This is a genomic window from Hydrocarboniphaga effusa AP103 (assembly GCF_000271305.1).
Taxonomy (GTDB): Bacteria; Pseudomonadota; Gammaproteobacteria; order Nevskiales; family Nevskiaceae; genus Hydrocarboniphaga; species Hydrocarboniphaga effusa.
Map to the genome: position 1 here is coordinate 570,067 of NZ_AKGD01000002.1, position 57,671 is coordinate 627,737.

Consider the following 57,671-nt stretch of genomic DNA (forward strand, 5'->3'; position numbering starts at 1 on the left):
ATTACTCGGGTCTCATCTCGCAGCGCCCGCACGGCATGGGTTCGGTTTCGCAGGTGCTCGGCGATTTCATCGGCGCACGTGTCGAAGTCGATGGCTGCTTCGGAACCTGGCAGGCAATTCCGCAGGGCGATCGTGCGCGTCTGGGCCAGGCGTCGTCCGCACTCGGCACGGCCTGCGCGCTCGGCCATCGCTACTGGGATCGCCAGACCACGCTGCGACTGCGCGTCGGTCCACTCAGCGCGCAGGCCTACGACGAACTGCTGCCCGGCGGCAGCAAGCTCGCGCGCGCCACCGAGCTCGCGCGCTTCATGAGCGGCATCGCGGTCGACCTGCATTTCAAGCTGCGGCTTGCCGATGCGCAATGGCAGCCGCTGATGCTCGGCTCGAATCCGCAGCGTCGCGCACGGCTCGGCTGGAACACCTGGCTCGCGGGCGATCGGCGCGGCAAGCCGGCCGACGACTGCGAATTCCATTTCTCCGTGCTCGATTCGGTGCACGGCAGTGCAAGCAACTCTCCAGCGACCGCAACGAGGACCGCATCATGACCGTCAACATCCGCTCGCTCGTCGGCCGGCTCAACGCCGCGACGCGCACCGCCATGGAAGGTGCCGCCGGGCTTTGCCTCTCGCGCGGACACTACGATGTCGAGATCGAGCACCTGCTGCTCAAGCTCGTCGAGACCGAAAACTCCGACCTGCGCCGCATCCTGCGCCAGTTCGACGTGGAGCCCTCCGTGTTCGAACGCGAACTCGGCAGGGCGCTCGACGGCTTCAAGTCCGGCAACACGCGCACGCCGGCGCTGTCACCGCAGATTCCGCAGTTGTTCGAACGCGCCTGGATCTACGCGAGCGTGGAGTTCGGCGAATCGCGCGTGCGCAGCGGGCATCTGCTCGTGGCCCTGCTGGCCGACGAAGAGCTGCGCCGGCTCGTGAGCGGCTTCAAGTCGCTGAGCGCCGTCAACGTCGAAACCCTGCGCAAGAATTTCCACGCCATCGTCGAGGCCAGCAGCGAATCGCGCGACGCGCGGCCGATGTCGGATGCGGCTTCGACGCCGAGCGCGAGCGGCGCCGATACGGCTTCGCCCGGCAAGCCCAGCGCGACGCCGAACCTCGATCAGTACTGCACCAATCTCACGCAGCGTGCGCGCGAGGGCAAGCTCGATCCGGTACTCGGCCGCGACAGTGAAATCCGCCTGATGGTCGACGTGCTCACGCGTCGCCGGCAGAACAATCCGATCCTCACGGGCGAAGCCGGCGTCGGCAAGACCGCCGTCGTCGAAGGCCTGGCAGCGCGCATCGTCGCCGACGACGTGCCGCCCGTGCTCAAGGGCGTCGAGCTGCTGTCGCTCGACCTCGGCCTGCTGCAGGCCGGCGCGAGCGTGAAAGGCGAGTTCGAGAATCGCCTGCGCGGCGTGATCGACGAAGTGAAGAAGAGCGTCAAGCCCATCATCATGTTCATCGACGAGGCGCACACGCTGATCGGCGCGGGCGGCGCGGCCGGGCAGAACGATGCGGCGAACCTGCTCAAGCCGGCGCTCGCGCGCGGCGAAATGCGCACGATCGCGGCGACCACGTGGAGCGAATACAAGAAGTATTTCGAGAAAGACCCGGCGCTCACGCGACGCTTCCAGGTCGTCAAGGTCGAAGAGCCCGACGATGCGCGCGCCATCATCATGTTGCGCGGCGTCGTCAAGGCGATGGCCAAGCATCACAAGGTGCGCATCCTCGACGAGGCCGTGGTCGATGCGGTGAAGCTGTCATCGCGCTACATCACGGGCCGCCAGCTGCCCGACAAGGCCGTCAGCGTGCTCGATACCGCCTGCGCCAAGATCGCGATCGGCCAGAACGCGACGCCGGCCGAACTCGAAGACTCGCGTCGCCGTCGCGATGCGCTCGCGGCAGAGCGCGAATCGCTCGCGCGTGAAGCCGGAGCCGGTGCCGATCATGCCAAGCGTCTCGGCGAAATCGACGCGGAAAGCGCGCAGGTGAACGAGCACATCGCCACACTCGAAGCGCGCTGGAACCAGGAGAAGGAACTCGTCAACGCCGCGATCCAGCAGCTCGATGCGCTCGATGCCTTGGCTGCCGATGCGCCGGAACGCAAGGCCGCGGCCGAGGCGCTCAACGCGACGCGTGCCCGGATCAAGCAGCTGCAAGGCCAGGAGCCGATGGTGCAGGCGCTCGTCGATGGCGCGACGGTAGCGCAGGTGATTTCGGGCTGCCGGCCCGAGTACAGGCGCGCCGTTTTCGGGCTGCCCCTCTCCCGGTCCTACGGACCACCCTCTCCCGCAAGCGGGAGAGGGGACAAGCGGACGCTTGCGAGAAACCCTGATGCCCTACACCCAAGACCAACGCCTGTTCGAGTTCACCACGCCGCTCGCGGACAACGATCTCGTCATCCGCGAATTTCGCGGCGTGGAGCGCGTGTCGGGCGTGTTCAAGTTCGAGCTCGGCCTGGTGTCGCACGACGATGCGATCGAGGCCGACAAGCTCATCAGCCAGCGCGTGACCCTGCGCATCGAAACCGCGGATGGCGACCGGCACTGGACCGGCTTCATCTCGCGCTTCGAGCGGCTCGGCGAGATGAAGGTCGAGGGCGAGGATGACATCTACACCGAGTACGCCTGCGAGATCGTGCCGCTGCTGGCCTTCCTCGCACGCGACGAAGGCTCGCGCATCTTCCAGAACAAGACGGTTCGCGACATCGTCGAGGAGCTGTTGCAGCTGTTCCAGATCAGCGACTACGAATTCCATCTGTCGGGAAGCTACGAGCCGATCGAGTACTGCGTGCAGTACCACGAGACCACGCTCGATTTCATCGAGCGCATCCTCGAACGCGCGGGCATCTATTACTTCTTCCAGCACGAGGCCGAACGCGAGCTGCTGGTCTTCACCGACAACCGCGACAACATTCCGGAGCTCGAACAGGATCGCATCGAATTTCACGAGGAAGGCCTCGCAGAAGCCGACGTGATCAGTCGCATCAAGCGGCGTCAGGCCTTGCGCTCGGGTCGCGTGATCATGCGCGACTACAATTTCGAGAAGCCGCGCAGCCCGGTCGAAGTGTCGGTCGATACGCTGATCCGCAGCGGAGATAACGCGAACTACGAGCGCTATCTGTATCCGGGCGGCTTTTCCGACAACGAGCAGGGCGAGGAAGTGGCGCGCCTGCTTATGGAGAGCGAGGAAGCCGAGCACGAAATTCTCGACGGCGAAGGCAATGTGCGCCTGCTCACACCGGGCTACTCGTTCGAGCTCGAAGGCCATCCGGACGATGCGCTCAACGAAGCCATGCTGGTGCTCGAAGTGCAACACGAAGGACGCAACAACCTCGGTCGGGGCGGCGGCGAATCGTTCTATCGCAACCGCTTTTCGGTGATGCCGAGCCGCGTGCAGTATCGACCGGTGCCCAAGCGAAGGCGCGCGCGTGTCGAAGGTCCGCACACGGCCATCGTCGTCGGCCCGCCGAACGAGGAAATCTTCACCGACAAGTACGGCCGCGTGAAGGTGAAATTCCACTGGGACAGAGCGGCCGGGGCGGACGACAAGAGCTCGTGCTGGCTGCGCGTGGCGCAGATGTGGGCGGGGCGGCAGTACGGTGCCTTCTTCCTGCCGCGCGTGGGCATGGAAGTGATCGTGCAGTTTCTGGAGGGCGATCCGGATCGCCCGCTCGTCACGGGCTGTCTCTACAACGGCGACAACATGCCGCCGTACGAGCTGCCGGCCGAGGCCACCAAGTCGACGATCAAGACCAACTCCAGCAAGGGTGGCGGTGGCTTCAACGAGCTGCGCTTCGAGGACAAGAAGGGCGATGAGCAGCTGTTCATCAACGCGCAGAAGGACCTGGATCTGCGCGTCGGCAACGACCGCCGCGACTGGACCGAGAAGAATCACAACCTCGTGGTCAAGGGCGAGCGAGCCGACGAAACCGGCGGCAACCACAACGCCTTCGTGAAGGGCAATCACATCGCCGAATCCGGTGGCGATCACCATCTGACCGTCGGCGGCCTGCAGGCGATCAAGATCGGTGGATCGCAGTCGCTCAAGGTGGGCGGCGACATCGCCGAATCCTGCGTCAACCACAGCGAGGCCGCCTCGGGAAACTGGTACGTCAACGCAGGCGCCAACGTGGTCATCGAAGCCGGCGCCGGCATCACGCTCAAGGTCGGCGGCAGCTTCATCAACATCCAGGCCGGCGGCGTCTACGTGAGCGGGCCGATGGTGTACATCAACAGTGGCGGCGGGCCGGGTTCCGGCAGTGCGGGATCGCTGGTCTCGCCGAACGCGGCGGCCGCGGCCGCGGCCGCGCTCACGGCCAAGCCCGGCGCGGAGATGGCGATGTCGCCGCTCGAAGCCGAGCGCGGCAAGGCGCCACCCAACGATGCCCATGCGCACGATCCGAATTCCGACGAGAACAAGGACAAGACGCACAGCATCGAAGTGCTGCTCGTCGACGAGGCCGGCAAGCCGGTGCCCGGTGCGGCGGTGAAGATCACGCTGCCCGATGGCGAAACCGTGGCATCGGGCAGCACCAACGAAAAGGGCCTCTACAAGGTCAGCAACATCGATCCGGGCAACTGCGAAATCCATTTCCCCGATTACGACGACGACGCCTGGGAGGAAGCCTGATGAGCGGAGACGGACAGCCAGAAGGAAAAACCTACACCGTCGGTCGTGGCGACAGCATCACCAGCATCGCCAAGCAGCACGGCTATCTGTGGAGCACGATCTGGAACCACGGCAACAACGCCGAGCTCAAGAGCAAGCGGGCGAACCCCAACCAGCTCGTCGAAGGCGACGAGCTGTTCCTGCCGCCCAAGGGCAGCAAGGGTGTCAGCAAGCCGGTCGATGCGACGCACAAGTTCAAGATCAAGGGCGAGCCCGCGCGGCTCAAGCTCAAGCTCGAAAGCCTCGGCGAGGTGCGCAAGAACGAAGACTACACGCTCGCTTTCGGCGACATCATCGTGCATGGCAAGACCGACGATCTCGGTCGCATCGACGAGATCATCCAGGGTGATGTGAAGGTCGCCAAGCTCATGCTCAACAATGCGACCGAGACCTACAACATCGATGTCGGCGGGCTCGATCCGATCTCCGAAATCACCGGCGTGCAGCATCGGCTGAGCAATCTCGGATACGAATGCAAGGGCGATCGCGGTGAAGTGGGCGATGCGACGCGCAAGGCGCTGCTCGCGTTCCAGCGCAAGGAAGGGCTCGATGAAAGCGGCGAGATCGACGATGCGACGCGCGCCAGGCTCGATGAACGTCATGGCTGAGACGCGCGCATCACAGCGGGAGAACGGCGATGCTCGGTGAAGCCGGCAACGCGGTAAAAGGCGTCACCGACAAGGTGACCGGCGGGCCGCTCGGCAAGGCCATCGATGCGATCACCGGCAGCCTCACGGGCAGCTCCGGGCCGCCGGCGCCCGAAGGCACCGCGCGTTTCATGGAAGGCGGCGCGATCGACCAGGATGCGCAGGCCAGCGATGTGCAGGCCTCGCCGGGCGACACGCAGAACACCATCGGCAGTCCCGGCACGATCCAGTTCCTGCATCTGGCTTACGAGCACAAGGATGCGGCGACCCGGTTCTCCGGCGGTGTGACGAGCCGCGGCGTGGCGATGCGCGATGCGCTCGTGCGCGAGACCGTGCTGCTGTATTCGTTCGCACAGGGCGGCAGGAAGGTATTGCAGAAGAACAAGGACAGCAAGAGTGCGGCCGGTGCGATGCTGGCGACCGCGGGCTCCCTGCTCGGCGGCGCCAAGCAGGCGCCGCCGGGGCCCGAAGCCTTCGACTCCGTGCTCGACCTGATCCGCAAGGCGGCCGACCCGATCAACCAGGCGAGCTTCGATTACGAGGCGATTCACAAGGCCGGAATCGAGCTGGCCAAGGCCGCCGATTCGCATAACGAACTGTGCAAGAGCGCCACGTCTCCCGAAGGCGCCGGAGGCGGCGGACTGCCGTCGATTCCGGGGCTCGACTCGGTGCTCGGCGGCGCCGGCGTGCCGAAGATCGTCGGCCTGATTCCGAAGTGGCTGTTCAAGCTGCAGGACGTCTATCTGGCCATGTATCGCGAGTCGCGCATCGCCTACGAATGGCCGCTCATGAAGCTTAGCCACGACTACTCGCTCGACGCGATCCGCGGCAGCTGGTTGCCGAGCTACGACGTCTGGCGCCAGCGCAACCGCGAGGCGACCGAAGCGGCGCAGAACGCGGATGATCCGAGCGTCGCCGAAAAGCTGTTGCAAACCGGCAAGGACACGCTCGACCAGGACGTCGTCACGCTCGGCTCGACGGGCTACGGCGCGACCGACACCGGCCCCGGCAAGGCTGCGCACAAGGCGCTCGGCGACGCGCAGAACGCGATCAAGGACATTCGCACGAGCGGCGAAGACAAGGCGCAGATGCTCGCGGGCCTCATGAGCACCGCCGAAGACGTGCAGGCCAGGATGCCGCCCGAAGCGGTGGCGGCACTCGCCAAGGCGTTCGCGCTGTTCGGTGGCGATGCGGCGAAAGGCGTCAAGCCCCTCGGCGACATGATGTCCGATGCGATCGGCAAGGCCCTGTTCGATGGTGCATTGCCAGGCTTCATGAAGGTCTACGTCGGCAAGCTTAGCGAAGCTACCATCGCGGTGCTCGACAAGGTGTATCGCTACACGCACGCCTACGGCACGCCGGACCCGTCGCTCGTGCTCGCCGCGACGCACGATGCGCTCGCGAGCCGCATCGTCGGCCTGATCTTCAGTTTGATTCTCGGCCGCGATCCGCAGGCCGTCGATGCGGGCGATCAGCAGAAGTCGGCGAAATCGGCCGTCAACGACGCCAGCAAACTCGACTTCGGCTCGGCGCTCGACAACGCCAAGAGCGTCGTCCCGAGCCTGGACCAGGCGGCCGACAAGGCGGCCGACCTGGTCATGCAGTTCCTCAAGAGCCAGGGGCATCATCTCGACGGCATCATCATCTTCGTCGCCAAGGATCTCAGTGACGAGCTCGTCGCGGCCTGGATGGATGCGAACCTGCGCAATGCCTCGACGATGGAAACCTATCTGGGCCGCCTGCCGATGCTCGCCGCGACGGTGATGCGCAACCTGCTGTTCCCGGTGTTCAACCTCGTCATGGACGCCTTCGGCATGGGCGACAAGTTCGCCGGCATGGCCTGGAACCCGGTCAAGGACGGCATCGGCCGCGTCACCTCGGTTGCGCAGACCGTGCAGCAGACCAAGAACGACGTGCGCGACACCGGCAACGAAATGGCGGCGGCGGGCCAGCGCGTCGACGATGCGATCGACGCCAAGCAGACCGACATCCAGAACAAGGCCGCGGACCTCGGCAATATGGATTCGACGGTCAGCAGCCTCAGTGATGCCGAGCAGCTCGGGCGCGAAAAGAGTGGGCAGGCGACCGACCTCGGCAACGCCATCGGCAGCACGCCGAACGATCTGATCGATGCGGCCAAGGGCGAAGACGACGCTGCCGATGCAGCGGCCCCGGAAGCGCCGAAAGGCAGCGGCGTGCTGTCGGCTTCGCGCGAAGACAAGGGGCAGGCGCAGGCCGTGACGTACACGCAGATCAGGACGGCGGGATTCGAGACGGCGTTGGCGGAGGATGTGATCTTGGCGGAGCGCACGGGGCCGGCGAAGGCGCCGGCGGGGGCGGGTGCGCCGGCGATGCCGTCGTTGTCGGATTTGGGGTCGATGTTTTGAGTTGGGGCTTCGCTCGGGGTTTGTTGTGTTCTGAGGGTTTTGGCCTTCCCGGCCGGGGGGAGAGGTGGCAGAGTGGTCGAATGTACCTGACTCGAAATCAGGCGTACGTGCAAACGTACCGTGGGTTCGAATCCCACCCTCTCCGCCAACACCGTTTGGATTGGACACTCTACCGAAGAGCGTTCCCTCACCCGGCGCTGACGCGCCACCCTCTCCCGCACGCGGGAGAGGGGACAGCAAGGAGCCGCTGGGCTTTGCTTTTACCGGGTTCCCTTGTGACGCACCGAGCAGCGGAGCGCGCGCAGGGGTCGGCGGGCATGGATGCCCGCCGCGCTTCGTCGCGACAGGATGTTGCGTCGAAGCGTTGCCCCGAGCACGTGAGCAGCGCAGGGGACTTTCGCGCAGCGAAAGTGCGTCACCAGGGTGTGCTTTCTCTTGGTTACGGATCGATGCACAAGCAAAGAGAAGTAAGGCCCGACCGGCGAGGTCAAAAGCCCTCAGCTCACAGCTGAAGCTTAGAACTCAGCGCTTCAAGCAAGCGCACCCGCAACGCAAAAAACACAAAGCCTAGGGAATCTGATGCGTCGCCTGCCCCGCCTCCATCACCGAAACCACCCCCGCCCACATGCACATGCAAACCGACGTGTTGTTGAGCGCCGGGTTATGCCCGACCAGCACCGTCATCGATCCCGGCATCCACGGCGAAGTCGTCATCGGGATGCAAGGCTGCGGTGTCAGCACGCCGAGCGCGGCCGCAGTCGCTGCGGCGACCTGTGGATTGGTTGGCGTGGTGCACATGCCGAACGGCATGACGTTGAGCATCGGCTTGTGATCCATGATCGTTGCCGCCGGCTGATTCGACGACAAGGTCATGGCCAGGGGCAGCACCGTCAGGCTGCTCGGAGCGGTGCCGAAACTGCATTGCAGCTTGGCGCCGTTGACGACTTGCATGGGCATGACGGTCCTCCGCTTTTGAGTCCCGAAAAGGGCCGGATCAGGAGCCCGCGATGATCTCGACGCGGCGGTTCTCGGCGGAGGCCGGGTTGTCCTTGTTCGCGAGTTCGGAAAAGCCCTTGCCGACGGTCTTGAGACGCTCCGGCGCGACGCCGTTGCTGACCAGATAGGCCTTCACGGAAGCGGCGCGGCGCTGCGACAGGCCGAGGTTGTATTCGGCGGTGCCGCGGCCATCGGTGTGGCCGACGATCGTGAAGCGCTGGCTCGAAAGATCGCTCGAGGCCAGTGCGGCCGCGAGATTGTTCATGGTTTTCTTCGACTGCCCCGAGATCTGGTCGGAAGCGTAGTCGAACTGGATCTGCATCGAGATCGACGGCGGCGCCGACGGTTCGGCGACGGCCGCGCTGGTGGCTTCGGCGGCAGCGCCCGGACGCAGCGATCGCGTGCGCACGCCCTCGATCGCATCGTCGTCCTTGAGGCCGTTGACGATGTCCTGCACCGACGGCGAAGACTTGCCGAAATCGGTCTGCGCATGCGCGGGAACCAGCACCACGGTGCAGGCCAGCAAGGCGGCGAGAGTGCGATGAGTGTTGATCTCGAACATGACAGCTCCTGTTGCAACCGATGATGGATCCGAAGAGAACGTGATGTGAGGCGCACGCGGCGCTGATCGTGGCGCTCAGTGTGCGAGCGGGCCTTGCGGTTTTCGATATGCAGGACGATATAGGCCAGCTGCGCAGGGCTTTTGCGGCCCGACTACGCCCTATTGCTTATCGCGCCGGACCGCGGAGTCTTCTAGCGTGTGCGCATGCCATATCAACGTCGATTCGTGCTGGCCGCCCTGCGTTCGTGCGCCGCCGTGCTGTTCTGGATTTCGCTGTCGCCTCGCGCGGATGCAGGCGACCTCGGCGAACTGACTTTCGTTCGCGACGCCGGCGTCACGGCGAGCGACGAGTTCGTCGAAGCGCTCGGCCGTCGCCTGGGCGCCGACGGAAAATTGCGGTCGGTGCTGGCCTCGGATTACTCGCCCACAGGTGCAGGTGTCGAGCTCGCACGGGCCGATGACGACGATGCCGCCTTCGAGCTTCCGCCGCGTACCCGCAGCCTCGGCAGTGGCACGCTGCCGAATCCCGTGCTCGACGAGACGCAGGCCTTGAAGCAACGTTCCGGCAAGCGACCCATCATCGTTGCGGTCGGCGCCGAGGCGCTGCATGCGGTCATGCGATCCCCGCAGAAAAAAACGGTGGTCGCGGTACTCGTGAACACGGCGGACGTGGAATCGGTTCGCACCGCCGACACCGAGCTCTATGCGATCGTGACCGACCAGCCCATGCAGCGGCAGCTGCAGCTCATCGAGCTCGCGATTCCGAAGCCGCATCGCATCGGCCTGGTCTATCCGCCCGATGCGGAGGCTCAGTATTCGGCGGTCAGCGCGGCCGCCAGGCAGCTTGGCCTGACGGTCGTCGCCAAGCGTAGCGATACCGCGGCCGATCTTTCGGGCGCGCTCGCGAGCGTGCTCGCGGCAAGCGACGTGCTGCTGCTGCTGTCCGATCCGATCTCCCTCGCTCCGGGTGTCGCACAGAGCGTGCTGCGCTCGGCCGCCGCGGCGCGCAAGCCGGTGGTGTCCTCGACCGAGGCGCTGGTGCGCGCCGGTGCCGTGCTCGGTGTCTACACCACGCGCGAGCAGTTCGTCGAAGAGGCGGCCGATTCGATTACGCTGCTGCAGCGTGGCGGCAAGCCCCCTGCCATCGCGATGCCGCGCCGCTTCAGCGTCGGCGTCAACTCCACCGTCGCGCAGGCGCTCGCGTTGCCGGTTTCCGATCAGGACGCGCTCCAACGCCGGTTGTCCGCAGCGCCATGAGATTCTCGCTCAGCTCGCTAGACCTGCAGCGGCGCGTCATGTTGCTCGCGGTGATGCCTTGCGTCGTCGCCACCATGCTGCTGACCTCGTATTTCACGATCGACAAGATCCGCACGCTCGAAGACGGCTTCACCGCCAATGGCGGGGCGACCGCGAAACGCCTGGCGTCGTACAGCGATCTGAGCCTGTATGCGGGTGATATCGGCGCCCTGCGCCGCGTCAGCCAGGATGCGATCCGCGAGCCCGGCGTGCAGAGCGTGCAGATCAGCAATGGCGCGGGCCTGCTCGTCACCGCGCATCGCAATGGCCCGGTGCCCGCACAGACGCGCGGTTTCTCGGCGGCCGTGCGGATACGCCCGACCGGCTCGTTCGACGACTGGTCCGTCGACGATGACGACGGCGGGGCCGGCGCGGTCGGCAACGTGCGTGTGGTGATCGATTCGAGTGGGCTTTACCGGCAGGAACTGCGATCCGCGATCACCGGCCTGCTGATCGGCCTGGCCACCTTGATTGCCGCGATGTGGGGCGCGACGCTGCTCGCGCGCGGCATCGCCGCTCCGCTCAGGCAGCTCGGCGTGACCGTCGCCGCGATCCGTGCGGGGGATTTGAACGCCCGCAGCCGGCTCGACAGCGACGACGAACTCGGCCGGCTTTCGGCCGGCATCGACGACATGGCCGCAGCCCTGGCCGGACACCACAGCGAACTCGAGGCGCGGGTTCGCGAGGCGCAGCTGCAGGCTCAACAGCGGCTGAGCCAGGCCGAGCAGGCCAATGCGGCGAAGGCCCGCTTCCTCGCGGCGGCGAGCCATGACCTGCGCCAGCCCTTGCACGCCGTCGGCCTGTTCGTAGGCAAGCTGCGCGAGACCGCAGGCCGCGATCAGCTCGCCCTCGTCGAACGCATCGACGAGGGCCTCAGCGGTATGTCCGGCCTGCTGACGGCTTTGCTCGATATTTCGCGGCTCGATGCGGGCGTGGTCGAGCCGCAGCGCAGCGTGGTCTCGATCGGCAAGCTGTTCGACGACGCCGAGGCCACGCTGAGCTCGCTCGCGATCGAGCGCGAAACACGCCTGCTGTTCCGCCGTCGCGATCTGCACGTCGACGTCGACCCGGCCTTGTCTGCACGCATCCTGAGCAACTTCGTCGAGAACGCCCTGCGTTACGCGGCCGGCGGCGCGGTGCTGGTATCGGCGCAACGCCATGGCGACAAGGTGCGCGTGCAGGTGCGCGACAACGGCATCGGCATCGCCTCGATGTATCACGAGCGTGTATTCGAAGAGTTCTTCCAGCTCGACAATCCGGAGCGCGATCGTCGCAAGGGCCTGGGCCTTGGGCTCGCGATCTGCGCGCGCGCGGCGCGGCTGCTCGATATTCGCATCGGGCTCGAATCCGCGGTCGGCAAGGGCAGCTGCTTCTACTTCGATCTGCCGGCGGCCGAACGTCCGGCGCCGGTTGTGGCGGCAGCGCCCGCCATGCCGACGGCCAGGGCGCAGGGCAGGGCGCTGGTCGTCGACGACGATCGTGCGATTCGCGACGGCACCATCGGCCTGATCGAGCAATGGGGGCTGACGACCGTGGCAGCCAGCACGGTCGACGAGGCTGTCGAAGCACTGGTCTCGCAGGGCTCCGAGTTCGATTACCTGCTCTGCGATCTGCAGCTCAGCGAGGTCGACGATGGCTGGCGCGTGATCGAGGCGGCCCGACGCATCGATGCCCGAACGCGGCTGCTGCTGGTTTCCGGCGACACCTCCGCCGCCACGCTGCGCCGCGCCCGCGAGAACGGCGTGGTGCTGCTGACCAAGCCGGTCACTCCGGCCAAGCTGCGCGCCGCGCTCGGGCCCGTCGGCATCTCCCCGTCCGGCGGAACGCTGGCGGCCTGAGGGAGAGCCGGAAGGGATTCGCGAACAGCGGCATTCGCCACGCGCGCGTCCTGCACGCCTGCATTCGTCTCACCGGGTGCTCCGCTCGGAGGCGCCGGGCAGGGATCCGACACCCGTCATGACCGGTCGCCGGGCGAGCCCCTCGGTGCCAGGCACAGGTGCTCGAGCTGGACGCCCCGGAACGCGGTGACGGCCCCCACCGGCCCTGCGCGTGGCCGTCCCCCGGCGCAGCGTGCACGTTCGATCGCGCGCCGCGTGCCCGAGGCGCTCCGATGGGCGCCTGGCTCCGACGGGCCTTGACGGCTGGAGCTGGGCTGCGGATCCATTGCGCTTGTCGCGGGTTGGGCAGCGGATGACATCAGGAGCACGGATCCGTGGATCGTCGACGGCTCGTCGTCGATCAAGGCCACGATATCGTGCAGGTCGATTGGGAGATGACCGAGCGGCTCGATGCCGGCACCTCGACCGCCGGAGCCGAGCTCGGGGTGTCCGGGCGCCGATCGCTGCCGCGAATGCGCAACGCCCCGAACGAGTCGGCTCGTTCGGGGCGTTGGCTGCCTTTTTCGTCAGAAGCCCGCGGAGCAGCTGTTCTTCTTCTGCGTATCGACGCAGGAGCTCAGGTTGGGCTTCACGCGCAGCAGCGACCAGTCCTGGGCCAGCGAATCGGCGCCGCCGACGCTCACCGCGTCGCCGAGCGAACTCGCGCAGATCGCGGTGACCACGCTCAGGTTGTTGCCGTACAGATCGGTTTCGGGCAGGTCGATGACTTCGGCGACCGCAGGCAGCACCACCACCGGCGCGACTCGGTAGCTCGTGAAGTTCGCAGCCGATTGCACCAGGCGATAGTTCTGCGAATCGAGGCCGGAGCCCGTGATCGCATAGGCGCCCGGTCCCGAGGACGAGCCCGCTTGAGTGGTGAAGCTGAGCTCTCCGGTCGTCGCCGTGCCGAGCGTATCGCCGTTGCGGAAGCCGACCACCGTTCCCGATAGCGTCGGAACCGGCCCGCCGACGAAGCTCGCGGCCTCGTTGGCGACGTAAGTCAGCGTGGCCTGCACGACGGTGAGCGCGGTTGCGTTGCCCGCGGCCTGCGTGAACGTGTAGTTGCCGGCCGACAGCCCGCTGCCGTTGATCGCGTAGTTGCCGACGTTGGATGCGGCCGTCGCGCCGGTGGTCCAGCTCAAGCTGCCCGTGGTCGCGGACGCCAGCGTGTCGCCGTTGCGAAGGCCGGTGACGGTGCCGCCGAGCAGCGGATTGTCGAGCCCGTATTCGCGGCTCACCGCATTGGCGACGTAGGTCAGCAGGGCCGGCGTGATCGCCAGCGCGCTCGCGTTGCCCGCGGCCTGCGCGAACACGTAGTTGCCGGCCGACAGGCCGCCGCCGTTGATCGCGTAGCTGCCGACATTCGCGCCGGCTCCGGCCGGGCTCGTGAACGCGAGCGCGCCGGTGGTGGCACTCGCCAGCGTATCGCCGTTGCGAAAGCCCGTGACGCCACCCGTGAACACCGGGTTCGCCAGTCCGTATTCGCGCGAGTACGGATCGGCGACGTAGGTCAGCGTGGCCGGGATGATGGCCAGAACGCCCGGGCTCACCGCGAGCGCGTAACCCTGGCTCGATGCGAAGCCGCTGATGATCGAATAGTTGCCGACGTTGCTCGCGATCGTCGCGGCGGTGGTCGGGCCTCCGCTCAGCGCGCTGGCTTCGGTGTCTCCGTTGACGAGACCGCCGATGCTGTACGTGAAGACCGGATTGGCCAGCCCGTATTCGCGCGTCGCGTTGCCGATGACGATCGTGAGCGTCGGCTGATACGCATAGATGTAGCTGACTCCGCTGGTGGCCGAGCTCGCGCCGCAGCTGCCGTAGGCGCAGTTGTAGAGATTGCTGCCGGCGAGCCCACCGCGATTCTCGCCGGTGAAGTTGGCCGCCCAGATGCGCGCCGCAGCGGTCGGGTTGACGCTCGCTCCAGCCGCGTTGTCGAAGATGCCGGCGCTGACGAGATCGATCTGCGTGCCGCTGACGTCGCCGTTCAGGATCAGGTTGCCGAGCAGGTTCTGCACGAAGACGTTACCGCCCGCGCTGATGCCGCCGGCCGTCAATGCGCTCGGCGTGTTGCTGCCGGCGTTGAAGCCGTTCGCGTTGACCGAGCCGATACCGACCGAGTTCGCGTTGACGTAGACGAAGTCGCCCGCGGCCGATCCGGCGAGCGTGTTCGGCTGGATCTGGTTGGTTGCACTATCGAGTCGCACCGAGCCATTGGTCGAGATCGCGAGCAGCGAATGCGCGGTGATACCGCCGGCGGTCTGCACGATGTCGCCCGCGCTCGCGAGCGCCAGCACGTTGTCGCCGAGATCGACGCTCGCGTCGAGGCCGATGCCGCCGGTGGTGTTCTGCAGCGTGAGATTGCGATTGAGCTCGACGTCGTCCGCGACCGTGATCGAGCCGGCGTGCGCATTCGATCCGATCACGATGTTCGGCGCATCGAGCAGGGCGAGCAGGGCGTTGTCGATCGTGAAGCCGCCATCGCCATTGATCGTGATGTTCCGCCCGGTGGCGTCGTAGCGATCGCCATCCGAGTCGACCCCGCCGGGGCGCAGGTTGATCGTCGAGGCCGAGCGGATCGTGGTTTCCGGAGCGAACTCGAACGAGCTGCCGCTATCGGCGAGCAGAGCGATGGCGGTATCGCTCTGCAACACCACGTCGGCTTCCGTCGTGATGCCGACGCCGTCGGCTCCGGAAGTTCCGCGCAGCACCACGCCACCGCCACCGATGACCAGCGTCTGCTGTCCCTTGCCAAGCATGTAGACGCCGAGCGTCTGGCTGTTGCCGGCGATGTCGACCCGTCCGTTCTCGCTGACGACCTGGCTGTCCTCGAGCGAAACGCCGTAGCCGTCGTTGCCGCCGACGCCGGTGATCGTGATGTTGCCATCGACAGCATGGATGCGGCTCGTTCTGCCTTCGCCGTCGTAGCCGATGGCGACGCCGGGCGGGGTGTCGGCGGTCGCGAGATCATTGACCCGCCCGCCGATGCGAATCTCGCCGCTCGAGACGAGCAGATCGCTGCCGGCGATGCGCGTGCCGGCGTCGGCGCCTTGCCCGCTCAGGATGATGTCGCCGCTGGCGTTCGCATCGCTCTGGCCGACGCGCGTATCGAGCGCGCTCGTGACGATGTCGAGCGCCTCGCTGTTGCTGTCGACGCTCGTCAGGCGGATGTTGCCGCCGTTGGTGACGATCTGCGCCTCGTTGATCAGCACCGACGACTGCGCGTTGACGCTCAGGTCGATGGCGCCGCGATCGGCGACGAGCGACCAGGCAGACGGATCGCCGTCGTTGTTGATGCCGCCGAAGAACGCGCGCGCCGCATCGAAGTTCAGGCTCACCGCATCGCCGTCGACCGTGCGCCGGAGCGCCACATCCTGATCGATGTTGATCTGGCCTTCGCGGCTGATGATGTCGATGCGGCTCGCGCTGTCGAGCGCCGTGTTGAGCGAGCCGTCGAGCACATAGGAGTTGCCGTCGCCGTACTCGACGTTGTTGGTCGCGGCCGAAGTGACGACCACGCTCTGGCGCGAGTCGATCGTCAGCGTGCCGTTGGCCGCGCCGTTGCCGGAGACGTCGATCGTCGGAACCGGCGGCAATGCGACCGAGATCGGCGTGCGCGCAACATGAATCACGTTGCCTTCGATGCTGATGCTGCCGCCCGCGACGCCGGCCGCTCCAGCCGAAGCGTCGAGCCGTCCGTGCACGTCGACACCGCCTTCGTCGCCGCCCGACAGGATGATGCGTCCCTCGCGGCTTTCGAGCGAACGCGCGCGCACCAGGCCGCTCTGGTTGACGACCTGCTCGAAGTAGTCGGTCTGCCCGATCGCGCGCATGACCACCTGTCCGCCGTCGGCCTGCAACGAACCGGAGTTTGAGACCGTGGCGGTGGTGAACAGGAAGGCGCCATCGACGCTGAGCTGCGTGAGTCCGTCGCCTTCGAAATCGAGCGTGACGTTGCGCGCGCCACCCATGGCGATGGTGCCGCGGTCGGCGGTGATGCTGCCCTCGTTGGAGGCGCTGCCGATCAACGCAGCGGTGCCGCCGCCGTTGACGACGATGTTGCCGCGATTGGTCACCTCGCGCGTGCTCTCGTCATCGACCGCGACGAAACGGAAGCTTCCGCTGTCGACGCCGGCGTTGAAATCGGCATTGCTGATGTCGAGCGTGGACGCGACCAGTCCGCCGACGTTGACGCTGGACCCCGGTGCGAACAGCACGCCCGCGGTGTTGACCAGGAAGACCCGTCCGTTGGCGGTGAGGCTGCCGGAAATCGTCGATGGATCGCCCCCCGCGAGCACGCGATTGAGCGTGACCGAATTGGCGCCGAGCGCCTGGATGAAGTCGACGCTGTAGCCGGCGTCGATCGAGAAGCCGGCCCAGTCGATGATCGCGCCACGCGTCGACTGGTTGATGGTCATCGCGTTGCCGGCCTGGTTGATCGTCGCGCCGCCACTGACCACGGTGCCGCCGTTGGGCAGCGGGTCGGCATGCAGGGCAGGCGAGGCGAACATCGCGATCGCCGTTGCGATCGCGGTGCGACGCGGCGTGAAGACGCCATGCGAGTACGGACGGCGGACGATCGGGCGCTGAGCGTGATTTCGTGCGGACATGGATTCAGACCTCGCGGCTTCGCGAATCGTCAAAAGGATTTCTGCAGCTGGAACAGCCAGCGCGGTTCGTGGTCGCTGCCTTCGGCGAGCGGAGGCTCGCCCTTGTCGCGCCAGGCCACCGAGGTGGTGATGAAGAAGTTGCCGATCTGCGACCAGGTCAGGCCCACACCGTAGCCGCTGATGGTGCGTCCGCCATCGTTGGCGCCCGCAACACGCTCGAAGACGCTGCCGTGGCCGAGGTCGTAATACGGAAACAAGGTGAACTGGCGCGTGAGGCCGATGCGCCATTCGAGGTTCGCGACGATGCCGGTATCGGCGAGCAGCTCGCTGTTGGCGTAAGCGCGCACGGTGCCGGCGCCGCCGATGTTGAGCTGTTCGGCCGGATCGAGATTCTTGCTCGCGACCTGTCCGGCGACGCCGAGGAACAGGTTGTTGCGCGCGAACAGGTATTGAAGTCGGCTGAGCTGGAAATTGAGCTTGAGATAATTGCCTTCGGTCTGGCGGCCGAAGGCGCTTTGATCGAAGTAGCGCGTGATGTCGTCTTCGATCGTCAGCCGGCCCCAGGTCGCCGACATCGCATGGCTGTTGAATCCGCCGCCGCCCCAGGCGTCGCGCGCTTCGTAGTTGGTGGCAGCCGAGACGTTGATCAGATGCTTGCGGCTTTCGAGGCCGACCAGCTTGATGTCGTCGTTGAGCGATTTGTATTCGACGTTGAGTCGCAGCAGGGCGTTTTCGTTGCGCGAGCGGTGGATCGGATAAGTGGCGAACAGATTCGCCACGTCGGCCTTGCCCTCGGCGTCGAGCACGGAATATTGCCCGCCGAGATCGTATTGCACATGGGCGATGCCGGCGCCGGCGCGCCAGCCGTCATAGCCCACCGGAAGCTCGTAGGCGATGCGTCCGAAGGCCAGCGAGGCATCGCTCGAGGCCTGCACGCGCACGTCGAGATTGTCTCCGTTGCCGCTCGGGCTGCCCCAGCGCGCGGTGACGCCGGCGCGCTCGCGTCCGGTGGCCTTGGTGCCGTCGTTGTCCGCGTCGACGGCGACCTGCCAGCGCTTCTTGGCGCTGATTTCGACCTTGATGTCGGTGGTGCCGGATTCGCTGCCTTCTTCGAGCGTCGCGTTCGCGCGCACGCCGGGCAAGTCCGAGATCAGCAGCATCGTGCGTTCGTAGACGCGATTGTTGAGCACGCTCTGAGAGCGCAGCGGCTCGAGCATGGCCTGCACGCGCGATTCGCTGACCGGCGCGTCTTCGGCGATGCGTACGCTGACCTTGCCCACGCGGCCTTCGGTGACGTGGATTTCGAGAATGCCGCTCGACAGGTCCTGCACCGGCAACGCGGCGCGAGCGAGGAAGTACGCGTTCTTGCGGTAATAGCGCGTGACCTTCTCGGCCATCGCCTGCAGGTCGTCGTAGCTCAGCGGCTTGTTGAACTGATCGTGCAGCAGCCAGCGCAGCGCGCCCGGGTTCACCGCGGTGACGCCGACGAAGCGCACGTTCTGGATCACCACGCGTGTCGGGCCGGCGACGCTCGCGGTGGGGTCGCCCGCATTCATCGGACCGGGTGAGGGCTCCTGGGCCGAAGCCGGTGCGATCACCGCCAGGCCGCCGACGCCGGCGGCGATCAGGATCAAAGTGCGCGAAACCTTCATTGCTTCACCGTCAGGCGCCAGTTGCCGATCAGGTTGAACGGGGCCCAGAAAAACGGGTGGGCCATCTTGGGATTGCGCAGCACCGCGAGCTGGGCCTGCTGCATCGAGCCCTGCAGATCGGTGCCGCGCGCGAGTTCGCGATACAGCGTGGACATGAGGATCTCGGCCGCATCGTCGGAGACCGGCCACAGCGAGGCGATCAGGCTCGAGCTTCCGGCCGACAGGAACGAGCGCGTGAAGCCCAGTGTTTCGTCACCGCTGGCGATGCGCCCGAGCCCGGATTCGCAGGCCGACAGCGTGACGATGTCCGCATCGCCGAGCTTGAGGTTGAGCACTTCGTGCGCTTCGAGAAAGCTCTGCCTGCCGCGCTCGTTGGCGAGCAGGATGCGCGAGTAGAGCGGGTCGACCGTATCGGCCATCGCATGCGCGGCGACGTGGACGATGCCGGCACCGGCGGTGGCTTCGCGAAAGCGCGTCTTGGTCGCGTCGGCGCGCAAATAGACGGCCTTGTCGTCGAAGTAGGACGACACCGTTCTGACTTCGCCTTCGGAGCCCGGCAGGTCGAACTTGGCTTCGATCAGCGGGTTGCCGAATGCGACGAGCTTGTGGCGCGCATGCGGCGGACGCTGCGCGAGCTGGCTGGCGATCGTGCTCGACGGCGCGATCGAGAGCTTGTTGCGCTCGATCAGATACTGGCCATCGAGTCGCAAGGCCTGGAACGGCAGATAGTGCAGGGGCCCGTGCGGCACGATCAGCAGGCGCGTCCCGGGCTCGATCGCGAGCGGCTTGAGCAGCAGCTGGCCGATCTGTTCGGCGCCGGAAACCGCCGACTTCTTGCCGTTGATGATGGAGCTGCGGAACGCATCGACGACCTGCACGAGATCGCTGCGCGAGAGCGGCAGGCGCGTGGATTTCACCTCGGTGGGGCTCACGCTCCAGGCCACGAGCTCGTTGGTCAGCGCATGGAATTCGAGCACGCGCTCGTCGGGGTTCAGCAGCGCCTGCAGCGATCGGATGTCGACCGTGTTCTGCGCATCGGCGAGCTCGGCGCGGCCACGCACCGCATCGAGCAGGGCGCGCGAGCGGCTGCGTTCCGAGAGCTCGAACGCGCGCTGGCCGTTGCCCAGATCGAGCTGCAGACTGATGGCGTTCTCGAACACGTTCTGCACGTCCGAGAACAGGCCCATCCGGATCTCTTCGCTGCGGAACTCGGCGCGCACGCGATCGGCTTCGGTCGCCGCCAGATCCCAGGCGCTCGCGGCCTCGCTGCGATTGCCGAGCGCGAGGCGGTTGCGTGCGATGCCGTCCTGCGCCCACAGGCGCAGGTACGCCGGATCGCCACCATCTTTCATGCCCGCGAGCTGCTCGTAGACCGCGATGGCTTCCTGCGGCTTCTTCTCGGCGGTCAGCAGGCGGGCCTGCGTGCGCAGCAACTGGTTGCGCAGCGTCGGGTCTTGTTGCGCCGGCACTTCGGCGTAGATGCTGCGCGCACGCGTCAGATCGCCGGCGTCGACGAGCGCGTTGGCGAGCGAGGTCTTGACGAGCGGGCGGAAGCGATCGGAGCTCGTGCGATCGGCTTGCTCGAAGCTCGCGACGGCCTTGTCGTAGTCGCCACGACGCGTGTAGACGTCGCCGAGAATCTTGTGCGAAGGCCCGACGACGACCTGCGGATCCTTGGGCTTGTGCTTGAGTGCTTCGAGCGCGAAGCGTTCGGCCTGATCGAGATTGCCGCTGTAGCTGTAGGCGATGGCGAGATCGCGACTCGCGAGCGCCATGAGGTCTTCGTTGTCGGTGGCGCGGGCCACGTGCAGGGCCTTGCTCGCCGCGCGAATGCTCAGGCGGAATTCGCCGCGCTCGGACAGCGCGACCGATTGTCCGCAGTAGGCATAGCCGTCCTGCTTGACGGGTTCGGCGTTGTAGAGCAGGGCGCCTTCGGCCGCGATGCCTTCGAGGCTGTCGGCCTCGGCCTGGCGTTCGATGGCCGCGTCGACGGGTTGTTGCTGCGTGCTTTCGGCCGCTGCGAAGGCGTGATGCGCCGATAGCGTCTGAGCGAACAGTGCTGCGGTGAGCAGCGCGGGCCAGCGCGGTCGGCCTGGGTTGTTTTTTTGAGTGTGAGCGAGGGTCATGGCGGCTCGAGCGTGAGGCCGCGATCGAGGCGGCTGACCCGGTGCAGAGTAGGTGTGGAGCGGGGGATCGCCCATTTGCCGGAATGGGTAGGCCGTTTGGGGTGTGAGCTGATGTCCGGTTGGGTGGGTGGAATGCGTTCTTGGTTTGTTGGTTGCTGCTGTTTCAGTTGTGAGCTGAGGGTTTTTGGCCTTCCCGGCCGGGGCTTACTTTCTTTGCTCCTGCAAAGAAAGTAAGCAAAGAAAGCAGGCCCCGAAGTCCGCGCCCGTTCGTCGTTGCACGACGAACGTGACTTTCGCGTAGCGAAAGTGCGTCACCAGGCCCTACTTTCTTTGCAGGAGCAAAGAAAGTAGGGCCCGACCGGCGAGGTCGAGAGCTCTCAGTGAAGAGCAGGCTTCAGAAGAAATCGCGCGAGGCAATCCAGTAAAGCTGGATCAAGACTAAATCCCTTCCAGCTTCCGCGAAGCCACCACCGCCTCAGTCCGATTCCGCACGTTCAAAGCGCGATAAATCGCCGCGAGATGAATCTTCACCGTGCCCTCGCTGATGCCGAGATCGCGCGCGATCAGCTTGTTCGGCTTGCCCTGCGACAGCAGCCGCAGCACGTCGACCTGACGCTCGGTCAGAATCCGCCGCAGGCTGTCGATGCTCTCCGGCGACGCCACGGCCGGCGCAGCGACCGGCGCCGCGGCGCTGACTTGCCCGAGCATCATCGGCGGAATGTAGACACCGCCCGACAGCACCAGGCGCACGGCCGAGAGCATCACGTCGGGTGAATAGGCCTTGGGAATGAAGCCGAGCACGCCGAGGTCGAGCAGCCGGCGCATGAGGTCGGCGTCCTCGCTGCCCGACAGCACCACCACGGGCAGGGCCGGATGTTCCTTGCGCACCTGTTCGATGTGGCTCAGGCCGTTGGCTCCGGGGATCGACAGATCGAGCAGGGCCAGGCCGTAGTCCACGTCGGCCTTGGCGAGCACGTTCATGAGCTCCTGGGCCGTCATCGCCACGGTGAAGTCGACCGACTCGGCCAGCTCGGTCATTTTGAGCTTGACGCCTTCGATGACCAGACGATGGTCGTCTGCGATCAGAACGTGCACGGAACGCCCTTTGTTTTTCTAATGGGGTGATGGGCCGACCATAACGGCTAGCCGGCATCGGAGCAATTACGCCTTATGGCCGGCCCGAGGGTATAGACCCGACGGGCTATGGTTTGCCGCTGGTCTCATGCGGAAGATGGCGCCGGTTCGAGAACCGCGACCATGCCAACGAACTTCCGCCTCCTGCTCATCGCCGCCCTGCTGTCCGCCAGCCCGATCTGCGGTGCGAGCGTGGACGATAGTGCCGCGCCGCTCTGGCGCGGCTGGCGCGGCGTGCTGTTTCGCGTCACGCCGCCGATCACGGTGGCGAGCACCGATGCAAAGGCCGAGCAGCCGGCGCCGAGCTTTCTGTTCGCGAGCATTCACTACGGCTCGCTCGACGAGCTCGACATCGACCCCGACCAGCTGCGCGATGTGCTCGCCTCCACCGGAACGCTCGTCGACGAAAGCGCCTCGGGCGCGAGCTTCGACGCCGAGTCCGATCGCCATCGCTTCCTCGCTCCGCCGATCACGCTGCCGACGCTGATCGGCAGCAAGGCCTTCGACAATCTGGTGCTGCTGATGCCGGAGCTGCCGGTCGAGCGACTGAGCCGGCTCAAGCCCTGGGTGGTGCTGTCGGTGCTCGAGTCGCGCGGCGAGATCGCGAGCGACGGCAACCTCGATCACCAGATCGCACGCTGGGCCGACGAGGCCGGGCTGCGCCGCGTGCATCTCGAAACGCTGGCCGACCAGATGCGTGCGCTCGACTGCGTCTCGGAGCGCGAGCAGGCGCAGATTCTCGAGCGCCGCATCGAAGCGCCCTGGGTGCTCAAGGAGCAGTCGGTGCGCGTGCTCGGCTATTACCGCAATCGCGATCTGCCGGCCTGGATGGACGAGGTCGATGCGATGGTCGGGCTCGATCCGGTGACCAAGCTCATCGAATCGCGTGCACGCGATTGCCTGCTCACCGACCGCAACAACCGCTGGATCTCGCAACTCGACGCACTGCTGCGCAGCGGCCGCTGCTTCGTCGCCGTCGGAGCCTTGCACCTGACCGGCGAAGCCGGATTGCTCGCACAACTCGCGCAACGCGGCTACAGCGTCAGCGCCGAACCCCTCTGAGCTGCCGCACATGACGGAATCACGATGAGCGACTCGACACACTCGGTCTTCTGGGGGCAAGGCGCCTTCCTCACGCCGCAGCATCTGCAGCGGCAGGATGCCTATCACACCGCGCATGCGCTGCGCCTGCAGCGGCTCGTCAGCGCGTATCCGTGGGGCTTCGAAGCGCTCGCGCTGCGCGAAGAAGCGCTCGCGAGCGGCATCGCCGACGTCTCGCGCTTCACGCTGTGGACGCGCAACGGCCTGCGCATCGAAGGCGGCTCGGCGAGCAGCGGAAACGCGCGCATGGCCGAGCGCAATCTGGCGACGCTGAGCGCCACCAGCGGCGTGCCGATCTCGCTGTATCTGGTGCTCTCGAACGAGCAGGGCGTGGTGGGCTCCGGGCGCAACGAGAACGGTCGCTTGCCGAGCCGGCATCAACTCGAAACCGTCGCGGTCGATGATCCCTTCGACCCGCAATCGCCCGCGGTCGAAGTCGATTTCGTGCGCTACCAGCTGTCGATGATCACCTCGCTCGACGAGAACGCGCAGGCGATCCTGCAAGGCAGCGAGTCCTACAAGTTCGCCGAGCTGCTGCCGAACGGGCCCGGCCGCTACAAGCTGTCGAACGATTACGTGCCGCCCGGCGTCGTGCTCGGCGCGAGCGCCAACCTGCTGCGCTGGACGCACAGCTTTCGCGATCTGCTGGTCTCCAAGGGCCAGGATTTCTCGGCGATCAAGCGCCAGCGCGGCATCCGCGCGGCCTCGACGAGTGCGCAGGAGGTGATGCGCGTGCTCATGATGCAGACCTTCGGCCGCTACATTCCGCTGTTGCAGGAGGCGGTGCGGATTCAGCGTGTTTCGCCGTATGCGCTGTACTCGACGCTGCGCCAGCTGGTCGCCGAGTTCTCGGTGTTCTCCGAAGAGATTTCGTACTTCGGTGGCTTGCAGGACAAGCTCGACACCGAGCTGCCGGCGTACGATCACGACGATCTGCGCCGCTGCTTCCAGCTGGCTTACGCGCGTGCGGAGCAGCTCATCAAGGCGCTCACGGTGGGCGCCGAAGTGGGTATCTCTCTGGTCTACGACGGCCGTTTCTACAAGGCCGAAATTCCGCAGAACCTGTTCGAGTCGGACAAGACGCGTTTTTATCTCGCGATCGAATCGGAGACGCGCGGAGCCGACCTGTCGCAGCGGCTTTCTCGCACCGGAAAAATTTGCACGGTCGAGGAAATGCCGCGCCTGCTGCAGGCCGCGCTGTTCGGTCTCAAGATCGATCTGCTGCCGGTGCCGCCCGAAGAGCTGCCGCAGAAGACGCCGAACACGACCTACTTCCAGATCGATACCGCGCACAACTTCTGGCAGATGATCAAGCAGCGCCGCAACATCGCGGTGTTCTCCGATCTGCCATCGGATGGAACGGTCATGAAGATCTATCCCGTCGGCGCGGAGGAATAGGCCGTGGCGAAGCTCTTCGATTGTTTCGCCCCCGTGTTCTCGCTCGGCCTGGAGCTCGACGCGCGCATCGCCGCAAGTACCGCGCCCGCGCAGGTCGAGCCGGTCTACGCGCAGCTGCGCGCTGCGGTGGATCGCGCCAAGGCCGCTGCGCTCGCTGCCGGTTACCGGCCCGAGCAGGCCGATTCAGCGGTGTTCTCGGTCGTCGCCTGGCTCGACGAGATCGTCGCGCGCAATCCGGCGTACTGGGCCAGCGGAACGCCGCTACAGGTCGCGATCTTCAACACCAACAATGCGGGCAACGAGTTCTTTCAGCAGTTCGGCGCGCTCAAGGCCAGTGACGACGAGGTGCGCGAGGTCTACTACCACGCGCTGCTGTGCGGCTTCGTCGGCCAGTACTATTTCGAGACCGGCGAGAACGGCGAACTCGGCAAGCTCAAGGAGCTGCACGCGCGCCAGCTGCCGATCGCACCGGCGCCGACGCATACGCTGCGCGAGGAGCGCATCACGCCGCAGCCGTATCTGACGCGCGATCCGTCCGGGCCGCGCTATCCGCGCCAGTGGGACAACCTCGTGCTCAAGGTCGGTGTCGCGCTCGCGCTGGCGATTCCGCTGATCTATCTGCTGTATCTGCTGCTCGCCGCGCCGAAGGATAGCGGCCCGACGCTCGCGCAGCAGGTCGACCAGCGGCTGCAGGGTTATCCGTGCTCGGACCTGTCGGCGACGGTGGCCGACGACGGTGTCACCGCAGTGAGCGGCACCGTGTCCAAACCCGAAGAGATCGAGCAGGTGCGCAGCGATGTCTCCGCGATCAAGGGCGTGAAAGATCCGAGCTTCGATCTCAGCGTGCGAATCTGGCCGCATTGCGAGGTGGTCGCCATCCTCAAGCCGTATCGCGAACGCAATCTCGATCGTCGGCAAGGACTCGAAGTGCGTCCGACCACCGGCCACTCCGATCGCTTCATCGAAGGCGAGCGCGTGATGGTGAAGCTGCAGCAGGCCAACTTCGACGGTTATCTCTACGTCGACTACTACACCGTCGACGGCACCGTGCTGCATCTGTATCCGAACCGGCGCGAGCCCGAGAGCGGGCGGCTGGTGGTGAGCGCGGAGCAATTCCTCGTCGGCGAAAAAGCACCCTGGGAGATCGGCCCGCCGTTCGGCCAGGAGCTCATCACCGTGATCGCCTCGCCGGTGCCGCTGTACACGAGCGAGCGCCCGGAGATCGAGCAGGCCTCGGTCTACGTGCCGAGGCTGCGCGAGATGCTCGATGCGAACCAGGCGGCCGATCGCCTGTCCGCGGACTTTTTGTTCATGCAGACCGAGCCGAAGAAATGAGCGGCGATATGAAGGCATTGCGGTTGTCCCCTCTCCCGCAAGCGGGAGAGGGTGGTGGTCCGTCTCGGTCGGTAAAGGGCGGGCGCTCCCTCACCCGGCGCTGGCGCGCCACCCTCTCCCGCTTGCGGGAGAGGGGAAAAGCAGGGAGCCCGCGCATGAACCTCTTCGACCGCTACGCGAACCTGTTCGCCCGCGTTCCGGGACTGGCCAAGGCCCTGCCTCGTCGCATCGTCGCCGCGGTCGTCGCGCTGCTCGCCATCGTCCTGACGATCTGGCTGCTCGCGACGCTGATCCCGCTGCTGCCCGCGCGATTCTGGCAGCTCGTCGGCCTGTGCCTGGTTGCGCTCGGCGTGCTCTGGTGGTTCACGCTCGGAGCCAAGCGCTTCTCGCGGGCGGGCCTGTCGAAGAAGCGCATCGGCGATCTCGGGCCGGGCAATCCAGACGACGAGCGCGAACCGCTGGCGCGCATGTCGCAGGCGATCAACGAGGCGCGCAATACGATCCTGCGTTCGCCGCAGATCGAAAGCGGCAAGGACCCGATCTATCGCGTGCCGTGGCTGCTGTTCGTCGGCGATTCGGCTAGCGACGTGGCGGGCCTGTTGAAGGCCGCGAACACGGTGTCGCCGTTCCCACCGCCGACGCAGCCCGAAGGCGACCCGAAGCAGGTCTGGCGCTGGTGGTTCTTCAAATCGCTGATCGCGATCGAGATGCATGCCCGCGTGGTCTGCGATCCGTCGGCGCGGCTCGAACGCGGGCTCTGGTATCAGGCGCTCATGCAGCTCGCGGCCAAGCGCGAGCGGCTGCCGCTCAACGGCATCGTGCTCTGCGTGTCCGCGCGCAGCCTGCTCGGTCCGGCCGACGAGCTCAAGGCACTGAGCCTGCGCCTGCGTCGCCTCGTCGACGAGGCGATGGAGCATCTGCAGGCGAACATGCCGGTCTACGTCGTCGTCACCGGTCTCGAAGCGCTGACGGGCTATGCGAGCTTTCGCGCCGCCTTGCCGAAGGAAGCCTTCGACCAGGCGCTCGGCCATCGCCTGCCCGAAACCGAGGTCATCAGCGCACAGACCAGTACGCGGCTCGACGAAATCCTGCAGCCGATCCTCGATCGCCTGCACGCGCTGCGGCTGTCGGCCTTGAGATCGCAGCCGACGCCGCAGACGCGTCGCGATGTGTTCGAGTTCATCGAGCAGCTGCGGCGCATGCAGTTCGGGCTCGGCAACCTCGTGACGCTGTTGCTCGAAGACAATCCGTTCCAGCGCACGCCGCGCTGGCGCGGGCTCTACTTCACCGGTGCGGGCAGCGGCGATCATGCCGGAGGAGCCTTCGTCGCCGATCTGTTCACGCGCTTTTTGCCGACCGACCAGCCGCTCGCGACGCCGAGCCTGCGCGGCAACAGCGCGAGGCTGTCGATCGCGGCCTTCGGCGTCCTCGCGATGCTCGGGCTGTCGGCGTCGATCAGCCTGGGTTTTTCGGCTGCGCATCGGGACGACGTGCGTTTGCAGGCCCAGCTCGGAACCGCCTGCGATGGCCTGGCCGGCGATGGGGCACGCGGCAGCCGCATCGCCGCACTCGCGAGTTGCGGGCGCAGCATCCAGCAGTTGCAGGTGGCGGCCGACCAGGCCCTGCTCGGTTTCGGCATCCGGCGCTCGGACAACGATCTCGCCACGCTCAAGCAGGCCGTCGTCGACGGGGTTTCCAATCTCATTCTCGCGCCCTACGACCAGGCCATCGAGGCCGATCTCGCGGCGGGCCGCGTCGGCTTCGATCACGTACTCGCGATCTCGCAGCGGCTGCGCATGCTCGCCGATTGCCGGCGCCGCACCGACGACTGCCTGCAGCGCGAGCTTCCGCACAACGTCGCCTTCGACCCGGCCTCGCGCCTGTTCGCCCCGTTCGCGTCGAGCGACGACAACGTGCGCACCGATCGCGAGAATTCCGCCGCGCTGCTGTCGACCTACCTGGGCTACCTGCGCTGGCAGAAGCGCGATGTGCTCAACGCCGAGGACAAGCGGCTCAAGGCGCTGCTCGCGCGCATCATGACCGCGTATACGCCGAGGCCCGAGGACATCGAGCGCTGGTCCGCGGCGCGCGGCGACGGGTTGCGGCTGACGCGTTTCTGGCTGCCCGAGGATCGTGTCGTCGGTGTCGACGACGCGAGCTTGCCGATGATCTCGGGCGCGTACACGCTGGATGTCTACCAGGGTGTACTGGCGCCGATGATCGCCACGGTCGACTCGGCCCTGCCGGAAAAAAAAAGCGTGCTCGCCGACCTTCGGCGCAATTACTTCGCGGCCTACTTTCGTAGCTGGGCCGCGTTCCAGGCGCGCTTCGGCGAAGGCCTGAAGCTCTGGCAAGGCCAGTACGACCGGCTCGTCGCCGTCGCGGCGACGCACCAGAACCCCTACCCGTTTTTTTTTGCCGGCGCGCAGCGCGATCTGTTCGGTCTTCCGCTTGATCTGCCGATCAAGCTGCGCTGGTCGATCGCCTGGGCGCAGATCCGGTCGAACTGGCTCGGCGCCTTGAAGCCCCTGTGGCGTTTCATCGTCGATGCGGCACGCGGCGCGGGCCCGGACGCCATCGATCCGCCGCCGTGGCTGCTGGCGATGAAGGACACCGAAGTGCGCGTGCTGCGAAAGCAGGCGCCCGCGCTCGCGCGGGGCTATCTGCGCTTGCAGGCCGAAGGCGGCGGCCAGGACATCTACCAGATCGCGGCCGATATCTTCAAAGCGCAGGGCGCTCCGACGCAGCCGCCCGCGGCCGAATACGCGCAAATGCTCGCGGCGGTCGAGAAGCCCGACGAGCGCTACTCGGCGCAGTTCCGCAACGCGGATCTCGCCGCCTGGTCGGTGGTGCAGGGCCAGGCGCGACTGCTGCTGTTTCTGACCGTGTATCGTGCAGGCCAGTTCGTGCAGGCCAAGTGGCGCGAAACGGTTGCGCAGCCGCTGCAGAATGCCTCGCCGCAGGAGCTCGCCTCCTTGCTCTATGGCGAGCAGGGCAAGCTCACGCGCTTCGTCGCCGATTGGCTCAAGCCGTTCCTGAGCGAGCGCGACAATGCGCCGATCAAGGTCGCCGGCGTGAGCATGCCGCTGTCGACGGGCTTCCAGGCGGCGTTGATGCAGCAGCGCAGTGCGGCCGCGGTGCCCGGTGCAGGCAAGCCGTTTCTGGCGGCAGGCCTGCAGTTCACCGATGCGAGCCGCTTCGGCTCGTACAACGAAGGCGGGCAGGGCACGACGATCGAAGTGCAATGCCAGGACCGAACCTTCAGCGCGAGCACGCGCTCGGAATCGCTCGCCGATGCGCGCGTCGCCGTGATGTGGTCGCCCGATTCGTGCCTGGAGGCGCGCTTGCGCATCGCGCTGCCCGATCCCGCCGAAGTCGAGGCCGGCGTCGCGGCCACCGGCTTCGATCCCACTGCGGCGCCGGTCGCTCCGGCATCGTCGAACGCGCCGACGCGGCTCATCAAGGTCTATCCGGGCGGCGATGGGCTCATCGCGCTCGCGAGCGATTTCGCCGAAGGGCAGAAGCGCTTTCGGCTGAGCGATTTCGAATCCGCCTACACGCCGTCGCAGTGGAACGAGTTGCTGCCGCGCCTGCGCGCGCTCGGTACGCGCGAAGTGCAGGTTTATCTCGACGTGCAGCTGTCCGACGAGATGAAGCGCTATCTCGCCTCGCGCAGCGCGCCGACCGCGCTGCCTCCCAACATCCTCAACTAGAGCAGGACTTTCCCATGGCCATCGATGTCGCCGAATTGCTGAACCCGATCGCGGGCAGCGATCCCTGCGGTGAAGACCTGAGCTTCGCCGACGTGTTCGACCAGATGCGCGAAGCGCGCCGGGCCGACGACGCGAGCCTGTCGCAAGGCGATTGGCAGACCGATCGCAAGCTCGCCGATTGGCGGCTCGTGCTGCAGCTCGGCGAACGCGTGCTGTCGCGCCAGAGCAAGGATCTGCAGGCCGCCGTCTGGGTGGGCGAAGCGGCGATCGGAAAGGAAGGCTATGCCGGTGCGGCCGAGGCTTTCGCCCTGCTCGGCGGCTTGCTCGAACGCTATTGGGACGGCCTGTATCCGCGCCTGGACGGCGACGATGCCGACGAGCGCGCCTCCAAGCTCAGCTGGTTCAACACCTACGCCTCGCGCGCCTTGCGCGCCGCGCCGCTGACCGAAGCCAAGCCGGCGATGACGCTCAATGACTGGCAGGCTTCGCGCGACGTCGACAATCTCGGCCGGCAGAATGCGGAGGCGTATCAGGCCGCGCTCGCGGAGGGCAAGCCGACCGGCGAGGCCTTCGACAAGGCGCTCGTCGGCAACAGCGCGCAGTTCGTGACGGCGCTGCTCGCGGATACCGAGGCCGCGCAGGCTTCGTTCGCCGCATTCAAGGCTCAGGTCGATCACAGGCTCGGGCGTTCGGCGCCGAGCCTGTCGGAGATCGAGGAGGCCTTGAAGCGTGCGCAGCAGTTGGTGTTGAAGGCGGCGAAGACCAAGGGACTCGTTACCGATTCGGCTGCGGCTGCTGTCGATGAGCCTGCTGCCGTTGCGGCATCGGCGCCGGGCGCGGTCGGGAGCTCGATGGCGGTTTCAGCGCCTGCCGGAGGCGGCTTCTCCTTGCAACTCGGGGGAGCGCATTCGGGGCGCGACGGGGCGTTGAAGGCGCTGGGGGAGATCGCGCAGTTCTTCCGTCGCACGGAGCCGCATAGTCCGGTGCCGTTTTTGATCGAGCGGGCGATTTCGTGGGCGGATACGCCGCTCGATGAGTGGTTGGTGCAGGTGGTGACTGACGATAGTGTGTTGTCGCGGATTCGGGATCGGACGGGGATTGCGCAGTAGCACCTTCGCTGCTGGCTCAGTTGAGCGCTGAGGGCTTTTGACCTCGCCGGTCGGGCCTTACTTTCTTTGCTCCTGCAAAGAAAGTAAGCAAAGAAAGCAGGCCCCGAAGTTCGCGCCCGTTCGACGGCGAAGCCATGAGCGGTGCGGGGCTGGCCGTTGCCGAGGGCGCAGGCATCCTGGCGGAGCAGGCCACGCTGCTGATGGCCAGCATTGCGATGCCGGCATGGCGCAGCCATGGCGGGATTCGTGAGCAGGAAGAGGAAAGCGGTGCTGAAAAAGCGGAAGACATGCGCGAAGAAGGCCGAGGGAGATGAGGTTACGGATCGATGCACAAGCAAAGAGAAGTAACGCCCGACCGGCGAGGTCAAAAGCCTCAGCGCTCAGCTAACCCCCAAGCGAAGCGCCAAGCCGAACCAAGCGCCAAGCCCAGCGCTTTAACGCGAACGGCATATATCGAAGTCTGGCCGTCCGGCGGATTCATCCCTTTCCCCCGCCACAGCAGACTGCTCCCACCCAACAGGAGTCCGTCATGGCCAGAGAAAGCACCCAGCACAAGCTCGATCGCGTTCGCGCCCCGCGCGTCCAGCTCACCTACGACGTCGAAGTGGGCGATGCGATCGAAAAGAAGGAGCTGCCGTTCGTCGCCGGCGTGCTCGGTGATTTCACGGGCCAGCCGGCCGAGCCGCCCGGAAAGCTCAAGGATCGCAAGTTCGTCAACATCGACAAGGACAACTTCAACGACGTGCTCAAGGGCATGAAGCCGCGCGTGCAGTTGCAGGTCGACAACAAGCTGCAGAACGACGGCAGCAAGCTCGGTGTCGAGCTCAACTTCAAGCACATCGAAGACTTCTCCCCCGAAGCCATCGTCGACCAGGTCGAGCCGTTGCGCCGTCTCATGGAAGCGCGCCAGAAGCTCGCCGACCTGCGCAACAAGGCCGCCGGCAACAACAAGTTCGAAGACCTGCTCAACGAAGTGCTGCAAAGCACCGAGAAGCTCACGCAGCTCTCGAAGGAAGTCGGCGGCAACAAGTCGCCGCAGTAAGCACGCAATTCATAACGCCAATCACGATCAAGCGATCACCAGGAGACACTCATGTCGGATACGCAGTTGCAGAACAGTGCTGCGGGCGCCGCTGCGGCCGATGCCGAGCCGGGCAGCCTGCTCGATGAAATTCTCGGTCAGAGCCGCATCGCCAAGACCGACACCGAGAAGGCGCGTGCCAAGGATCTGATCGCCGAGCTCGTCAACCAGGTCACCGATGGTTCGCTGACCCTGGCCAAGGATGCGATCGCGACGCTCGATGCGCGCATCGCCGAACTCGACAAGCTGCTGTCGGACCAGGTCTCCGCGATCCTGCACGATCCGGCGCTGCAGAAGCTCGAGGGCTCCTGGCGCGGTCTCAAGTATCTGGTCGACAGTTCGGAGACCAGCACCACGCTCAAGATCAAGGTCTTCAACTGCACGAAGAAGGAGCTCGTGCGCGACTTCAAGAGCGCGTCGGATTTCGATCAGTCCGCGCTGTTCAAGAAGGTCTACGAAGAAGAGTACGGCACCTTCGGCGGTGCGCCGTTCGCGACGATGATCGGCGACTTCGAGTTCGGCCGTCATCCCGAAGACCTCTACCTGCTCGAAGAGATGTCGCACGTCGCCGCCGCTGCGCATGCGCCGCTGCTGTCGGCCGCGTCGCCCGAGCTGATGGGCTTCGAATCGTTCACCGAGTTGTCGAGCCCGCGTGATCTGGCGAAGATATTCGACACCGTCGAGTACGCCAAGTGGAAGTCGTTCCGCTCGTCGGAAGATTCGCGCTATGTCGGCCTTGCGCTGCCGCATGTGCTCGGCCGCCTGCCTTACGGGCCCGAGACCTTGCCGGTCGAGTCGTTCACGTTCCGCGAGGACGTGTCGGGCAAGGAGCACGACAAGTATCTGTGGATGAACGCGGCCTACACGATCGGCGCTCGCGTGACCGATGCGTTCGCCAAGTTCGGCTGGTGTGCCGCGATTCGCGGTGTGGAAGGCGGCGGTCTGGTCGAAGGTCTGCCGACGCATACCTTCGCGACCGACGATGGCGAAGTGGCGCTCAAGTGCCCGACCGAAATCGCGATCACCGATCGTCGTGAAAAGGAACTCGCGGACCTCGGCTTCATTCCGCTCGTGCATTGCAAGGGAACCGACTACGCCGCGTTCTTCTCGACGCAATCGGCGCAGAAGGCCAAGGATTACAACACTGACGCGGCCAACGCGAACGCGCGCCTGTCCTCGCAGCTGCAGTACATCTTCTCGGTATCGCGCATCGCGCATTACCTCAAGTCGATGATGCGCGACAAGGTCGGCAGCTTTGCGAGCAAGAGCAGTGTCGAGAACTTCCTGAACACCTGGATCTCGCAGTACGTGCTGCTCGACGACAACGCTTCGCAGGAGCGCAAGGCGCAGTTCCCGTTGCGCGAGGCGCGCATCGAAGTCGCCGAAATTCCGGGCAAGCCCGGCGCCTACAAATCGGTGGCCTTCCTGCGTCCGCATTACCAGCTCGACGAGCTCAGCGTGTCGCTGCGCCTGGTGGCCGAACTGCCGAAGTCCGCGCGCTAACCAACTCGACAAGTCGTAAATCCCAAACAAGCAGCATCGAGTAACACCAAAGGAGTGGAACCATGTCTTTCGACGCATTCATTCAGCTGGACGGCATCAAGGGCGAGAGCACCGACGACAAGCACAAGGATTGGATCGAGATCCTCAACTTCAGCTTCGGCGCGTCGCAGCCGCAGTCGGGTACGGTCTCGTCGGCCGGCAACCTCGGCGCCGCTCGCGTGAACCTGCAGAACTTCAACTTCCTGCATCATCTCGATCTCGCGAGCCCCAAGCTGTTCGAAGCCTGCGTGACCGGCCAGACCATCAAGTCCGCGATCGTCAACCTGAATCGCGCCGGCGGCGACAAGGGCAAGTACATGGAGTACAAGCTCACCGACGTGATCGTGACCTCGGTCGGCAAGGGCGGTGATTCCAAGGCCGAGAGCGACGTGCCGGTGGAATCGGTTTCGCTGGCCTTCGGCAAGATCGAGCTGATCTACACCAAGATCGGCATCGACGGCCGTGCGGCCGGCAACACCTCGGCGGGCTGGGATCTCAAGGCCAACAAGAAGGTGTGATCGCATGCGGATGCGGTGGGCGCCGCCTGCCGCATCCGCCGTCCTTTCTTGTTGGCGCAACGGAGTATTCCATGCCACAGATCATGCTCGACATGGGCGAGCCGATGGTGGTCAACGACACCGAAGTCGGCAACGCCGCCAAGCATCCGAACCGGATCGAGGATATTCAGCTCGTCCGTTTCTATCTCAACATCACGCGCAACATGGATCGCCCGCCCAACGGCAGCAACCATGCGCCCGATCGTGATGTGATGACCGAAGATGCGGATCTGGTCGGCCGCATCTTCCAGTTTCAGCTGCGCGAGGCGCGCAACCTGCGCGGAAGCGGCCACTACGTGACCGCGGACGGCAAGGTCAGCGTGCCGAAGTCCAGCGGCGGTTCGCTGAGCTATGGGGCTGGCCTCTACACGATTCGCCAGCTCGCGAGCACCTGGGAAATCTACAAGGCGATCAACGGCCTTTCGCCGGGCTTGCGCATGAGCCAGCACAATGCCTGCGGTGCGCTGTTGCGCACCTGGCTGATCCAGCGCGGTTTCTGATCGACACTCGTGCTGAGCCTGATCGACAAGCTCAGTTCGGCGGCCGCCACGCCGACGCGCATCGATTTGTATACGTTGCGCGACTCGGTTTCGCGCGATCTCGAGGTGCTGCTCAACACGCGCTCCGAAGGCTCGCGCCTGATCCCCGAGGCTTTTGCGGAATGCCGCAAGTCGTCGCTGACTTTCGGCATTCCGGACTTCTCGGCCTACAGCCTGCTCAACCCGGTCGACCGCGATCGCATCCGGCGTTCGATCGAGCAGGCCGTCGGTTTGCATGAGGCGAGACTCACGCGCGTGCGCGTGACGCTCGATCCGCCGCAGCCGCATGACCAGTCGCTGCGCTTCAAGGTCGATGCGCTGCTCAACCTCGGGCCCGATCGCGAGAAAGTGCGCTTCGACGCGACGCTCGAGCTCACGACGCAGGCGTATCAGGTGAAATAGACCTCAGGGCTTGCGGCCAGTGAGCCCGGCGTCGATTTTCTCTTTCAGCGGCGGCATGTCGGTTGATAGTGCCGCGCCCGCGGGGCCGAGCTTGTCGATTGCGGTGACGACGAAGACGTAGTCGCGCCGTGCCTCCTCGTAGCGGCCCGCTGCCGCAAGCAGTTTGGAGCGCAGCTTGCGAGAGCCCACGTAGAGCGCGTTTTCGTTGCCCAGGCTGTTCTCGACGCGCGTCAGGAGCTCGGCGATCAGTGGCTCGGCACGCTCGATTTGCCCGAGCCGGATCAAGGCTTCGACGAGCCCCTGCTGCGTGCGCACGGTAAGCACGCTGGTCGGGCCGGTGTACCGCCGCGCGACCGGTAGCGCGTCTTCGAACAGCGCAAGCGCTTCGCTGTCTCGATCGAGCGTGAGCATGAGACGCGCGAGATTCTGCGTCACCAGCGCGAGATTGGCCGAAGGTCCGTACAGCGAGCGATTGAGGTCGATCGAGCGGCGGAAATACTCCTCGGCTTTGACGAAATCCTTCTGATGGAACGCGACCTGAGCGCGGCTGTTGTACAGCGACAGCACGATCGGGTCCGGGCGATCGAGTACCTGGATCTGCTTCTCGACCTGATCGAGCTTGGTGGAGGCCTCTTCGGCTCGCCCGTTCTGGAACAGCGCGATGATCAGGCTGTTGCGGATGGTCAGCGTTTCCTCGTGCGCTTCGCCATAGAGCGCGACGCCTTCGGCCTCCGCGGCCGTCAGCGTGTTGATCGCGTCTTCCATGCGCCCTTCGCTACGCTCGACCTGCGATTGCGTAATGCGTGTCATGAAGAGTTCGCGCCGATAGCGCGGAGCGTCGAGCATCCAGTGGGCGAGGGCCTCGTCGAGCAGCTTGCGTGCACGGGCCGTATCGCCGAGACCCAGATAAGCCTGCGCCAGGCTGGCGCGCGCTCGTGCCGCCACATCGGCGTCGAGGTTGGGGTTGTCTTCGAGATAGCTGCGCATCAGTGACTCGGCGCCCTGATAATCACTGATGCGCAGATACAGCTCGCCGAGCATTTCGACAAGATCGTCGCGCAAGACAGGCTGACTGGCGAACTGCTCGCGCAGGCGGCGTGCGCTGGTGTCGAGCACTTGCTTGGCGGTCAGCGGGCCGCCGCCCGGTTGTTCGCCCGCGTTGCGGAACATCAGCATCACGTAGTCGGTCACCGCGCGTGAGCGATCGGCTTCGAGCCGCGCGCCGTCGCGCTCGCGCGCGAGTTCGCGCGACTGCCAGAGCACTGCGGCCAGGCCCGCGAAGGTCACGAGCAGGATCGCCGCCGTGCTGCCGACGAGCCAGCGGTGGCGACGCAGATAGCGGCCCAGCAGATAGCGCGTGGTCGCGCTGCGCGCGAGCACCGGTGCGCCTTGCCGATGGCGTTCGATGTCGCTCCAGAGCTGCGCCGCGGTTTCGTAGCGCGACGCCGGTTCGCGGCGCAGCGCTTTGAGCACGATGGCGTCGAGGTCGCCGCGCAGCAGGCGGGCCGGAACCGGGGCCGATTCTCTTTGCGCCGCGATACGGCTCGGCGGCGGAATCTCGCCGTCGAGAATGCGGCGAATCAAGGTCGGCACGTTCGAATTCGAATGCCGCCACGGCGTCACGCCCGTGAGCAGCTCGAACAGCACCAGCCCGAGTCCGTAGACGTCGGTCGCCAGGCTCACGGGCCTGCCGTCGAGCTGTTCGGGCGCCGCGTAATCGGGCGTCAACAGCGGATGCGTGCCGGCGGTGGCGTCGTCTTCGCTCGTGCGCATCAGTCGCGCGATGCCGAAGTCGAGCAGCTTCACCTGGCCATCCCGCGTCACCAGGATGTTGCGCGGCTTCAGATCGCGATGCACGACCAGATGCGCATGCGCATAGCGCACGGCGTTGCAGATCTGCCCGAACAGCTGCAGGCGCGTATTCAGATCGGGCGCATGCTCATGGCACCAGGCCACGATGTTGAGGCCGTCGACGTACTCCATCGCCATGTACGGCCGGCCGTCGGCCGCGACGCCGCCATCGAGCAAGCGCGCGATGCCCGGATGTTCGAGGCTCGCCAGGATGCGCCGCTCTTCGTGGAAGCGGCCGATATGCGCAACCGCATGCGCGCCGACGAGCTTGATCGCGACACGCTGTTCGAACGCGCCGTCCGCGCGCTTCGCCAGGTAGACCTCGCCCATGCCGCCGCGCCCGAGCAGGCGCTCGATGCGCCACAGGCCGATCTGCGTGCCTTCGGCCAGCGATGCGGCCGGGGTCGCGGATTCGGGCGAGGCCGCGCTGCGCGCTTCGAGGTAGTCCGGCGATTCATCGAGCGCGGACAGCAGCTCGCGCACGCGCCTGGCGATGGCCGGGCTTGGGTGGCGGCGCGCAAGCTCGGCCTCGCGTTCGGCGGCTTGCAGATCGACGAGTTCGGCGAGCAGGCGCTGCACTTCGGCCCAGTCACGGCTGTCGGCTTGCGATGATGAAGTCATGGTGTATCGATGGCCTGAGATGGCCGGAGTCTGTTGCAGCCGCATGCTTACAGACAACCGCGAGCGCGGCTCGGGCGGGGCATGGGTTCAAAAAAAGCGATGAAAACCGGGCAAAACCTGCTCTACACTGCGGCAACCTCCTGCTGATGCCGCTGGTTCCCCATGTCAGAGACGCAGCCGATCGCAGCGCCCGCCGAGGTTCAGCCTCCAGCGCAGGCCTTGGTCGCCGATCTTTATCGCGATCTGCGGCCGCTTGCGCGCCGCGTGCGCATGCGTGCCGGCGGCAGCGACACGCTGCAGACGACGGCGCTGATCAACGAGGCTTACCTGAAGCTGCGGCGCTCGGTGGAGTGGAACGACCGCGAGCATTTCCTGCGTACCGCCGCGCGCGCGATGCGGCAGATCCTGCTCGACCAGGCCAAGGAGCGGCTCGCGGCCAAGCGTGGCGGCGGCGAAAAGCCCTTGCCGCTCGACGCGATCGACGAAGAGCCCGTGGTGCCCGACGAGATCCTGCTGCGCCTCGATGAGGCGCTCGAACGGCTGGGCCAGCTCGAGCCGCGGCTCATGCAGCTCGTCGAATGCCGCTTCTACGCGGGGTACAGCGAGATCGAAACCGCGCAGCTGCTCGGCCTTTCCGATCGCACCGTGCGGCGCGACTGGCTGCGCGCCAAGGCCTGGCTGTACGACTCCATTCGCAACGAAAGCTGATCGCCGAACTGCCAATCGCGTCTGCATGGAGACAGCGGCTGGCTCACTGGACCTGCAGCATCGCCGGCCTCGGCTCTTGCAATTGATCGACGATGGCCTGCTGAAGCTGCGCCGGTGAGACCGGCTTGCAGAGCATCGGCAATTTCAGGTGAGCGGCCTCGCGCAGGCGTTGCGGGCAGCTTTCGCCGGTGATCAGCAGTGCCGAGGGGGCGCATCGACCGAGATAGCGTTCGCAAATGGAGCGAATCGCCTCGATGCCGCTCTTGCCTTCACGCAAACGCAGATCGGCGATCACGAGATCGGGCGCGTAGCCGTCGTCGAGGTGACGCAACGCCTGATCGGCCGATTCCGCAGTGCGGGTTTCGCAGCCCCAGGATTGCAGCAGCCAGTCCATGCCCTCGAGGATGGTGGCTTCGTCGTCGATGACCAGAATGCGCTGGCCGCGCAGGTCCATCGTCTTGAGCGTGGCCGGCGCGGCGGCCACCGCATCGACGATCGCCTGCGGCGCGATGCGCGGCAGGTGCAGCTGAAACACGGTGCCCGATCCGGGCGTGGAGCGCATTTCAAGCGGCGCCCGCATGAGGCGGCAGAGTCGCTTGACCGTGGCGAGGCCGAGCCCGAGGCCGCGATCGCCGTTGTCGACTTCGCCGAGGCGCACGAACTCGTCGAAGATGCACGCCTGATGCTCGGGCGCGATGCCGACGCCGGTGTCCCAGACATCGACGCGCACCCGCCCGTCGCGGCAACGCGCCCCGAGCAGCACGCCGCCGCCCTGCGTGTAGCGGATCGCATTGCAGACCAGGTTGTTGAGCACGCGGGCCAGCATGCCGCGATCGCATTCGACCCACAGCGGCGTCTGCCGCACCACCAGCCGCAGCCCGCGCGATTCGGCGAGCGCGCGAAAGTTCTGGCTCACTTCGACGAACAGGCCATCGAGCGCGAAGCGCGTCGGCACCGCGTGTTCGGTGCCCGAATCGAGCCGCGAAACATCGAGCATGCCGGTGAACAGGCGGTCGAGCGATTCGACGCATTCCTGCACGTGACCGATGCGCTTGAGCCGCTCGGCATCGCGCTCGCCTTCGCGCAGGTTCGCCGAGAACAGGGCCAGCGCGTGCAGCGGCTGGCGCAGGTCGTGGCTCGCGGCCGCCAGAAAGCGGGTCTTTTCGGCATTGGCCGCTTCGAGCTCGGCGTTCTTGTGCGCGAGTTCGGCGAGCGTGTGCTGCACGAGTTCGTCGATCGGCATGGCGATGCCCGTTTCGCTGGGCCACGCTTCGGCGTGGCCGGCTTCGGCCGTCGCGTTCGCTTCGATGGCGGCCCGCAGCTTGCGGCCCCGCCGCCACAACCAGCCCATCAGTCCCGAACCCAGCGCCAGCAGCAGGGCGCCGAGCACGGCGAGCGCCGACCATGCCGGTGTGGACGGCACCGGCTCCGGGGCTAGCGCCAGCTCGATGCGCACCTGGCCGACGCTCCGGCGCCTGGAATGCTCGGCGTAGATCGGCGTGTCGACACTCGCCTGGGCTGCATTGTGTTGCAGGGCCCGCTGATCGGGCAGGCGGCCGGCATCGGCGATCAGTTCGCCACTGGGGGCGACCACCCGCACGCGCGTCGCCTCGGGCTGGCGGTTGATGGCGGCGACGGTGCGGGCAACGGTTTCGTGATCGCCCGAAGCCAGCGGCCCGGCAATCAGCGCGGCGGTCTGCGAGGCCAGCAAACGGGCCCGCGCGACTGCTTCGGAACCGGGGTCGCGACCGCTCTGAGCCGCGAACCCGACGGCGATCCCGATTGCGGCGGAAACCAGCACCGAGGCGGGCAGGGTGAGGCGCGTGTAGCCGAGTGTCGGAGCGGCGTTCTGCGGTTGCCTGCGCAGCGCAGCGGGTTTGGCGAAGCCGAAACCGCCGGCGCCGACCGTCGCCCCGAAAGTCTCGGCGACGGCTGCGTTCTGAATGAGGCTGGAGCCGATTCCGATGGCCGCTAGCCGGTCGTGGCGGCTACCGGACCGACCCCAGCGGTGACCGGCGAACATCCCCGACGCCAGTCTTCCTCTCCTTGGCATACCCCTTCTCCCCGTTCCGCATCCCGGGCCCCCGGTGCCAGGCGGAACGACGAATCCGCGGTGGTCGGTGAGCCGAATTTTGCTGACTTACCTTCAAGAACGAGATCAGCCGGGCAATCCGGACACGTTTTCCAAAACCTTTTCCAAGAAGGTTTCAGCGGGGGGGTGATCAGCGCCGCTCGATGCTCCAGCAGCGATGCGCGGGAGGCGGGCGCTTGAAGTCTTCGTCGAGCGTCTGGTGGCTGATGTCGGTGACCGCGAATTCGGCGGTCAGCGACTCGTCGAGCTTGAAGCGGCGACGGTTGGTGGAGAAGTAGAGCTTGCCGCCGGGGGCGAGCAGGGCGATGGCGTCGCGGATCATCTGGCCGTGATCTTCCTGCGTATCGAGCACGCCCTCCATCTTCTTGGAGTTCGAGAAGGTGGGCGGGTCGCAGAAGATCAGGTCGTAGCGCGGCGATTTGCGATCGGCCGCCTGCTCGCGCAGCCAGGCCAGGCAATCGGCGCGCGCGAGCCGGTGCGCGCCCCAGGCCGAACGGGTGTCGAAGCCGTTGAGCAGCAGGTTGCGGTCGGCCCAGTCCAGGTAGGTGTTCGACAGATCGACGGAGGTGGTCGATTCGGCGCCGCCGACGGCCGCGTGCACGCTCGCGCTGCCGGTGTAGCAGAACAGGTTCAGGAAGCGCTTGCCCGCGCTTTCCTTCTGGATGCGCAGGCGCATCGGCCGGTGATCGAGGAACAGGCCGGTGTCGAGGTAATCCTCGAAATTCACCCAGAGCTTGCAGCCATGCTCGACCACGGTCTTGAAGTCGCGGCTCTCGTCCTGCTTGCCGTACTGCGCGCTGCCGCGCTGCGACTTGCGCAGCTTGTAGTGAATGCGCCCGGCCGGCACTGCGAGAATCGCCTGCAGCTGGGCGAGCGCCTCGCGCAGGCGCTTCTCGGCCTTGGCCGGATCGATGCTGTCGGGCGCCGCGTATTCCTGCACGTGGACGTGCAAGTCCGGCGTCTCGTACAGATCGACCGCGAGCGCGTAGTCGGGCAGGTCGGCGTCGTAGAGACGGTAGTTGGTCACGCCGCTGCGGCGCGCCCATTTGCCGAGGTGCTTCCAGTTCTTTCGCAGGCGGTTGGCGAAGTCCTCGCCGCCGGTCGGCCCCTGCGACAGCGCCGATTCGATCAGCGAAGGCTCGCGCGCCGCCATCTGGAACTGCAGCAGCTTGCACTCGATGGCGCCGTTGAACAGCGTGTGCATCGCGCTCGCCCGCAGGCCCAGGCGCGGCGACAAGTCCGGACGCGAGGTGAAAACGGCCGCCTTCCAGCCGCCGAAGTGCTGCTTGAGCGTGGCCCCGAACAGCGAGTACAGCTTGATGATCTCGCTCTCCATGCCCATGCGCTCGCCGTAGGGCGGGTTGGTGACGAGCAGGCCCGGCAGATCGCCGACCGGCCGCGCGTCGAGCGCATCGAGCTGCGTGAACTGGATGCGATCGGCGAGCCCTGTGTTGGCCGCGTTCTGCGCGGCCTTGCGCAGCACGCCCGCATCGGTATCGCTGCCGGCCAGGGGCGGCAGTTTCGCCAGGCCCGCCGATTTGCGGCCCGAGGCCTCGGCGCGAATCTTTCGCCAGAGCTCGGCGTCGTGCTGCGACCAGCTTTCGAAGCCGTACTTCACGCGCTTGAGGCCCGGCGCGATGTCGGCCGCGATCAGCGCGGCTTCGAGCACCAGCGTGCCCGAGCCGCACATCGGATCGACGAGCCCGCCGCCGGCCGCCGCGATCTCGGGCCAGCCGGCGCGGATCAGGATCGCGGCCGCGAGGTTTTCCTTGAGCGGCGCTTCGCCCGCACTGCTGCGATAGCCGCGCCGATGCAGGCTTTCGCCCGACAGGTCGAGGCTGATCGTCGCCTGCGCCCGGTCGAGATGGACGTGAATGCCGATGTCCGGGCTTTCGGTATCGACATTGGGCCGCTCGTTGAAACGCTTGCGGAAGGCGTCGGCGATCGCGTCCTTGACCTTGAGTCCGGCGTAATGCGTGTGCGTGACCGCGGCCGAACGCCCGGCCACTTCGATCGCGAAGCGCTTGTCGAGCGCGAACAGCTCGGGCCAGTCGATGCTCGCGGCGCCCGCGTAGAGCGAATCGGCATCGGTGAGCGGGAAGGTCGCCAGCGGCAGCAGGATGCGATTGGCCAGCCGCGACCACAGGCAGGCGCGATAAGCGGATTCGAGCGTGCCCGTGAAGGCGATGCCGCCCTTGCGCTCCTTGGTGGTCTGAGCGCCGAAGCGGGTGAGTTCGGCGGCGAGCAGCGGTTCGACGCCGCGCGGCGCGGTGGCGAAGAACGAAAGAGAAGGCGTATCGGACATCGCGCAATGATCGCATGAGTCGCGGCGAGGCTCGGAGCCTGGGCGGAGTGAGCCTCTGCTCATGGCCGAACGGACTAAGGCCCCTGGGGTATTCCAGTCGATGAACCCTTGGTGAAGTATTGAACACCTAAGCCAGGTAAGGCACTCATTGGAATGCGAGCGCCGGTGGCCCGGCCGTGGCGCCTCGCTTTTGTTTTTCTGGTTCTGATAGGGAGATTGAAAGATGAAGACGTTATGGCGTGCCGCGATCGTCGCGGCCGGTTCCTTGTTGCTGTCCGCCTGCGGGGGCGGCGGTGGAGACGATGACGACACCGGCACCACGCCGGCGGCTCCTACCGTGACACTGGCAGCGAGTCCCGCGTCCATCGTTCTGGGCGCGTCGTCGACGCTGAACTGGTCGTCGACCGACGCCACCGCTTGCACGGCCAGCGGTTCCTGGACCGGCAGCAAGACGGCCAGCGGTACCGAGACCGTCACTCCGGCTGCCGTCGGCGATGCCGTCTACAAGCTCAGCTGCTCGGGAACGGGCGGCTCCACCGAAAAGCAGGCCACGGTCACCGTGACCGCGCCGGTCGCCACCGGCAGCATCAGTGGCAAGGTGGTGGACACCAAGACCGGCGCCCTGATCGAGGGCGCGAGCGTGCGCGTCGGCTCGGCGAGCACCACGACCAATGGCGAAGGCGATTTCACTCTGGCGGGCGTGCCGGTCGGTGAACGTGCATTGCTCCAGGTCAGCAAGGCCAATTACGAGACCAACCAGCGCATCGTTCCGGTAACCCGGGATGCGGAAAGCTTCGCTTCGGTGGTGCTGCTGCCCGTCGGCGCCTCGCAGACGCTCGATCCGGCTGCTGGCGGCGATGTCGGCATCGCCGGCTCGCCAGCCCAGGTGAGCTTCCCGGCCGGTGCGATCGATGCCACCAGCACCGTGCGCGTGACGATCACCGACGTGAACCCGTCGGCCGCACCGGACAACATGCCGGGCGATTTCACCACTGCGGGTTCGCCGATCGAAAGCTTCGGCGCGCTATCGGTGAATCTGTACAAAGAGGACGGCAGCCCGACCAATCTCAAGAGCGGCTCGACGGCGACGATCCGCATTCCGCTCGATACGCGCTCGTCGTCGCGTCCGGGAACGATTCCGCTGTTCTTCTATAACGCCACCACCGGCCGCTGGGTGCAGGAAGGCGAAGCCCGGCTGCTGACCGGCCCCGACGGTTCGTACTACGAGGGCACGGTTTCGCACTTCACGTACTGGAATGCGGATCAGGTCTACAACACGGTGACGCTGAGCGGCTGCGTGCAGAACGCGGATGGCAGCCGGGTGCCCGGCGTGCGCCTGCAGTCCACCGGCATCGATTACACCGGCACGTCCACGACCGTCTCGGACGCCAGCGGCAATTTCACCATCCCGGTCCGCGCCGGCTCCAATCTCACGATCGGCGGCTACATCGGCCTGCAGCTGACCTCGACGCAGGCGGTCGAGACCACCAACGTCGACCAGACGCTGCCGAGCTGCCTGCAACTCGGAACGGCCGACGGCAACGGCTTCACGGTGACGCTGACCTGGGGCCAGTTGCCCGAGGACATCGATTCGCACCTGCTGACGCCCGATGGCGAGCACATCTATTACCGCCGCAAGGGCAGCCTGACCGAAGCGCCGTTCGCGAGCCTCGACGTCGACGACACCGACTCGTTCGGCCCGGAAGTGGTCACGGTCCTGCGTCCGCGCGTCGGCACCTACCGCTACTTCGTCAACAACTACGACCGTGACCCGGCGCCGGGCATCAGCACCTCGCCGGCGCGCGTCGAGCTCAAGGCCAACGGCCTGACGCGAATCTTCACTCCGCCGGCCGGCGAAACCGCCGCGACCTATTACTGGAAGGTGTTCGACATCAGCATCGCGGCCGACTGCACCGCCACCATCACGCCGTCGACGGCGCCATGGTCGGCAGAGGAGCCGACCCTGCCGCAGGCCGAAAACCCGAGCGCTGCATTCTGCTCACGCTAGCGGCGTCTTCCGGGGATCTCGGAATAGCCTGATGTTCCAGGCGTGGAGGCCAAAACCTCCACGCCGTTCGCGTGCATGACGAGCTTCATTGCGATGCGCCCGCAATAAGTCATGAATCCGTCAGCAATCCGGCAGGTATCAAGCCTGGGTTGCCCGCACACTGACTTCGCAGTGCCGGGAGACCCGGTCAACTGCCGGTCGGATGATGTCGGCCGGATGCGGCGTAACGGTTTGGGGACCGCTACGCCGATCCGCATCGACCCTGGCTGTCGGGTCGTCGCGCTGCCGGGGGGCGCGCGACGGCTTTTTATGTCGTCATCCCAAATGACGAATCAGGAGGTCTTGCGCGCCGATTCGGCGGTCTTCGGGTCGGCCAGCATCGTGTCGATGACCGCGACCTGCGAATGCCCGTCGCCGAAATTGCGCACGAACAGGGCGCGCGCCTGGCGCAGCTCGTCGAAGCCTTCGGCGAGCTTGCGTTCGCGCAGCAGCACCCGGCCCAGACCGTAGTGTGCCCAGGCGACGCGGTTGTTGTGCGGCTGCAGGCGATGCGGGGCGAGGGCGAGCACTTCGCGCAGGTTTTCTTCCGCCCGCTGCAGCTGGCCGTCGGCCGCCCTGGCCTCGGCGAGCATGCGCTGCAGATCCAGCGTGTGCGGATGATCGGCTCCGAGCGTCGCCAGCGAGCCTTTCCAGAGCGCTTCGAGCTTGGCCAGTGCGGTCGCGGTGTGACCGAGCGCGAGCTCGGCCTCGGCGATGCGCATCTGCGTCATGCGCGTGGCGTAGTGGTTCGGTCCGAGGCGGGCCATGCGGCGGTGCAAGGCCTTGGCCAATAGCGGCAAGGCTTCTGCCGGCCGGCTCTGCTTGATCCGGATCATGCCGAGCATGTGCAGGCTGGAGGCGCTGACCGGATGACGCTCGCCGAGCGATTCGCCGGCCACGCGTCCGAGCTCCAGGCAGCGGCTCGCGGCCTCGTCGAGCCGCTCGCGGATCTGCAATGAATAGATGCGGCTGACTTCGAGCCAGAGCCGGTAGGTGCTGTCGACGACGAAGCCCTGCTTCTCGACGTATCGCTGGGCGCTGTCGAGACGGCGCTCGGCTTCGGCCCAGTCGTGGGTTTCGAACAAGGCCTCGGCCAGATCCCAGTCGATGTCCGCGATCAGGCGCTCGTCCCGGTGCGCCGAGTGCTGCAGTTCGTCGAGCAGCCCGCGGTAGCGATCGGCGGCCTCGGCGAAGTAGCCCATTTCGAAGCGCAGCCGGGCGAGCCCGTAGGCGGCGGACTGGCGATCGGCCGCGGCTTTGGCGTCATCGGCCGCGCTGGCGAGCGTCAGCAGGGTTTCGAGGTGGTTTTGCGCCTGCGCGTAATCCGCGGTCTCGATGCCGAGCCAGCCGAGCCGCGAGTGAATGCGCCGCAGCGTCGGGTGACCGGCACCGAGCCGCGCCTCATCCTGCTCGAGCGCGCGGACGAGCACGGCTCGAGCCTCGGACTCGAGCCCGAGGCTCGAATAGGCGCTGCCGATGGTATGCGCGAGTTCGGCGTGCACGGCCGGGGCGCCGTCGAAGCTGGTCTGCAGGCGCAGCCGGGCGGTGTCGAGCAACGAACCGACGGTGACGCTGCGCCCGCCGCCGATGCGCTCGGCGTCGGTGGCGCCGAGCAGATCCTCGTTGACGAAGCGGGTGACCGCTGAGGCGATCTCGGCATCGGTCTGCGCCTGCCGCTCGGCGATCCGGGCCTGGCGATAGAGCACGAAGGCGATCCCCAGGCCGGCGGCGAGGGCCAGCGCGACCACCGACTGCCAGCGCCGCACGAGCTGCGAGCGTTCGAGCTGCCGCTGGGCCTGCAGGGCCAGCCGCTGCTGCAGGCTGTCCTGCTCGCGCTGGCGGCGGCGCTCGTCGAGATTGCGCAGCCGCGCCGCGAGTTCGGCCGCCGAATGCAGACGGTGCGCGGGCTGCACGTCGGCCGCGGCGGCAATGTCCTCGCGCAGCAGCTCGTCGTCGATCTGGCGTTCCCAGCCCGGGCATAGCGGGGCGCGCAGGTCGCCGGTCACCAGCTGGTAGAGCATCACGCCGAGCGCATAGATGTCCGAGCCGGTCGTCGAGGCGTGCCCGGCGAGCAGCTCGGGCGCCAGGTACAGCGCGGTGCCGCCGGAGTCGTCGAGCGTGGCGCTCGTGCGGCTCAGGCCCAGGCGGGTGATTTCGAGTGCCTGCAGGCGCTCGAAATCGACGCGCCCGGAGCCGAAATCGCAGATCGCGATCTCGGGCCGGCCCTGCGGCGAGCTGCGGATCAGCAGGTTCGAGGGCTTGACGTCCTTGTGCAGCACGCCCACCGCATGCGCCTCGCCGATCGCGCTCGCGGCCTGGATCATCAGATCCAGGCGCGTCTGCAGCGGAATGTTCTTCAGGCCGCCCTGCGACTCGCTCCAATGCTTCAGGCTGCCGAGCGGCTCGTAGGCCATTTCGAGGAACCACGGGGCATCGGTGAGGTTCCAGTCGAGAATCTCGATGCGCCAGCGCGCTTCGGGCAGGGCGTCGAGCAGGAAGCGCTGCAGCGTGATCTCGCGCTTGAGCGCGCTGAGCTCCTCGGGCGTGAAGGCGAGCTTGAACACGCGCTGCTGGCGGGTCTTCTCGTGGCGGGCGAGCCAGACTTCGGTGCCGGCCTCGAGCCGGCGTTCGAGCATCCAGTGCGGGCGCATCGGCAGCCGATGTCCGGCTCCGATGCGCAGCGGCTCGGCGAGCGCCGAAGCGTGCACATGCTCGCGCTCGACGGCCGCATCGAGCCGGTAGCCGAAGCCGTGCACGGTGACCAGGCGCAGTCCGGGCGGTTCGCCGAGCACCTCGCGCAGCTTGGCGACGCAGCGCGCGATGACGTTGTCGGTGACCGGGCGACCGCCCCAGACCGCGGCGATCATCTCGTCCTTGGTGACGAGCTCGCCGGCGTGGCGCAGCAACAGCATCAGCGCGTCGAACGGCTTGGGCTCGAGCTTGAGCACCACGCCGTCGCGGCTCAGTTCGCGCCGCGATTCCTCGAGCACGAAGCCGGCGAAGCGCCAGCGCAGCGCTCCCGAAGAAGGCTGGCCGTCGTCGACTGCCGGGGGGAGCCGTTTCTTGGACATGCCAGATCATAGGGGCTCGCATGGCGTTCGCGACACGGGCCAAAAGCGCCCAGGGCCGCGAACGCACTCTTGAACGGCCGCTGAAAAGCCTTATGGCATAATCCGCCGCTCTTTTTCGGCCCCCTCAAGCCCCATCCCATGCTCGATTTCATTCTCAGCCCGGCCTACGCCCAGGCTGCCGCGCCTGCCCAGCCCAACGCCCTCGTGCAGTTCGCGCCGCTGGTCGTCCTGTTCGTGCTGTTCTACTTCCTGCTGATCCGTCCGCAGATGAAGCGCACCAAGGAGCATCGCCAGATGCTCGAGAAGATCGCCAAGGGCGACGAGGTGGTGACCAACGGCGGCCTCGCCGGCAAGGTCGCCAGCATCGGCGAAGCCTATGTCACCCTCGAAGTCGCCGAAGGCGTCAGCGTGAAGGTGCAGAAGGCGTCCGTCGGCAGCGTCCTGCCCAAGGGCACGCTCAAGACCCTGTAATTGAATCGATGCCGAAGCGGCCGGGCCGGTTCGGCCGCCGGCTGCTCCGGTTGACCGGAGTCTTTCGATGCGTCCCTACGCAAGCTGGAAGTACGTCGTACTCGTCGTCGCCCTGCTCGTGAGCGCCCTGTATGCGGCGCCCAATCTGTATGGGCAGGACTGGGCGGTGCAGGTTTCACTCGAATCGGGCGATCCGCTGCCCGAAAGTGCCGGAGCCCGTATCGACGCCGCGCTCAAGGAGGCGCAGATCGAGCCGGTGTCGAGCCGGCTGGAGTCCGGGCACTGGGTGCTGCGCTTCTCGACCGCCGAGGCGCAGCTGCGCGCCAACGAGGCGGTCAAGAAGGCGCTCGGCAACGACTACGTGGTGGCGCTGAACTTCGCCTCGAAGACGCCCGCCTGGATGGCCGCGCTCGGCGCCAAGCCGATGGCGCTGGGCCTGGACCTGCGCGGCGGCGTGCACTTTCTGCTCGAAGTCGACGTCAACGTCGTGCGCAAGAAGGCGATCGAAAACTACGTCAACGACATTCCGTCGGCGCTGCGCAAGGAAGACATCCGCTACAGCGGCCGTCGCCAGGCCGGTGACGGTGTCGAGCTCGATTTCGCCGACGCCGCCAAGCTCGACGCGGCGCGCAAGTTCATCGCCAAGGAATATCGCGAGCTCACGCTGAGCACGCCGCCGGATCGCCCGCTGACCTTGTCGGCGCGCATTTCCGACGCCGAGGCGCAGCGCATCCAGACCTTCGCGGTGCAGCAGAACCTCATCACGCTGCGCAACCGCGTGAACCAGTTCGGCGTGGCCGAACCGGTGGTGCAGCGCCAGGGCGCGAATCGCATCCTCGTGCAGCTGCCAGGCGTGCAGGACACTACGCGCGTCAAGGAATTGCTCGGCGCCACCGCGACGCTCGAATATCGCGCGGTCGACGAGAGTGGCAACGCGGCTTCGGCGGCGGCCAGCGGCATCGCGCCTGCGGGTACCGAGCTGTTCTACACGCGCGAAGGCCACCTTCCGTACCTGCTCAAGAAAGAGATCATCGCGAGTGGCTCGCAGCTCGTCGACGCCCAGCCCGGCATCGATCAGCAGAGCGGCACGCCGATGGTGTCGGTGACGCTCGACGGGCAGGGCGCCAAGCGCATGTTCGATTTCACCAGCAAGAACGTCGGCAAGCCGATGGCCGTGCTGTTCCGCGAGCGCAAGGTCATCACCACCTACAACGCCAGGGGCGAGCCGATGCGCGAGCACCAGGACGTCAACGAGATCATCTCGGTGGCGAGCATCCGCGGCGTGTTCGGCAAGAACTTCCAGACCACCGGCCTCGGCAGCAAGGAATCGCAGAATCTCGCGGTGCTGCTCAAGGCCGGCGCGCTCGCGGCGCCCGTCGACATCGTCGAGGAACGCACCATCGGCCCGAGCCTCGGTGAGGACAACATCCGCAAGGGCTTCCAGGCGGCGGCGCTCGGCCTGGGCCTCGTCGCGCTGTTCATGTGCTTCTACTACAAGGTCTTCGGCCTGTTCGCGATCGCCGCGCTGACGCTGAACCTGCTGCTGCTGATCGCCTCGCTGTCTCTGCTGCCGACGACGATGACGATGCCCGGCATCGCCGGCCTGGTGCTGACCATGGGTATCGCGGTCGACGCCAACGTGCTGATCTACGAGCGCATCCGAGAAGAATTGAGAAACGGCATGAGCCCGGCCAAGGCGATCGAAGCCGGTTACGACCGCGCGTTCCTGACCATCGCCGACGCCAACATCACCACGCTGATCGCGGCGATCGTGCTGATCGCGGTCGGCGCCGGTCCGGTGCGCGGCTTCGCGGTCGTGCTCGCGCTCGGTATCGCGGCTTCGCAGTTCACCGCCATCGTCGGCACGCGCGCGCTGGCCCATCTGGTGTTCGGGCGCCGCGCGCGCATGAACGATCTGCCGATCTGGTAAAGGAGCGCACCATGAAATTCTTCGCTCGCGTTCCCAACATCGACTTCATGGCCCAGCGCAAGGTGGGCCTGATCGTTTCCTCGGTGCTGACGATCGCCACGATCCTGCTGCTGGTCTTCCGCGGCCTGAACTTCGGCATCGACTTCACGGGCGGCGTGCTCGTCGAAGTGGCGTATCCGCAGGCGGTCGAGCTCGACGACGTCCGTACCCACCTCGAGAAAGGCGGTTACGAACGCGCGATCGTGCAGTACTTCGGCACTACGCAGGACGTGCTGATCCGCCTGCCTCCCGCGGCCAACGCCAATTCGGCCGAAGTGAGCTCGCGCATCCTCGAAGCGCTCGATGCGCGAAACGAGAACATCGAGCTGCGCCGCATCGACTTCGTCGGTCCGCAGGTCGGCGAGGAGCTGACCGAGAAGGGCGCGCTCGCGCTGCTCGTCGCTTTCATCGGCATCGCCGTCTACATCATGCTTCGCTTCGAGTGGAAATTCTCGGTCGGCGCGGTGTCGGCGCTGATTCACGATGCGCTGATGGCGCTGGGCTTTCTGTCGATCTTCTGGGTGGAGTTCGACCTGACCACGCTCGCGGCCATCCTCGCGCTGATCGGTTATTCGAACAATGAAACCATCGTCATCTACGATCGTGTTCGCGAGAACCTGATTTCGCAGCGTCGTTCGGACATCTTCGAAGTGGTGAACCTGTCGATCAACCAGACCGTGCTGCGTTCGGTGATCACGCACTTGACGACGCTGCTGGTGTTGACGGCACTGCTCCTGATGGGCGGCGCTAGCGTGCACAGCTTCTCGGTGGCGCTGATCGTCGGTGTGATCGTGGCGACGTATTCGTCGATCTATGTGTCGACGGGACTGGCGATCGTGCTGGGCATTTCGCGCGAGGATTTGTTGCCGCCGAAGGAAGAGGCGATCGACGAATCGCCGTGACGGTGGCGGGTTGGCTTTGTGTTCTTGAGCCTGCTCGGCTCTGAAGGTGTTTGGCCTTCCCGGCCGGGTCTTACTTTCTTTGCTCCTGCAAAGAAAGTAAGCAAAGAAAGCAGGCCCCGAAGTCCGCGCCCGTTCGTCGTTGCACGACGAACGGGTCCCCGGCTGGAGCGACGTGCTCGGGGTCGCTTCGACGCGACATCCTAGGGGAGTCGCCAAGCTGGTTAAGGCACTGGATTTTGATTCCAGCATGCGAAGGTTCGAATCCTTCCTCCCCTGCCATGGATGCCCGCCGAGTTTCGTCGCGACCAGAATGTTGCATCGCGTCGAAACTCCTGCCCCGAGCACGTGAGCAGCGCAGGGGACTTTCGCGCAGCGAAAGTGCGTCACCAGGGTGTGCTTTCTCCTGGTTACTTCTCGTTGCACAAGCAAAGAGAAGTAACGCCCGACCGGCGAGGTCAAAAGCCTCAGCGCTCAGCTAACCCCTAAGCGAAGCTAGCGCCACGGAAGCAGCCACCGAAGCGCAAGCTAATGCGGCAACCGCAACCCAATTTCCGTGATTTTCTCTCCCTCCATCCGCTTCACCACCAACTCCATCTCGCCGAGCCGCAGGCGATCGCCGACCACCGGCCGCGGAATCACCGAAGCGAAGAACTCCACCACGCTGCGATGCTTCGCCGAATCGGGCAACTCGAGCCCGTAGGCATCCGCGAGCGCCGTCGCCGGCGCTTTGAGGTCGATCACGAATTCGCCGAAGAACGGAACCTCGATGCCCCCGTCGCGCTTGGTCTTGGGCTTGAGTCCATCGGCGCGGAAGATTTCGTCGAGCGCCGGCAGCTCGTCCTGCGAGGCGAGCAGGGCGATGTAGTCGCCCGCGCGCAGCGTGCCCCATTCGCGGTAGCTGATGACCTTGCCGCGCCGCGCCAGGCAGACGATGCGCGAGAGATCGTTGATCGGCAGCTCCTTGGACTTGAGCCCGAGCAGCGGGCTGTTCTCGCCGATGTAGTAGCTCACGATCTCGTAGCCGCGCGTGCCGGGCAGGTCGAAGTCGCTGCGATGCACGAGCGCAGTGGTCGCGGGCATCTGCAGGCCGAGCAGGCGCGCGGCCGGCGCCACGCTCCAGCCCTGCACGACGAGCGAAACCAGCACGATGAAGAAGGCGACGTTGAAAACCACCGCCGCGTTCTCGACTTCGGCCAGATACGGGAATGTGGCGAGCACGATCGGCACCGAGCCGCGCAGCCCGACCCAGGCGATGTAGGCCTGCTCGCGCCACGGAAACCGGAACGGGGCCAGCGCAAGCGCGACCGAGACCGGCCGGGCGACCACGATCAGCACGAGGCTGATGATCAGGCTCGGAATCGCCAGCGGCAGCATTTTGCTCGGCGTGACGAGCAGCCCCAGGATCACGAACATGCCGATCTGCGAGGCCCAGGCGACGCCGTCGTGAAAGCGGCGAATGCCGCCGAAGGCGCGCACCTTGCGGTTGCCGAGCACCACGCCGGCCAGATACACGGCCAGAAAACCGCTGCCATGCAGCGACGAGGTGAGGCCGAAGATGAAGAGGCCGCTGAACAGGGCCATCAGCGGATACAGCGAATCGGACAGCTTGAGCCGGTTCAGCGACCAGGCCAGCGCGCGTCCGCCGAAGATGCCGATCAAAGCCCCGAGCCCCATCTGCTGCACGAGGAACAGCAGCGCCTCGAACCAGCGATAGGTGTCCGGTGCCTGCAGGTATTGCAGCAGGCCCAGCGTCAGGAACACCGCCATCGGATCGTTGGTGCCCGATTCGATCTCGAGCGCCGAGGTGACGCGTTCGTTGAGATGCACCGCGTTGGTGTGCAGCAGCGAGAACACCGCGGCCGCGTCGGTGGAGCCGACGATGGCCCCGACCAGCAGGCCTTCGGCCGGGGTCAGATCGAGGCACCAGGCCGCGAACAGCCCGACCACGGCCGTGGTCACGACAACGCCCACGGTGGCGAGCGAAACCGCCGGCGCGAGGCCGACGCGGAAGGTGGTCATGCGCGTGCGCATGCCGCCGTCGAACAGCACCACGGCCAGCGCCGCGGTGCCCGCGAGGTTGGCGAGCGCGAAGTCGTGGAACTGGATGCCGCCGGGCCCTTCCTCGCCGGCGAGCATGCCGACGATCAGGAACACCAGCAGCAGCGGGACGCCGAGGCGCGGCGACAGGATCGAAGCGAGGATCGAAACGATGAACAACAGGCCGCCGACGAGAATCAGGTGATTGGCGATTTCCATATCGGCCGCTGCGGTGTCGGGGTTCGTGTTTCGAGTGGGAGGTCAGCAGCCTCTATGCAGCAATCGTTCCTTGCGGTCGCCCAAAGCGCGATGCGCTTATTCGGCGTCCGGCGCCGCGGCGAAAGGCGCCGCGGCCTTGAGCATGTCCGCGAACTGGCCATGCAGCTTGGGATTGCCGACCAGGATGTTGCCGGTGTTGAGCGGATCGCCGTTGCCATAGATCTCGCTGATCATGCCGCCCGCTTCCTGCACCAGCACCATGCCGGCCGCGATGTCCCAGGGCTTGAGGCCGAGCTCCCAGTAGGCATCGAGACGGCCCGCCGCGACGTAGGCCAGATCGAGCGAGGCCGCACCGGCGCGGCGCACGCCGGCCGTGTTCTCGACGATGGTCGTCAGCATCGGCAGATAGGCCGGCAGCTTGGCCGCGCGGATCGGCACGCCGGTGCCGACCAGGGCCTGGTCGAGATCGCGGCAGTTGGAAACGCGGATGCGGCGGTTGTTGAGCGTGGCACCGGCGCCGCGGCTGGCGACGTAGAGATCCTGCGTACACGGGGCGTAGATCACGCCGTGCTGCAGCACGCCCTTGACCTGGATGCCGATCGAAACCGCGAAGTGCGGCAGGCGATGCAGGAAGTTGGTGGTGCCGTCGAGCGGATCGATGATCCAGGTGACTTCGTTCTCGCCGATCTGGCCGCCTTCCTCGCCGAGGATGGCGTGGTGAGGGTAGGCCTTGTGGACGGTGCGGATGATTTCGGCTTCGGCTCCGCGATCGACCAGCGTGACGAAGTCGTTGCGGCCTTTGTGCTCGACCTGAAGGGTATCGGCGCGCTCGAGATGGCGCATGATGAAGTTTCCGGCGCTGCGCGCTGCGGAAACGGCGATGTTCACCAGGGGATGCACGGTAGGGGCAAGGAGCGAAGGGGACGAACGTTAGAATAGCAAACCCGCCCGCCTCCCTCGTGCCGCCCGTGTCCGAATCGCCGTCCCCGTCACTGCACGAGGCTTCGCCCGAAGCCTCGACGAGCCCGCTCGACAACATCGTCATCGTGCTCAGCGGTACCCAGCATCCCGGCAACATCGGCTCGGCTGCGCGCGCGATGATGACGATGGGCCTGATGCAGCTGCGGCTGGTCAATCCGCACCGCTTTCCGCACGAGCAGGCCACCGCCATGGCCAGCGGAGCGCAGTCGGTCCTCGATTCGGCGCAGCTGTTCGAGTCGCTCGAAGCGGCGGTCGCCGACTGCGCCTTCGTCGTCGGCAGCTCCTCGCGTCGGCGCTATCTGGGCGACGAACCGCTGAGCCCGGCCGAGACCGCCAGCGTGCTGCTCGAAACCGCAGGCGCGGCGGAATCGGCGGCGCCCGTCGCCCTGGTGTTCGGTTGCGAGCGTACCGGCCTGACGGCCGAGGAACTCGATCGCTGCCACCGCCTGACGACGATCCCGTCGAACCCGGTCTATCCGTCGCTCAACCTGGCCGCGGCCGTGCAGCTGCTGTGCTGGGAACTGCGCCGGGCGGCGATCGCGCCGCCGAAGATTTCGCTCAAGGAAGACCCGGGCTACATGAACGGGCGCTTCGGGCCGCCGACGGCCGAGCAGATGGAGCAGTTCTACGAACACCTGGAGCGCGTGCTGCTCGGCACCGGCTTTCTCGATCCGCGCAATCCGCGGCTGCTGACGCGCCGGCTGCGCCAGCTGTTCAACCGGGCGCGGCCGGACACCAACGAGCTCAACATCCTGCGCGGCATTCTCAAGTCGGTGGAGCGGCCTAAAAAGCGCACGCCGCGGGTGAAGCCTGGCCCTGCGGCCGGGCCCGAGGCCGGGGGCTGAGTACCGAATCGGTACAATCTCAGGCCGTTCCGGTCTTGAACCGGGCCTGTTCACCCGCACTGGTTCTCCATGTTCGCCCGCATCCGCGAAGACATCCGCAGCGTTTTCGAACGCGATCCCGCCGCCCGCTCGGTCTGGGAAGTGATGACGTGTTATCCGGGCCTGCACGCGGTCTGGGCGCATCGAATCGCGAACTGGTTCTGGCGGCACGGCTTCCTGTGGCTCGGGCGCTTCGTTTCGCATCTGGCGCGCTGGCTCACGGGGATCGAAATCCATCCGGGTGCCAAGCTCGGCCGGCGCTTCTTCATCGATCACGGGCTCGGCGTGGTGATCGGCGAGACTGCCGAGGTCGGTGACGACTGCACGCTCTACCAGGGCGTGACGCTCGGCGGCACCTCGCTCGCTGGCGGCAAGCGGCACCCGACGCTCGGCAACAACGTGGTGGTGGGCTCGGGTGCCAAGGTGCTCGGCAGTTTCACGGTCGGTGACGGAGCCCGCATCGGCTCGAACGCGGTGGTGGTCAAGGAAGTGCCTCCCGGCGCGACCGCGATCGGCATTCCGGCGCGCATCGTCCAGGAGCAGCAGAAGCCGGTGGTGTCGGAGAGCGCCAAGAGCGTGGCCGACCGGCTCGGTTTCGACGCCTACGGTGTCACGCGCGACATGCCCGACCCGGTCGCCAATGCGATCAGCGCGATGCTCGACCACATTCACAAGCTCGACGCCCAGCTCGCCGATCTGCACGCGGCGCTGAACCAGGCTCGGCTGCCGGTCCCGGCCGCGAGCCTCGACAAGCTCGAGTTGCCCGATTTCTGCGCCGAAGACGCCGAACCGGTGAAGAAAGTCGGCAACGGCTGAGCTGCGAAGTCCCCCGATGCCGATCTACTTCGACCACAACGCCACCACGCACCTCGATGCGCGCGTGCTCGAGGCGATGATGCCCTACCTGTCCGGGCCGGCCGCGAACCCCTCGAGCCTGCATCGCTACGGCCGCCTGGCCCGCGATGCGATCGAGGCCGCGCGCGTGCAGGTGGCCCAGCTCGTCGGCGCCCAGCCGCGCGATGTCATCTGGACGTCGGGCGGCACCGAGGCCAACAACTACGCGATCAAGGGCGTCATGCAGGCCGTGTGCGGGCGCGTGCCGTCAAGAGTCCTGTACGGCGCGACCGAGCATCCGGCCGTCATGGAAGCGGCCGAATCGCTGCGCTCGAGCGGCTGCGAGGTCGAGGCGATAGCGGTCGACCATCGCGGGATCATCGATGCGAATGCGCTCGAGGCGCAGCTCGCGAAAGCGCCGACGCGGCTGGTCTCGATCATGCGCGCTAACAACGAAACCGGCGTGATCCAGGACATTCCGGCGCTCGCGGCCATCGTCCACGCGGCCGGTGCCTGGCTGCACGTCGATGCGGTGCAGGCGGCCGGCAAGCTCGCGGTCGACATGGACGAACTCGGCGCCGATCTGCTGACGCTGTCGAGCCACAAGATCTACGGGCCCAAGGGCATCGCCGCGCTGGTGGTGCGCTCGGACGTGGAGCTCGAAGCGCTGCAGCACGGCGGCGCCCAGGAGCGTGGCCGCCGCGGCGGCACCGAGAACGTCGCCGCCATCGCCGGCTTCGGCCGCGCGGCCGAACTCGCGATCGAAGAACTCGACCCGCGCACGCAGCACTACGCGCAGCTCATCGAGCAGCTCGACGCCGGGCTCCGGCAGATTCCCGAGATCGTGATGTTCGGCGACGGCGTCGCCCGGCTGCCGAACACGCGCCAGTTCGCGCTGAGCGGCTACGACGGCGAAGCCTTGCTGATGGAACTCGATCGCAAAGGCATTGCCGTATCGTCGGGCTCGGCCTGCGCCTCGGGATCGGGTGAGCCGAGCCACGTACTGCTGGCGATGGGCTTCGATCCGGTGACCGCCAAGGGCGCGATCCGCGTGAGCGTCGGAGTCGTCAACACCACCGATGAAGTAGCGCGGTTTCTGCACGTGTTGGCGGAGATCGCAGGGACGCTGAGATCATGATCGAATCGATTACCGCGGAAGACCGCGCCACCACGCTGCGAAACGCGGCGCACCGAGTCGAAGTGTCGCTGCTCGCGCTCGAAACCTACGACGCCAAGCACGCCGGTCTCGGGCTCACCGAAGAGCAGCGTTCCGATCGGCATCTGCTCGTCGACGTCGCCTCGCAGCTGGTCTGGGAGTACATCGTGCAGCGCGAGATGAGCGGCCTGCGCGATCACCGCGAAGCGCGCGAGCAGTACCGGATTCCGGACGAAGTCTGGCGCCGCATGGGCGCGACGCCGCGTCCTTCCTGATTCGTTTTCCGCCGCCGTGATCTACCTCGACTACGCCGCGACCACGCCGCTCGATGCGCGCGTGCTCGAGGCGATGATGCCGGCCTTGGTGGCCGACGGCCTGCAGGCCAACGCGGCGTCCTCGCATGCGCCGGGGTTTCGCGCGCGCGCCGCGGTGGAGCGGGCGAGGGCGCAGGTCGCCGAACTGCTCGGAGCCGAGGCGAGCGAGATCATCTTCACCTCGGGCGCTACCGAATCGAACAATCTCGCGATCAAGGGCGTGCTCGAATTTCGCGGGCTGCGCCAGGCGCATGTGGTGACCTCGCGCATCGAGCACAAATGCGTGCTCGACACCTGTCGCTACCTCGAGACGCAGGGCGCGCGCGTGACGTATCTGAAGCCCGGCGCCGACGGTGCGATCACGCCCGAGCAGGTGCTCGACGCGCTGACGCCCGACACCGCGCTGGTGTCGCTGATGTGGGTCAACAACGAGATCGGCGTGCGCAACGACATCGAGCGTCTGGCCCCGCTGCTGCGCGAG

39 protein-coding genes, 2 tRNA genes and 1 pseudogene (2 of these 42 only partly in view) are annotated in these 57,671 nt (G+C 66.4%); 30 read left to right on the forward strand and 12 right to left on the reverse strand.

Annotated elements, in window-relative coordinates; translation table 11 throughout:
* From tssG to WQQ_RS13980, 6 genes and pseudogenes are all read left to right on the forward strand, one after another.
* On the forward strand, nucleotides 1-545 hold the final stretch of the coding sequence (gene tssG, locus WQQ_RS13955; protein ID WP_007185858.1) for a type VI secretion system baseplate subunit TssG. 550 nt of this gene lie to the left of the window's left edge; 545 of the gene's 1,095 nt are visible here — the last part of the coding sequence; its start codon lies off the left edge, out of view; its stop codon occupies nucleotides 543-545.
* Nucleotides 542-2,218, forward strand: a pseudogene (locus tag WQQ_RS24925) (Clp protease N-terminal domain-containing protein); the annotation flags it as partial. The gene tssG and the pseudogene WQQ_RS24925, both read left to right, overlap by 4 nt.
* Before the next feature lie 112 nt (nucleotides 2,219-2,330).
* Nucleotides 2,331-4,628: a type VI secretion system tip protein TssI/VgrG gene (tssI, locus tag WQQ_RS24930; protein WP_083844560.1), complete on the forward strand. Its 2,298-nt coding sequence runs from the start codon at nucleotides 2,331-2,333 to the stop codon at nucleotides 4,626-4,628.
* Entirely contained in the window at nucleotides 4,628-5,275 is a 648-nt protein-coding gene (locus WQQ_RS13970) for a PGRP and LysM peptidoglycan-binding domain-containing protein (protein WP_007185861.1), read from the forward strand. Before tssI ends, WQQ_RS13970 begins: the two co-directional genes overlap by 1 nt.
* A gap of 29 nt (nucleotides 5,276-5,304) precedes the next feature.
* Nucleotides 5,305-7,701, forward strand: coding sequence for a hypothetical protein (locus WQQ_RS13975; protein WP_007185862.1), 2,397 nt, complete (start codon nucleotides 5,305-5,307; stop codon nucleotides 7,699-7,701).
* Nucleotides 7,702-7,759: 58 nt separating this feature from the next.
* Nucleotides 7,760-7,849, forward strand: a tRNA-Ser gene (locus WQQ_RS13980).
* Between the two features lie 419 nt (nucleotides 7,850-8,268).
* On the opposite strand, the gene WQQ_RS13985 is transcribed toward WQQ_RS13980, so the two are convergent.
* Nucleotides 8,269-8,658 (reverse strand): DUF4280 domain-containing protein, encoded by a 390-nt coding sequence (locus WQQ_RS13985; protein WP_007185863.1) that lies wholly within the window; start codon nucleotides 8,656-8,658, stop codon nucleotides 8,269-8,271.
* Between the two features lie 37 nt (nucleotides 8,659-8,695).
* Complete coding sequence (locus WQQ_RS23095; RefSeq protein WP_007185864.1) at nucleotides 8,696-9,259, reverse strand: OmpA family protein; 564 nt, start codon at nucleotides 9,257-9,259, stop codon at nucleotides 8,696-8,698.
* A gap of 204 nt (nucleotides 9,260-9,463) precedes the next feature.
* On the opposite strand from WQQ_RS23095, the gene WQQ_RS13995 reads away from it, so the two are divergent.
* Nucleotides 9,464-10,516, forward strand: coding sequence for an ABC transporter substrate-binding protein (locus WQQ_RS13995; RefSeq protein WP_040454162.1), 1,053 nt, complete (start codon nucleotides 9,464-9,466; stop codon nucleotides 10,514-10,516).
* A complete protein-coding gene (locus WQQ_RS14000) occupies nucleotides 10,513-12,393 on the forward strand; it encodes an ATP-binding response regulator (protein ID WP_083844561.1) in 1,881 nt (626 codons plus the stop codon). Before WQQ_RS13995 ends, WQQ_RS14000 begins: the two co-directional genes overlap by 4 nt.
* Nucleotides 12,394-12,959: 566 nt before the next feature.
* Here WQQ_RS14000 and WQQ_RS14005 read toward each other — a convergent pair.
* The 4 genes from WQQ_RS14005 to WQQ_RS14020 all read right to left on the reverse strand — a co-directional run bounded on the left by WQQ_RS14005 (nucleotide 12,960) and on the right by WQQ_RS14020 (nucleotide 21,912).
* Complete coding sequence (locus tag WQQ_RS14005) at nucleotides 12,960-17,039, reverse strand: beta strand repeat-containing protein (protein WP_007185867.1); 4,080 nt, start codon at nucleotides 17,037-17,039, stop codon at nucleotides 12,960-12,962.
* A 29-nt stretch (nucleotides 17,040-17,068) separates the two neighbouring features.
* The gene (locus WQQ_RS14010; protein WP_007185868.1) at nucleotides 17,069-18,691 is read right to left on the reverse strand and encodes a ShlB/FhaC/HecB family hemolysin secretion/activation protein; all 1,623 of its coding nucleotides are present in this window, start codon (nucleotides 18,689-18,691) and stop codon (nucleotides 17,069-17,071) included.
* Nucleotides 18,688-20,817: a CHAT domain-containing protein gene (locus WQQ_RS14015; RefSeq protein WP_007185869.1), complete on the reverse strand. Its 2,130-nt coding sequence runs from the start codon at nucleotides 20,815-20,817 to the stop codon at nucleotides 18,688-18,690. Before WQQ_RS14015 ends, WQQ_RS14010 begins: the two co-directional genes overlap by 4 nt.
* 438 nt (nucleotides 20,818-21,255) lie before the next feature.
* Nucleotides 21,256-21,912 (reverse strand): LuxR C-terminal-related transcriptional regulator, encoded by a 657-nt coding sequence (locus WQQ_RS14020; protein WP_007185870.1) that lies wholly within the window; start codon nucleotides 21,910-21,912, stop codon nucleotides 21,256-21,258.
* Nucleotides 21,913-22,074: 162 nt separating this feature from the next.
* Here WQQ_RS14020 and WQQ_RS14025 point away from each other — a divergent pair, with 162 nt between their 5' ends.
* The 11 genes from WQQ_RS14025 to tssE all read left to right on the forward strand — a co-directional run bounded on the left by WQQ_RS14025 (nucleotide 22,075) and on the right by tssE (nucleotide 34,728).
* Nucleotides 22,075-23,013 carry a TraB/GumN family protein gene (locus WQQ_RS14025; protein ID WP_040454164.1) on the forward strand — a complete coding sequence of 313 codons (939 nt, stop codon included), beginning with the start codon at nucleotides 22,075-22,077 and terminating at the stop codon, nucleotides 23,011-23,013.
* A gap of 24 nt (nucleotides 23,014-23,037) precedes the next feature.
* A complete protein-coding gene (gene tssK, locus WQQ_RS14030) occupies nucleotides 23,038-24,450 on the forward strand; it encodes a type VI secretion system baseplate subunit TssK (protein ID WP_007185872.1) in 1,413 nt (470 codons plus the stop codon).
* A gap of 3 nt (nucleotides 24,451-24,453) precedes the next feature.
* On the forward strand, nucleotides 24,454-25,785 hold the full coding sequence (locus tag WQQ_RS14035; protein WP_007185873.1) for a DotU family type IV/VI secretion system protein: 1,332 nt from the start codon (nucleotides 24,454-24,456) through the stop codon (nucleotides 25,783-25,785).
* Between the two features lie 155 nt (nucleotides 25,786-25,940).
* Nucleotides 25,941-29,498 carry a type VI secretion protein IcmF/TssM N-terminal domain-containing protein gene (locus WQQ_RS23100; protein ID WP_007185874.1) on the forward strand — a complete coding sequence of 1,186 codons (3,558 nt, stop codon included), beginning with the start codon at nucleotides 25,941-25,943 and terminating at the stop codon, nucleotides 29,496-29,498.
* Between the two features lie 14 nt (nucleotides 29,499-29,512).
* Nucleotides 29,513-30,607 (forward strand): type VI secretion system protein TssA, encoded by a 1,095-nt coding sequence (gene tssA, locus WQQ_RS14045; protein ID WP_007185875.1) that lies wholly within the window; start codon nucleotides 29,513-29,515, stop codon nucleotides 30,605-30,607.
* Nucleotides 30,608-30,741: 134 nt separating this feature from the next.
* Nucleotides 30,742-30,921, forward strand: coding sequence for a hypothetical protein (locus tag WQQ_RS14050; protein WP_007185876.1), 180 nt, complete (start codon nucleotides 30,742-30,744; stop codon nucleotides 30,919-30,921).
* 215 nt (nucleotides 30,922-31,136) lie between these two features.
* A complete protein-coding gene (gene tssB, locus WQQ_RS14055) occupies nucleotides 31,137-31,649 on the forward strand; it encodes a type VI secretion system contractile sheath small subunit (protein ID WP_007185877.1) in 513 nt (170 codons plus the stop codon).
* A 51-nt stretch (nucleotides 31,650-31,700) separates the two neighbouring features.
* A complete protein-coding gene (gene tssC, locus WQQ_RS14060) occupies nucleotides 31,701-33,191 on the forward strand; it encodes a type VI secretion system contractile sheath large subunit (protein ID WP_007185878.1) in 1,491 nt (496 codons plus the stop codon).
* Between the two features lie 62 nt (nucleotides 33,192-33,253).
* A complete protein-coding gene (locus WQQ_RS14065) occupies nucleotides 33,254-33,748 on the forward strand; it encodes an Hcp family type VI secretion system effector (RefSeq protein ID WP_007185879.1) in 495 nt (164 codons plus the stop codon).
* A 71-nt stretch (nucleotides 33,749-33,819) separates the two neighbouring features.
* The gene (locus WQQ_RS14070) at nucleotides 33,820-34,287 is read left to right on the forward strand and encodes a hypothetical protein (RefSeq protein ID WP_007185880.1); all 468 of its coding nucleotides are present in this window, start codon (nucleotides 33,820-33,822) and stop codon (nucleotides 34,285-34,287) included.
* 9 nt (nucleotides 34,288-34,296) lie between these two features.
* Nucleotides 34,297-34,728: a type VI secretion system baseplate subunit TssE gene (gene tssE, locus WQQ_RS14075; protein ID WP_007185881.1), complete on the forward strand. Its 432-nt coding sequence runs from the start codon at nucleotides 34,297-34,299 to the stop codon at nucleotides 34,726-34,728.
* A 3-nt stretch (nucleotides 34,729-34,731) separates the two neighbouring features.
* Here the strand turns inward: tssE and WQQ_RS23105 are convergent, their stop codons facing one another.
* Entirely contained in the window at nucleotides 34,732-37,200 is a 2,469-nt protein-coding gene (locus WQQ_RS23105) for a serine/threonine-protein kinase (RefSeq protein WP_007185882.1), read from the reverse strand.
* Between the two features lie 162 nt (nucleotides 37,201-37,362).
* On the opposite strand from WQQ_RS23105, the gene WQQ_RS14085 reads away from it, so the two are divergent.
* The gene (locus tag WQQ_RS14085) at nucleotides 37,363-37,908 is read left to right on the forward strand and encodes an ECF-type sigma factor (protein ID WP_007185883.1); all 546 of its coding nucleotides are present in this window, start codon (nucleotides 37,363-37,365) and stop codon (nucleotides 37,906-37,908) included.
* Nucleotides 37,909-37,951: 43 nt separating this feature from the next.
* Here the strand turns inward: WQQ_RS14085 and WQQ_RS23110 are convergent, their stop codons facing one another.
* Both WQQ_RS23110 and rlmKL read right to left on the reverse strand, forming a co-directional pair.
* Nucleotides 37,952-39,931, reverse strand: coding sequence for an ATP-binding response regulator (locus WQQ_RS23110; protein ID WP_007185884.1), 1,980 nt, complete (start codon nucleotides 39,929-39,931; stop codon nucleotides 37,952-37,954).
* Nucleotides 39,932-40,130: 199 nt separating this feature from the next.
* On the reverse strand, nucleotides 40,131-42,305 hold the full coding sequence (gene rlmKL, locus WQQ_RS14095; protein WP_007185885.1) for a bifunctional 23S rRNA (guanine(2069)-N(7))-methyltransferase RlmK/23S rRNA (guanine(2445)-N(2))-methyltransferase RlmL: 2,175 nt from the start codon (nucleotides 42,303-42,305) through the stop codon (nucleotides 40,131-40,133).
* Nucleotides 42,306-42,528: 223 nt separating this feature from the next.
* Here rlmKL and WQQ_RS14100 point away from each other — a divergent pair, with 223 nt between their 5' ends.
* The gene (locus tag WQQ_RS14100) at nucleotides 42,529-44,313 is read left to right on the forward strand and encodes a carboxypeptidase regulatory-like domain-containing protein (RefSeq protein ID WP_007185886.1); all 1,785 of its coding nucleotides are present in this window, start codon (nucleotides 42,529-42,531) and stop codon (nucleotides 44,311-44,313) included.
* 332 nt (nucleotides 44,314-44,645) lie between these two features.
* Here WQQ_RS14100 and WQQ_RS23115 read toward each other — a convergent pair whose 3' ends face one another.
* The gene (locus WQQ_RS23115; protein WP_007185888.1) at nucleotides 44,646-47,423 is read right to left on the reverse strand and encodes a protein kinase domain-containing protein; all 2,778 of its coding nucleotides are present in this window, start codon (nucleotides 47,421-47,423) and stop codon (nucleotides 44,646-44,648) included.
* 138 nt (nucleotides 47,424-47,561) lie between these two features.
* On the opposite strand from WQQ_RS23115, the gene yajC reads away from it, so the two are divergent.
* From yajC to WQQ_RS14125, 4 genes are all read left to right on the forward strand, one after another.
* Nucleotides 47,562-47,894, forward strand: coding sequence for a preprotein translocase subunit YajC (gene yajC / locus WQQ_RS14110; RefSeq protein WP_007185889.1), 333 nt, complete (start codon nucleotides 47,562-47,564; stop codon nucleotides 47,892-47,894).
* Nucleotides 47,895-47,961: 67 nt separating this feature from the next.
* Nucleotides 47,962-49,824, forward strand: coding sequence for a protein translocase subunit SecD (gene secD, locus WQQ_RS14115; RefSeq protein ID WP_007185890.1), 1,863 nt, complete (start codon nucleotides 47,962-47,964; stop codon nucleotides 49,822-49,824).
* A gap of 11 nt (nucleotides 49,825-49,835) precedes the next feature.
* Nucleotides 49,836-50,765 carry a protein translocase subunit SecF gene (gene secF, locus WQQ_RS14120; protein ID WP_007185891.1) on the forward strand — a complete coding sequence of 310 codons (930 nt, stop codon included), beginning with the start codon at nucleotides 49,836-49,838 and terminating at the stop codon, nucleotides 50,763-50,765.
* 202 nt (nucleotides 50,766-50,967) lie between these two features.
* Nucleotides 50,968-51,044, forward strand: a tRNA-Gln gene (locus WQQ_RS14125).
* 246 nt (nucleotides 51,045-51,290) lie between these two features.
* On the opposite strand, the gene WQQ_RS14130 is transcribed toward WQQ_RS14125, so the two are convergent.
* Nucleotides 51,291-53,021 carry a potassium/proton antiporter gene (locus WQQ_RS14130; RefSeq protein WP_007185892.1) on the reverse strand — a complete coding sequence of 577 codons (1,731 nt, stop codon included), beginning with the start codon at nucleotides 53,019-53,021 and terminating at the stop codon, nucleotides 51,291-51,293.
* A gap of 96 nt (nucleotides 53,022-53,117) precedes the next feature.
* The gene (locus WQQ_RS14135; protein WP_007185893.1) at nucleotides 53,118-53,909 is read right to left on the reverse strand and encodes an inositol monophosphatase family protein; all 792 of its coding nucleotides are present in this window, start codon (nucleotides 53,907-53,909) and stop codon (nucleotides 53,118-53,120) included.
* Nucleotides 53,910-53,989: 80 nt separating this feature from the next.
* Between WQQ_RS14135 and WQQ_RS14140 the strand changes: the two genes are divergently transcribed.
* From WQQ_RS14140 to WQQ_RS14160, 5 genes are all read left to right on the forward strand, one after another.
* Nucleotides 53,990-54,847 (forward strand): RNA methyltransferase, encoded by an 858-nt coding sequence (locus WQQ_RS14140; RefSeq protein WP_007185894.1) that lies wholly within the window; start codon nucleotides 53,990-53,992, stop codon nucleotides 54,845-54,847.
* 69 nt (nucleotides 54,848-54,916) lie between these two features.
* Nucleotides 54,917-55,702, forward strand: coding sequence for a serine O-acetyltransferase (gene cysE / locus WQQ_RS14145; RefSeq protein WP_007185895.1), 786 nt, complete (start codon nucleotides 54,917-54,919; stop codon nucleotides 55,700-55,702).
* Nucleotides 55,703-55,718: 16 nt separating this feature from the next.
* Entirely contained in the window at nucleotides 55,719-56,858 is a 1,140-nt protein-coding gene (locus WQQ_RS14150) for a cysteine desulfurase family protein (RefSeq protein WP_007185896.1), read from the forward strand.
* A complete protein-coding gene (locus WQQ_RS14155) occupies nucleotides 56,855-57,151 on the forward strand; it encodes a DUF6665 family protein (RefSeq protein ID WP_007185897.1) in 297 nt (98 codons plus the stop codon). Before WQQ_RS14150 ends, WQQ_RS14155 begins: the two co-directional genes overlap by 4 nt.
* A gap of 16 nt (nucleotides 57,152-57,167) precedes the next feature.
* Nucleotides 57,168-57,671: the beginning of an aminotransferase class V-fold PLP-dependent enzyme gene (locus tag WQQ_RS14160; protein WP_007185898.1), read on the forward strand. Its footprint extends 648 nt past the window's final position; the window shows 504 of its 1,152 coding nt (coding positions 1-504); it begins with the start codon at nucleotides 57,168-57,170; the stop codon falls past the right edge of the window.

Bases quoted from the DNA above. Each gene is read 5' to 3' on its own strand.
- secF (WP_007185891.1), top strand. From the start codon at position 49,836: ATGAAATTCTTCGCTCGCGTTCCCAACATCGACTTCATGGCCCAGCGC.
- tssA (WP_007185875.1), top strand. From the start codon at position 29,513: ATGGCCATCGATGTCGCCGAATTGCTGAACCCGATCGCGGGCAGCGAT.
- tssB (WP_007185877.1), top strand. From the start codon at position 31,137: ATGGCCAGAGAAAGCACCCAGCACAAGCTCGATCGCGTTCGCGCCCCG.
- yajC (WP_007185889.1), top strand. From the start codon at position 47,562: ATGCTCGATTTCATTCTCAGCCCGGCCTACGCCCAGGCTGCCGCGCCT.
- WQQ_RS14100 (WP_007185886.1), top strand. From the start codon at position 42,529: ATGAAGACGTTATGGCGTGCCGCGATCGTCGCGGCCGGTTCCTTGTTG.
- WQQ_RS23115 (WP_007185888.1), bottom strand. From the start codon at position 47,423: ATGTCCAAGAAACGGCTCCCCCCGGCAGTCGACGACGGCCAGCCTTCT.
- WQQ_RS14025 (WP_040454164.1), top strand. From the start codon at position 22,075: ATGCCAACGAACTTCCGCCTCCTGCTCATCGCCGCCCTGCTGTCCGCC.
- WQQ_RS13975 (WP_007185862.1), top strand. From the start codon at position 5,305: ATGCTCGGTGAAGCCGGCAACGCGGTAAAAGGCGTCACCGACAAGGTG.
- tssC (WP_007185878.1), top strand. From the start codon at position 31,701: ATGTCGGATACGCAGTTGCAGAACAGTGCTGCGGGCGCCGCTGCGGCC.
- WQQ_RS14130 (WP_007185892.1), bottom strand. From the start codon at position 53,021: ATGGAAATCGCCAATCACCTGATTCTCGTCGGCGGCCTGTTGTTCATC.
- WQQ_RS14070 (WP_007185880.1), top strand. From the start codon at position 33,820: ATGCCACAGATCATGCTCGACATGGGCGAGCCGATGGTGGTCAACGAC.
- WQQ_RS14150 (WP_007185896.1), top strand. From the start codon at position 55,719: ATGCCGATCTACTTCGACCACAACGCCACCACGCACCTCGATGCGCGC.
- WQQ_RS13995 (WP_040454162.1), top strand. From the start codon at position 9,464: ATGCCATATCAACGTCGATTCGTGCTGGCCGCCCTGCGTTCGTGCGCC.
- WQQ_RS14085 (WP_007185883.1), top strand. From the start codon at position 37,363: ATGTCAGAGACGCAGCCGATCGCAGCGCCCGCCGAGGTTCAGCCTCCA.
- WQQ_RS14155 (WP_007185897.1), top strand. From the start codon at position 56,855: ATGATCGAATCGATTACCGCGGAAGACCGCGCCACCACGCTGCGAAAC.
- WQQ_RS23105 (WP_007185882.1), bottom strand. From the start codon at position 37,200: ATGACTTCATCATCGCAAGCCGACAGCCGTGACTGGGCCGAAGTGCAG.
- WQQ_RS23100 (WP_007185874.1), top strand. From the start codon at position 25,941: ATGAACCTCTTCGACCGCTACGCGAACCTGTTCGCCCGCGTTCCGGGA.
- WQQ_RS14065 (WP_007185879.1), top strand. From the start codon at position 33,254: ATGTCTTTCGACGCATTCATTCAGCTGGACGGCATCAAGGGCGAGAGC.
- secD (WP_007185890.1), top strand. From the start codon at position 47,962: ATGCGTCCCTACGCAAGCTGGAAGTACGTCGTACTCGTCGTCGCCCTG.
- WQQ_RS13985 (WP_007185863.1), bottom strand. From the start codon at position 8,658: ATGCCCATGCAAGTCGTCAACGGCGCCAAGCTGCAATGCAGTTTCGGC.
- WQQ_RS14005 (WP_007185867.1), bottom strand. From the start codon at position 17,039: ATGTCCGCACGAAATCACGCTCAGCGCCCGATCGTCCGCCGTCCGTAC.
- WQQ_RS23110 (WP_007185884.1), bottom strand. From the start codon at position 39,931: ATGTTCGCCGGTCACCGCTGGGGTCGGTCCGGTAGCCGCCACGACCGG.
- WQQ_RS13970 (WP_007185861.1), top strand. From the start codon at position 4,628: ATGAGCGGAGACGGACAGCCAGAAGGAAAAACCTACACCGTCGGTCGT.
- WQQ_RS14000 (WP_083844561.1), top strand. From the start codon at position 10,513: ATGAGATTCTCGCTCAGCTCGCTAGACCTGCAGCGGCGCGTCATGTTG.
- WQQ_RS14010 (WP_007185868.1), bottom strand. From the start codon at position 18,691: ATGAAGGTTTCGCGCACTTTGATCCTGATCGCCGCCGGCGTCGGCGGC.
- rlmKL (WP_007185885.1), bottom strand. From the start codon at position 42,305: ATGTCCGATACGCCTTCTCTTTCGTTCTTCGCCACCGCGCCGCGCGGC.
- cysE (WP_007185895.1), top strand. From the start codon at position 54,917: ATGTTCGCCCGCATCCGCGAAGACATCCGCAGCGTTTTCGAACGCGAT.
- tssK (WP_007185872.1), top strand. From the start codon at position 23,038: ATGAGCGACTCGACACACTCGGTCTTCTGGGGGCAAGGCGCCTTCCTC.
- WQQ_RS23095 (WP_007185864.1), bottom strand. From the start codon at position 9,259: ATGTTCGAGATCAACACTCATCGCACTCTCGCCGCCTTGCTGGCCTGC.
- tssI (WP_083844560.1), top strand. From the start codon at position 2,331: ATGCCCTACACCCAAGACCAACGCCTGTTCGAGTTCACCACGCCGCTC.
- WQQ_RS14050 (WP_007185876.1), top strand. From the start codon at position 30,742: ATGAGCGGTGCGGGGCTGGCCGTTGCCGAGGGCGCAGGCATCCTGGCG.
- WQQ_RS14015 (WP_007185869.1), bottom strand. From the start codon at position 20,817: ATGACCCTCGCTCACACTCAAAAAAACAACCCAGGCCGACCGCGCTGG.